The 57,671-nt window shown below is 68.0% G+C and carries 25 protein-coding genes and 4 tRNA genes (2 of these 29 cut by a window edge); 5 read left to right on the forward strand and 24 right to left on the reverse strand.

Features of this window, described 5'->3' with window-relative positions; all coding sequences use genetic code 11:
* The 13 genes from rpoC to RQP53_RS11610 form a co-directional block, all read right to left on the reverse strand.
* Positions 1–2,948, reverse strand: the 5' portion of a protein-coding gene (rpoC, locus tag RQP53_RS11550) for a DNA-directed RNA polymerase subunit beta' (protein ID WP_315650459.1). The gene continues 1,273 nt to the left of window position 1, outside the view; 2,948 of the gene's 4,221 nt are visible here — the first part of the coding sequence; its start codon is at positions 2,946–2,948; its stop codon lies beyond the left edge, outside the window.
* Between the two features lie 21 nt (positions 2,949–2,969).
* Complete coding sequence (rpoB, locus tag RQP53_RS11555) at positions 2,970–7,091, reverse strand: DNA-directed RNA polymerase subunit beta (protein WP_315650460.1); 4,122 nt, start codon at positions 7,089–7,091, stop codon at positions 2,970–2,972.
* Between the two features lie 431 nt (positions 7,092–7,522).
* Positions 7,523–7,903 carry a 50S ribosomal protein L7/L12 gene (rplL, locus tag RQP53_RS11560; RefSeq protein ID WP_315650461.1) on the reverse strand — a complete coding sequence of 127 codons (381 nt, stop codon included), beginning with the start codon at positions 7,901–7,903 and terminating at the stop codon, positions 7,523–7,525.
* Between the two features lie 43 nt (positions 7,904–7,946).
* A complete protein-coding gene (rplJ, locus tag RQP53_RS11565; RefSeq protein ID WP_315650462.1) occupies positions 7,947–8,465 on the reverse strand; it encodes a 50S ribosomal protein L10 in 519 nt (172 codons plus the stop codon).
* 337 nt (positions 8,466–8,802) lie between these two features.
* Positions 8,803–9,510, reverse strand: coding sequence for a 50S ribosomal protein L1 (gene rplA, locus RQP53_RS11570; protein WP_315650463.1), 708 nt, complete (start codon positions 9,508–9,510; stop codon positions 8,803–8,805).
* Between the two features lies 1 nt (position 9,511).
* Entirely contained in the window at positions 9,512–9,949 is a 438-nt protein-coding gene (rplK, locus tag RQP53_RS11575) for a 50S ribosomal protein L11 (RefSeq protein ID WP_315650464.1), read from the reverse strand.
* Between the two features lie 207 nt (positions 9,950–10,156).
* The gene (gene nusG / locus RQP53_RS11580; RefSeq protein WP_315650465.1) at positions 10,157–10,741 is read right to left on the reverse strand and encodes a transcription termination/antitermination protein NusG; all 585 of its coding nucleotides are present in this window, start codon (positions 10,739–10,741) and stop codon (positions 10,157–10,159) included.
* Positions 10,742–10,751: 10 nt separating this feature from the next.
* On the reverse strand, positions 10,752–11,135 hold the full coding sequence (secE, locus tag RQP53_RS11585; protein ID WP_315650466.1) for a preprotein translocase subunit SecE: 384 nt from the start codon (positions 11,133–11,135) through the stop codon (positions 10,752–10,754).
* 140 nt (positions 11,136–11,275) lie between these two features.
* Positions 11,276–11,351 (reverse strand) — tRNA-Trp (locus RQP53_RS11590).
* Between the two features lie 15 nt (positions 11,352–11,366).
* On the reverse strand, positions 11,367–12,557 hold the full coding sequence (gene tuf / locus RQP53_RS11595; protein ID WP_315650454.1) for an elongation factor Tu: 1,191 nt from the start codon (positions 12,555–12,557) through the stop codon (positions 11,367–11,369).
* Between the two features lie 51 nt (positions 12,558–12,608).
* Positions 12,609–12,683 (reverse strand) — tRNA-Thr (locus RQP53_RS11600).
* Between the two features lie 86 nt (positions 12,684–12,769).
* A tRNA-Gly gene (locus tag RQP53_RS11605) sits at positions 12,770–12,843 on the reverse strand.
* A 71-nt stretch (positions 12,844–12,914) separates the two neighbouring features.
* A tRNA-Tyr gene (locus RQP53_RS11610) sits at positions 12,915–13,000 on the reverse strand.
* Between the two features lie 529 nt (positions 13,001–13,529).
* Here RQP53_RS11610 and RQP53_RS11615 point away from each other — a divergent pair.
* The 5 genes from RQP53_RS11615 to RQP53_RS11635 all read left to right on the forward strand — a co-directional run bounded on the left by RQP53_RS11615 (position 13,530) and on the right by RQP53_RS11635 (position 20,400).
* The gene (locus RQP53_RS11615) at positions 13,530–16,136 is read left to right on the forward strand and encodes a TonB-dependent receptor (protein WP_315650467.1); all 2,607 of its coding nucleotides are present in this window, start codon (positions 13,530–13,532) and stop codon (positions 16,134–16,136) included.
* Positions 16,137–16,331: 195 nt separating this feature from the next.
* Positions 16,332–17,873, forward strand: coding sequence for a tryptophan halogenase family protein (locus tag RQP53_RS11620; RefSeq protein WP_315650468.1), 1,542 nt, complete (start codon positions 16,332–16,334; stop codon positions 17,871–17,873).
* Positions 17,870–18,616 carry a DUF6445 family protein gene (locus tag RQP53_RS11625; protein ID WP_315650469.1) on the forward strand — a complete coding sequence of 249 codons (747 nt, stop codon included), beginning with the start codon at positions 17,870–17,872 and terminating at the stop codon, positions 18,614–18,616. The genes RQP53_RS11620 and RQP53_RS11625 overlap by 4 nt, the downstream gene beginning before the upstream one ends.
* 343 nt (positions 18,617–18,959) lie before the next feature.
* The gene (locus RQP53_RS11630; RefSeq protein ID WP_315650470.1) at positions 18,960–19,445 is read left to right on the forward strand and encodes a GNAT family N-acetyltransferase; all 486 of its coding nucleotides are present in this window, start codon (positions 18,960–18,962) and stop codon (positions 19,443–19,445) included.
* A 7-nt stretch (positions 19,446–19,452) separates the two neighbouring features.
* Positions 19,453–20,400: a polysaccharide deacetylase family protein gene (locus RQP53_RS11635; protein WP_315650471.1), complete on the forward strand. Its 948-nt coding sequence runs from the start codon at positions 19,453–19,455 to the stop codon at positions 20,398–20,400.
* On the opposite strand, the gene RQP53_RS11640 is transcribed toward RQP53_RS11635, so the two are convergent.
* From RQP53_RS11640 to RQP53_RS11690, 11 genes are all read right to left on the reverse strand, one after another.
* Complete coding sequence (locus RQP53_RS11640) at positions 20,372–20,569, reverse strand: hypothetical protein (RefSeq protein ID WP_315650472.1); 198 nt, start codon at positions 20,567–20,569, stop codon at positions 20,372–20,374. The genes RQP53_RS11635 and RQP53_RS11640 overlap by 29 nt on opposite strands.
* 226 nt (positions 20,570–20,795) lie before the next feature.
* Positions 20,796–22,544 carry an FAD-dependent monooxygenase gene (locus tag RQP53_RS11645; protein ID WP_315650473.1) on the reverse strand — a complete coding sequence of 583 codons (1,749 nt, stop codon included), beginning with the start codon at positions 22,542–22,544 and terminating at the stop codon, positions 20,796–20,798.
* A complete protein-coding gene (locus RQP53_RS11650; protein ID WP_315650474.1) occupies positions 22,541–23,884 on the reverse strand; it encodes an MFS transporter in 1,344 nt (447 codons plus the stop codon). The genes RQP53_RS11645 and RQP53_RS11650 overlap by 4 nt, the downstream gene beginning before the upstream one ends.
* On the reverse strand, positions 23,881–37,563 hold the full coding sequence (locus RQP53_RS11655) for a non-ribosomal peptide synthetase (RefSeq protein WP_315650475.1): 13,683 nt from the start codon (positions 37,561–37,563) through the stop codon (positions 23,881–23,883). Before RQP53_RS11655 ends, RQP53_RS11650 begins: the two co-directional genes overlap by 4 nt.
* A 60-nt stretch (positions 37,564–37,623) precedes the next feature.
* On the reverse strand, positions 37,624–45,282 hold the full coding sequence (locus RQP53_RS11660) for a hybrid non-ribosomal peptide synthetase/type I polyketide synthase (protein WP_315650476.1): 7,659 nt from the start codon (positions 45,280–45,282) through the stop codon (positions 37,624–37,626).
* A 27-nt stretch (positions 45,283–45,309) separates the two neighbouring features.
* Positions 45,310–51,810 (reverse strand): non-ribosomal peptide synthetase, encoded by a 6,501-nt coding sequence (locus RQP53_RS11665; RefSeq protein WP_315650477.1) that lies wholly within the window; start codon positions 51,808–51,810, stop codon positions 45,310–45,312.
* The gene (locus RQP53_RS11670) at positions 51,807–53,627 is read right to left on the reverse strand and encodes a non-ribosomal peptide synthetase (protein ID WP_315650478.1); all 1,821 of its coding nucleotides are present in this window, start codon (positions 53,625–53,627) and stop codon (positions 51,807–51,809) included. The genes RQP53_RS11665 and RQP53_RS11670 overlap by 4 nt, the downstream gene beginning before the upstream one ends.
* Before the next feature lie 71 nt (positions 53,628–53,698).
* Positions 53,699–54,859, reverse strand: a complete 1,161-nt coding sequence (locus RQP53_RS11675) for an acyl-CoA dehydrogenase family protein (RefSeq protein ID WP_315650479.1) — start codon at positions 54,857–54,859, stop codon at positions 53,699–53,701.
* A gap of 88 nt (positions 54,860–54,947) precedes the next feature.
* The gene (locus tag RQP53_RS11680) at positions 54,948–56,057 is read right to left on the reverse strand and encodes an acyl-CoA dehydrogenase family protein (RefSeq protein WP_315650480.1); all 1,110 of its coding nucleotides are present in this window, start codon (positions 56,055–56,057) and stop codon (positions 54,948–54,950) included.
* Positions 56,058–56,200: 143 nt separating this feature from the next.
* Positions 56,201–56,413 carry an MbtH family protein gene (locus tag RQP53_RS11685; protein WP_315650481.1) on the reverse strand — a complete coding sequence of 71 codons (213 nt, stop codon included), beginning with the start codon at positions 56,411–56,413 and terminating at the stop codon, positions 56,201–56,203.
* 333 nt (positions 56,414–56,746) lie between these two features.
* Positions 56,747–57,671 carry the 3' portion of an acyltransferase family protein gene (locus RQP53_RS11690; protein WP_315650482.1) on the reverse strand. The gene runs 170 nt beyond the window's last position, so only the last 925 of its 1,095 coding nucleotides appear in the window; its start codon lies beyond the right edge, outside the window; its stop codon occupies positions 56,747–56,749.

The following is a 57,671-nucleotide window of genomic DNA, read 5'->3' on the forward strand; positions in this document are numbered from 1 at the left end:
ATGATTTCGCCGGAACGCGAAATCACCACCAGTTCGCCCTTGCCGTTGGTGACGTAACGCATCGTGGCATTGAAGCCGATGATGCCGTCCGACTTGGCGTCGACGCTGGAAGCCACGGCAGCACGCGATGCGGCACCACCGATGTGGAAGGTACGCATGGTCAGCTGGGTACCCGGCTCACCGATCGACTGCGCAGCGATCACGCCGACGGCCTCGCCCTTGTTCACCAGACCGCCACGTCCCAGATCGCGGCCGTAGCACTTGGCGCACAGGCCGAAGCGGGTGCCGCAGGTCAGCGGGGTGCGGACCTTGACTTCGTCAACGCCTGCCTGTTCCAGCACATCCAGCGTGTCTTCGTCAAGCATGTGGCCGGCGGTGAGCAGCACGCCCTGGGTCTCAGGGTGCAGCACATCGATCGCGGTGACACGGCCGAGGATACGGTCGCGCAGCGATTCGATCACTTCACCGCCTTCAACCAGCGCGCGCATGGCGATGCCGTTGTCGGTGCCGCAATCGTCTTCGGTGACGACCAGATCCTGGGTCACGTCGACCAGACGACGGGTCAGGTAGCCCGAGTTCGCCGTCTTCAACGCCGTATCCGCCAGACCCTTACGGGCGCCGTGGGTGGAGATGAAGTACTGCAGAACGTTCAGACCTTCGCGGAAGTTCGCCGTGATCGGCGTCTCGATGATCGAGCCATCCGGCTTGGCCATCAGGCCCCGCATACCGGCCAGCTGGCGGATCTGCGCGGCAGAACCCCGGGCGCCGGAGTCGGCCATCATGTAGATGGAGTTGAAGGACTCCTGATCCACTTCCTTGCCGTGGCGATCGATGGTCTTCTGCTTGGACAGCTGCGACATCATGACCTTGCCGACTTCGTCGCCGGTCTTGCCCCAGATGTCCACGACCTTGTTGTAGCGCTCACCAGCCGTCACCAGACCGGAGACGTACTGCTGCTCGATCTCCTTGACTTCCTTCTCGGCACGCTCAATCAGCTCGTACTTCTGCTTGGGCACCAGCATGTCGTCGATGGCGATCGAGATGCCGGCGCGCGTGGCCAGGCGGAAACCGGACTGCAGCAGCTTGTCTGCCAGCACCACGGTTTCCTTCAGGCCGCACTTGCGGAAGGAGGTGTTGATCAGGCGCGAGATTTCCTTCTTCTTCAGCGCCTTGTTGATGTTCGAGAACGGCAGGCCCTTGGGCAGGATCTCGGACAGCAGGGCGCGGCCGACGGTCGTGTCCACCAGCTTGGTCTCGGGGATCCACTCGCCCGTTTCCTTGTTTTTGGTGTACTCGGTCAGACGAACGGAAATCTTGGCCGTGACTTCGACCACACCGTTGTCCAGCGCGCGCTGGACTTCAGGAATGTCCGAGAAGATCAGACCTTCGCCCTTGCCGTTGATGCGATCGCGGGTGGCGTAGTACAGACCCAGCACCACGTCTTGCGAAGGCACGATCGAGGGTTCGCCGGAAGCCGGGAACAGCACGTTGTTGGAAGCCAGCATCAGCGTGCGGGCTTCCATCTGCGCTTCGATCGACAACGGCACGTGAACGGCCATCTGGTCACCGTCGAAGTCGGCGTTGAAGGCCGCGCAAACCAGCGGGTGCAGCTGGATCGCCTTGCCTTCGATCAGCACCGGCTCAAAGGCCTGGATGCCCAGACGGTGCAGCGTAGGCGCGCGGTTCAGCAGAACCGGGTGCTCCTTGATGACCTCTTCCAGGATGTCCCAGACCACCGGCGTGCCGGATTCGACTTCCTTCTTGGCCGCCTTGATCGTCGTCGCGATGCCCATGGCTTCGAGACGCGAGAAGATGAAGGGCTTGAACAGCTCCAGCGCCATCAGCTTGGGCAGACCGCATTGGTGCAGCTTCAGCGTCGGGCCCACGGTAATCACCGAACGACCGGAGTAGTCGACGCGCTTGCCCAGCAAGTTCTGACGGAAACGACCGCTCTTGCCCTTGATCATGTCGGCCAGCGACTTGAGGGCACGCTTGTTCGCACCGGTCATGGCCTTGCCACGGCGGCCGTTATCCAGCAACGAGTCGACGGCTTCCTGCAGCATGCGCTTTTCGTTGCGCACGATGATCTCGGGGGCCTTCAACTCCAGCAGACGAGCCAGACGGTTGTTGCGGTTGATGACGCGGCGATACAGATCGTTCAGATCCGAGGTCGCGAAGCGGCCACCGTCCAGCGGCACCAGCGGACGCAGGTCCGGCGGCAGCACCGGCAGCACGTCCAGCACCATCCAGTTCGGCTTGATGCCCGAGCGCTTGAAGGCTTCCATCACCTTGAGGCGCTTGGAGTTCTTCTTGACCTTCAGCTCGGAGCCGGTCATGTCGTTGCGGAGCTTGTCGATCTCGATGTCGAGATCCATGTCTTCCAGCAGCTTCTTGACACCTTCGGCGCCCATCAGCGCGATGAATTCGTCACCGAATTCTTCACGCTTGGCGTCGTAGTCGTCCTCGCTCATGATCGAGAACTTCTTCAACGGGGTCATGCCGGGATCGACAACGACGTACGCTTCAAAGTACAGCACGCGTTCGATGTCGCGCAGCGTCATGTCGAGCACCAGGCCCAGACGCGAGGGCAGCGACTTCAGGAACCAGATGTGGGCGCAAGGCGCGGCCAGGTCGATGTGACCCATGCGCTCGCGACGCACCTTGGTCTGGGTGACTTCAACGCCGCACTTCTCGCAGATGACGCCGCGGTGCTTCAGGCGCTTGTACTTGCCGCACAGGCACTCGTAGTCCTTGATCGGGCCAAAGATCTTGGCGCAGAACAGGCCATCGCGCTCGGGCTTGAACGTCCGGTAGTTGATCGTCTCGGGCTTCTTCACCTCACCGAAAGACCACGAGCGGATCTTCTCGGGCGATGCGAGCCCGATCTTGATCGCGTCGAAGTGTTCATCGGGCGTGAACTGCTTGAACAGGTCCAGCAAACCTTTCATGTGTTTCTCCTGTTCCTATGCTTAGTTGCGCTCGAGCTCGATGTCGATACCGAGCGAACGGATTTCCTTGACCAGCACGTTGAACGATTCCGGCATGCCGGCTTCGATCGAGTGCTCGCCCTTGACGATGTTCTCGTAAACCTTGGTACGGCCGTTCACATCGTCGGACTTGACGGTCAGCATTTCCTGCAGCACGTAGGACGCGCCATAGGCCTCCAGTGCCCACACTTCCATTTCACCGAAGCGCTGACCACCGAACTGCGCCTTACCACCCAGCGGCTGCTGCGTGACCAGCGAGTACGGGCCGGTCGAACGGGCGTGCATCTTGTCGTCCACCAAGTGGTGCAGCTTCAGCACGTGCATGTAGCCGATCGTCGTCGGACGCTCGAACTGCTCGCCGGTGCGGCCGTCGTACAGGAAAGCCTGCGTGCGGGTCGGGGTCAGGCCCTTCTTCGCCGCGATGTCATCCGGATAAGCCAGCTTCAGCATGCCGCGGATTTCTTCTTCCTTGGCACCATCGAACACCGGCGTCGCGAACGGCACGCCCTTGGACAGGTTTTGCGCCATTTCGACGATTTCGGTATCGCTCAGCTCGTCCAGGTTCTCGGTCTTGCCGCCGGACTGGTTGTACAGCTCGTCGAAGAACTTGCGCAGCTCGGCCACGGCCGAGTGTTGCTGCAGCAGGTCACCGATGCGCTGGCCAATGCCCTTACCGGCCCAGCCCAGATGGACTTCCAGCACCTGACCCACGTTCATCCGCGAGGGCACGCCCAGCGGGTTCAGCACGATGTCGGCAGGTGTACCGTCGGCCATATAGGGCATGTCTTCGATCGGAGTGATCTTGGACACGACACCCTTGTTGCCGTGACGGCCGGCCATCTTGTCGCCAGGCTGCAGGCGGCGCTTGACGGCCAGGTAAACCTTGACCATCTTCAGCACGCCGGCCGGCAGTTCGTCACCTTGCGTCAGCTTCTTGCGCTTCTCTTCGAAGGCCAGGTCGAAGCTGTGACGGGTCTGCTCCAGCGAGTTCTTGATCGATTCCAGCTGGTTGGCAACGTCGTCCTCGGCGGGACGGATGTCGAACCAGTGGAACTTCTCGACCTCAGCCAGATAGTCCTTGCTGATGACGGTGCCCTTGGCGATCTTCTTCGGACCGCCGTTGGCGACCTTGCCGGTCAGCAGCTTCTCGATACGGTCGAAGGCATCGGCCTCAACGATACGCAGCTGGTCGTTCAGGTCCAGGCGGAAGCGCTTCAGCTCGTCGTCGATGATCTGCTGGGCGCGCTTGTCGCGCTGGATGCCTTCACGGGTGAAGACCTGCACGTCGATGACGGTGCCTTGCGTGCCTTGGTCGACGCGCAGCGAGGTGTCCTTCACGTCGGAGGCCTTCTCGCCGAAGATCGCGCGCAGCAGCTTCTCTTCAGGCGTCAGCGTGGTTTCGCCCTTGGGCGTGACCTTGCCAACCAGCACGTCGCCGGGGCTGACTTCAGCACCGATGTAGACGATGCCCGATTCGTCCAGGCGAGCCAGTTGCTGCTCGGACAGGTTCGGGATGTCGCGGGTGATTTCTTCGCTGCCCAGCTTGGTGTCGCGAGCCATGACCACCAGTTCCTCGATGTGGATCGAGGTGTAGCGGTCTTCGGCAACGACGCGTTCGGAGATCAGGATCGAGTCTTCGAAGTTGTAGCCGTTCCAGGGCATGAAGGCGACCAGCATGTTCTGGCCCAGTGCCAACTCACCGATATCGGTCGAGGCGCCATCGGCAATGATGTCCTCGGCGGCGACACGGTCACCACGGCGCACGATCGGGCGCTGGTGGATGTTGGTGTTCTGGTTGGAACGCTGATACTTGATCAGGTTGTAGATGTCGACACCGACTTCACCGGCCACCGTCTCGTTGTCGTTGACGCGAATGACGATACGGTTCGTGTCCACGTAGTCGACCACGCCGCCGCGGCGCGCGGCCACAACAGTACCCGAGTCCTTGGCAGCAACGCGCTCGACACCGGTACCAACCAGCGCCTTTTCGGGGCGCAGCGTCGGCACAGCCTGACGCTGCATGTTGGCGCCCATCAGCGCACGGTTCGCATCGTCGTGCTCCAGGAAGGGCACCAGCGAGGCTGCCACCGACACGATCTGCGTCGGCGCCACGTCCATGTACTGGATGCGCTCCGGCGAGGTCAGCACCGATTCGCCGTTTTCACGGGCGGAGACCAGTTCGTCAACCAGTTCGCCGGCCGGGTTCAGCGTCGCGTTCGCCTGAGCGATCACGTACTTGCCTTCTTCGATGGCCGACAGATAGTCGATCTGCGTCGTCACCTTGCCGTCGACCACGCGACGATAAGGCGTCTCCAGGAAGCCGTACTCGTTCAGCTGGGCGTACAGCGCCAGCGAGTTGATCAGACCGATGTTCGGGCCTTCCGGCGTTTCGATCGGGCAGACGCGGCCGTAATGGGTGGGATGCACGTCACGGACTTCGAAGCCGGCGCGCTCGCGGGTCAGACCGCCCGGGCCTAGAGCGGAAACACGACGCTTGTGCGTGATTTCCGACAGCGGGTTGGTCTGGTCCATGAACTGCGACAGCTGCGAGGCACCGAAGAACTCCTTCAGCGCCGCAGAGATCGGCTTGGAGTTGATCAGGTCGTGCGGCATCAGGGCTTCGGTCTCGGCCTGGCCCAGACGTTCCTTGACGGCCTTCTCGATACGCGCCAGACCCGAGCGGTACTGGTTCTCGGCCAGTTCGCCGACGCAACGGACGCGACGATTGCCCAGGTGGTCGATGTCATCGACCTCGCCGCGGCCATTGCGTAGCTCGACCAGGATCTTGACGACGTCCAGGATGTCCTCGTTGGACAGCGTCATCGCGCCTTCCGGCGTGTCGCGGCCAACGCGGGCGTTGAACTTCATCCGGCCCACACGCGACAGATCGTAGGTGTCTTCGCTGTAGAACAGGCGGTTGAACAGGGCCTCGACAGCGTCTTCCGTCGGCGGTTCGCCAGGACGCATCATGCGGTAGATGGCGACGCGGGCAGCCAGCTGCTCGGTCGTTTCATCGGCCGCCAGGGTCTGGCTGATGTAGGCGCCTTCATCCAGCTCGTTGGTGTACAGGCACTGGATGTCCTTGACGCCGGCGCCGCGCAGCTTCTTCAGCAGTGCGTCGGTCAGTTCGTCATTGGCCTTGGCGATGATTTCACCGGTGTCGCCGTCGACCATATTCTTGGCCAGCACGCGGCCGACCAGGAAGTCTTCGGGCACGGTCACGTGCTGCGTGCCGGTCTGCTCCAGCTGGCGCACATGGCGGGCGGTGATGCGCTTGTCCTTCTCGACGATGACGGCACCGCTCTTGTCGGTGATGTCAAAGCGAGCGACTTCACCCTTCAGGCGGTCGGCCACGAATTCCATCTGGGCACCGGAGTCCATCAGACGGAAGTTGTCGAACACGAAGAAGTGCGCCAGGATCTGCTCGGGGTTCAGGCCGATGGCCTTGAGCAGGATGGTGACCGGCATCTTGCGACGGCGGTCAACGCGGAAGTACAGGATGTCCTTCGGGTCGAACTCGAAGTCCAGCCAGGAACCGCGGTAAGGGATGATGCGGGCCGAGAACAGCAGCTTGCCGGACGAGTGGGTCTTGCCCTTGTCGTGCTCGAAGAACACGCCGGGCGAACGGTGCAGCTGGCTGACGATGACACGCTCGGTGCCATTGACGATGAAGGAACCGTAGTCGGTCATCAGGGGCACTTCGCCCATGTAGACCTCTTGTTCCTTGATTTCCTTGACCGTCTTGGCCTGCGGGCTCTCACGGTCATAGATGATCATCTGCAGGCGCGCGCGCACGGCGGCTGCATAGGTCAAGCCGCGTTGCTGGCACTCGCGAGTGTCGAACGGGGGCTTGGCGATATTGAATTCGAGGAACTTCATTTCCACGAAACCGTTGTGCGAAACAATCGGGAACGCGGACAGGAAGGCTGCCTGCAAGCCTTCGGGCTTGCGCTTGGCGGGGGGGACGTCTTTTTGCAGGAAGGCGACGTAAGAGTCCTTCTGCATGGTCAGCAAATAGGGAACGTTGAGAACGCTCTCGCGCTTGCCGAAGCTCTTGCGAATACGCTTGCGCTCGGTATAGCTGTAGGGGGTTGCTTGCGCCATAAACACTCCGTGTCGAGCCCTCACCTGGCCGTGGTGCGGGCTGCGTCGGCGACTGGCTACTCGGGCATTGCGCCCGAGGCTTGGTGGTTGGCCACTACCAACCGCTGGCGGACAACCCCGGCCGCATGCTCATGCGGGACCAGAGTCCGACCAAACCTGCTCTCTGCAGTCGGATCAGAGAACACTTGAAAGAACCGTGCATCATACCGCGCACGAAGCTTTCAGCTGTTCTCAATCAAGATAAACCCTGAACGACGAAAAAGGGGATGCCCGAGAGCAACCCCTTTTCGAATCCAGGATGAACCCGAATTCGTGCGGCGAGCGGCGTGACGAGCCGGTCGAGGTCGGGTTTGAGACGCGGAGCCGTACTGACGTACGGCGAGCATCGAGAACCCGAGATCGGCCGGCGCAGTCGCCGAACGCCGTACGAATTACTTGAGTTCGACCTTGGCGCCGGCTTCTTCCAGCTTCTTCTTGGCAGCTTCGGCGTCGGCCTTGGCAATGCCTTCCTTGACAGCCTTGGGAGCGCCGTCGACCAGATCCTTGGCTTCCTTCAGGCCCAGACCGGTGATTTCGCGCACGGCCTTGATGACGGAGACCTTGTTGGCGCCAGCGTCGGTCAGCACGACGTTGAACTCGGTCTTTTCTTCAGCGGCAGCAGCGCCACCAGCAGCAGCGCCGCCAGCAGCCGGAGCAGCCATCGAAGCGGCGGACACGCCGAACTTCTCTTCAATTGCCTTGACCAGATCGTTCAGTTCCAGAACGGTCATGCTGTCCAGAGCGGCCAGGAATGCGTCTTTATCGAATGCCATGATAGTTTCCTAATAACAGATAGATTGCAGAGGTACGGTGCGCTTAGGCAGCAGCGGGGGCTTCGGCTTCTGCCGCGCCACCACGTTGCTGAGCCAGCGCTGCCAGCACGGCCGCGGTGCGTTGCACCGGCGACTTGAGCAGGCCAGCCACTTGCGACAGCAGGACTTCCTTGCTCGGGATGGCTGCCAGGGCCTTGACGCCGTTGGCGTCCAGGGCCTTGCCGCTATAAGCGCCACCCTTGACGACCAGCTTGTCGTTGGTCTTGGCGAAGTCAGCGATGACCTTCGCAGCAGCGACCGCGTCCTCGGAAAAACCGTAGATCAGCGGGCCGACCATGCTCTCCGAAGCAGCTTCGAACGGCGTGCCAGCGACAGCGCGGCGAGCCAGGGTGTTCTTCAGCACGTGAAGATACACACCTTGGGCACGCGCATTGACGCGCAGCTTGTTCAAGGCTTCAACGGTGAGGCCACGGTACTCGGCCAGCGCCAGCGTCTGCGACTTGGCGGCTTGCGCTGCCACTTCGGAGACGACGGTTGCCTTCTCGTTGCGATTGAGACTCAAGGTCTACTCCTCACAAAAACGTGTCTTCGGCATGAGCCTCCGACACACCAGGATTCAGCGACCTTCTGTCAGGAAACACGCTCCAGCACGCTGGAGCACTTGCTTTGTCGCGACTTGCGTCGCTTCAATTCCTTACAGCGGGACCGCCATCTGCGCTGGCCGGCCGCACTGGGCGGCTGATTAAGCAGGATCCCCGGTACTGCAGGATCCCGCGCCAGCGGTCTTGGATGGCGCGCCGCTCAATGAATGAGCAACGCCCCACCAATCTTGTCGCACGGCGCCAGACTCGCGCCGCACAGATTCTTTGCCTCACCCCGCTATCGGGGTGAGCCGCTCATCAGCTGGCCGAAGCCGCGTTGATGGTGGCGATTTCCACACGAGCGCCAACGCCCATGGTGGAGGACACGGCGACCTTGCGCAGGTAGACACCCTTGCTCGACGCCGGCTTGGCCTTGTTCAGGGCCTCGATCAGCGCGCGCAGATTGCCTTCCAGCTTGTCGGTGTCGAACGAGCGACGGCCGATGGTGCCGTGGATGATGCCGGCCTTGTCAACGCGGAACTGGACTTGGCCAGCCTTGGCGTTCTTGACAGCGGTAGCGACGTCCGGGGTCACGGTGCCCACCTTGGGGTTAGGCATCAGGCCACGGGGGCCCAGGATCTGACCCAGGGTACCGACCACACGCATGGTATCGGGCGAGGCGATGACCACGTCGAAAGGCATGTCGCCAGCCTTGACGCGCTCGGCCAGATCTTCCATGCCGACCACGTCAGCGCCAGCGGCGCGGGCTTCGTCAGCCTTGGCGCCTTGGGCGAACACGGCCACGCGCTTGGTCTTGCCTGTGCCGTTAGGCAGCACGACAGCGCCACGAACCACTTGGTCCGACTTCTTGGCATCAATGCCCAGCTGCACGGCCACGTCGATCGATTCGTCGAACTTGGCGGTAGCCAGTTCCTTGACCAGGTTCAGTGCGTCGCCCAGCGGATACAGCTTGGTGGACTCGACCTTGCCTTGCAGAGCTTTTTGCTTCTTCGTCAGCTTAGCCATTTCACACACCCTCCACGATGAGACCCATAGAACGGGCCGAACCAGCGATCGTACGGACGGCGGCGTCCAGATCGGCAGCGGTCAGGTCCTTCTGCTTGGTCTTGGCAATTTCTTCCAGCTGGGCGCGGGTCAGCTTGCCGACCTTGTCCAGATGGGGGCGTTGCGAGCCCTTTTCGATCTTGGCAGCCTTCTTCAGCAGCACGGTCGCCGGGGGCGACTTGATGATGAAGGTGAAGCTCTTGTCTGCAAAGGCGGTGATCACCACCGGCAGCTTCATGCCCGGCTCAAAGCCAGCGCCCGAAGTCTGGGCGTTGAACGCCTTGCAGAATTCCATGATGTTCAGACCACGCTGACCCAGCGCGGGACCGACCGGAGGCGAAGGATTTGCCTTGCCAGCCGGAATTTGCAGCTTGATGAAGCCGACAATCTTCTTGGCCATGATTTCTCCTGACAGCGCCGCAGCGGCCTCGCCGCAACGCCTGAGTGCTAACGCCAGGGACTCGAAGCTTGCGCCTCATACCCTGGCTCCTCGTGACCGCATCTCGTCGCGGACTGAAACGGGCAGCTTTGGGGCAACTGCCAGGCCCTGAAACCTGATGCCTTCGATCCTGCAGATCTCCGGCGAACGATCTAAAGATTGAAGTCTTTAGACCTTCTCAACCTGGGCAAAGTCCAGTTCGACCGGCGTGGCGCGGCCGAAGATGGTGACCGAGACGCGGACCTTGGACTTGTCGTAGTTGACTTCCTCGATCGCGCCATTGAAGTCCGTGAACGGACCTTCCTTGACACGAACGATCTCGCCCACCGTCCACTCGACCTTGGGCCGCGGCTTCTCGATGCCTTCTTGCATCTGGTTGACGATCTTCATCACCTCGGCTTCGGAGATCGGAGCCGGGCGGTTCTTGGCGCCACCGACGAAGCCGGTCACCTTGGAGGTGTGCTTCACCAGGTGCCAGGTGTCGTCTTCCATGACCATTTCGACCAGCACATAGCCGGGGAAGAAACGGCGCTCGGTCACGGCCTTCTTGCCGTTCTTCAGCTCAACAACTTCTTCGGTCGGCACCAGGATGCGGCCGAACTTGTCCTGCATGCCGGCGCGATCAATACGCTCGCGCAGATTGCGCTCGACGGCCTTTTCCATGCCCGAATAGGCATGAACCACATACCAGCGCTTGGGCAGACCCACAGGCGCTGCGGGCTCGGTCACGACGACGTTCAGTTCTTCGCTCATCTCGTTCCTCTTAGCGCTTCCAGCCCAGGATCAGGTCGTACAAGGCCCATTCCAGCAACTTGTCGGTTGCGAACAGGAACAGCGCCATCAGCACGACGAAGCCAAAGACATACAAAGTCATCTGGCCGGCTTCCTTGCGCGTCGGCCAGACCACCTTGCGCACTTCGCGCAGCGAGTCCTGGCCATAGGCGCTTAGCGACTTGCCCGACTCCGAGGTGAAGAAGGCGGCGACAGCCCCTGCCAACAGCACCAGCAGGGCCGCCCACTGGGCGATCGCGCCCTGCTTGGCCAAGGCATAGAAGGCCACCAGCGCACCGACCAGCAACAGCACCGCCGCGGCCAGCTTGACCTTGTCAGCGCCCGTCGTGACGGTTTCGACTTGAGGATTGGACATTGAACTTTCCACTTTCAGACCGCAAACCGCGATCTGACGCTTGCGCTAGAGATTGACCCAACAGCAGCAAAGCCCGCCGAGACCGAATCTCGCGGGCTTGCCTTGACCACTTGTGACCAGCGACGATTATCGGCTGTCGCTGGCAGGGGCAGAGGGTCTCGAACCCCCAACCTTCGGTTTTGGAGACCGACGCTCTGCCAATTGAGCTATGCCCCTGTGGTCTTTCAAATTTTACTCGAGGATGGTCGCAACCACGCCCGAACCGACGGTACGGCCACCTTCGCGGATAGCGAAGCGCAGACCGGTTTCCATGGCGATCGGAGCGATCAGCTTCACGGTGATGCCGACGTTGTCGCCAGGCATGACCATTTCCTTGTCCTTCGGCAGCTCAACGGCACCGGTCACGTCCGTGGTACGGAAGTAGAACTGGGGACGGTAGTTGTTGAAGAACGGGGTGTGACGGCCGCCTTCTTCCTTGCTCAGCACATAGATCTCAGCAGTGAAGTGGGTGTGCGGCTTGATCGTGCCGGGCTTGGCCAGCACTTGGCCGCGCTCGACGTCTTCACGCTTGGTGCCGCGCAGCAGGATACCGACGTTGTCGCCAGCTTGACCTTGGTCCAGCAGCTTGCGGAACATTTCCACGCCAGTGACGGTGGTCTTCTGCACGTCGCGGATACCGACGATTTCGATTTCTTCGCCGACCTTGATGATGCCGCGCTCAACGCGACCGGTCACCACAGTGCCACGGCCCGAGATCGAGAACACGTCTTCCACCGGCAGCAGGAATGCGCCGTCAACGGCACGGTCCGGCTGAGGGATGTAGGTGTCCAGGGCTTCGGCCAGGCGCATGATGGCTTGCTCGCCCAGATCGCCGGTGTCGCCTTCCAGAGCCAGCTTGGCCGAACCCTTGATGATCGGGGTGTCGTCGCCGGGGAAGTCGTACTTGGACAGCAGCTCGCGCACTTCCATTTCGACCAGTTCCAGCAGCTCGGCGTCATCCACCATGTCGCACTTGTTCAGGAACACGATGATGTACTTCACGCCCACTTGGCGAGCCAGCAGGATGTGCTCGCGGGTCTGGGGCATCGGGCCGTCAGCGGCCGAGCACACCAGAATAGCGCCGTCCATCTGAGCAGCGCCGGTGATCATGTTCTTCACATAGTCAGCGTGGCCCGGGCAGTCAACGTGAGCGTAGTGGCGGTTAGCCGTTTCGTACTCAACGTGTGCGGTGTTGATCGTGATACCACGAGCCTTTTCTTCAGGCGCCGCATCGATCTGGTCGTAGGCCTTGGCCTCGCCGCCGAACTTCTTCGACAGCACGGTAGCGATTGCAGCCGTCAGCGTGGTCTTGCCATGGTCAACGTGACCAATCGTGCCCACGTTCACGTGCGGCTTGGTACGTTCGAATTTACCTTTTGCCATCTTGCGCTCCTGGCGATCAGATCTGAAAGAGAAGGAAGGATAAGAAATAGGTGGTGCCCATGACGCGGATCGAACGCGTGACCTCTCCCTTACCAAGGGAGTGCTCTACCACTGAGCCACATGGGCATCGACACGGGTTTGCAGACCACAGAATCCACAAACCGATGCCGACACTATCTCTACGGAACCGCCACTCCAATCGGCCACCCTGATGGAGCGGGAAACGGGAATCGAACCCGTGTCATTAGCTTGGAAGGCTAAGGTTCTACCATTGAACTACTCCCGCCCGGGAGCGCCACTGAATCTGTCGCCAGACCCTTGCGGACCCAAGCTGCAGACCAGCTTCAAAGTTTGCCTTGGTGGAGGAGGCTGGATTCGAACCAGCGTACGCGTTAGCGGGCAGATTTACAGTCTGCTGCCTTTAACCACTCGGCCACCCCTCCGAGGCAAGCCCGCTACTATAACAACACTTTTTGATTCTGCAAACAACTTTGTCGAAAAAGTTCTGTAGACGGCGGCCATCCTCGCTCGCATCGGTCGAACGGCGCGGACAAGGGCACTGCGCCGACACCAACACCATGAACTTTGCACCTTCAAGGCGAACACGCACGACTCAAACCCAAGGTCCGTCGAAAGCAAACCAGCACGCCGCTGGCGCGCCTCCGAGTTAGATACCAATTTACTACCAAGCACAAACAAGCCCAGCGCCGCCAAGCACCGCGCAGCGCACCATGCCGAAGGACACCGTGGCGCGGTCGCATCGATGCCACAGCAGGGAAAACACGGTCGCAAAAGTGGTAGCAAAGTGGATCTACCGGCCGTTATAGTGGCATGGCATTGGTTGCATTTGAAGTGCATTCTGGAGGCGCCAGGCGCATGCCACTCCCCCGCTCGGCATGGGTCCAGGTTCCGCGTCTTAACAGGCCGAAACGATTCATTGGCCATATCGAGGAGCAGTTTATGAAGGTCAGAATGACCCCGATCGCCGCAGCCGTCTCAGTGACGCTGCTGACTTCGCTGGCAGCAAACGCTCAGCAAGCCCCGAAGACCGACAACCAGCTGGACCAAGTCGTGGTGACCGGCATCCGCGCTTCGCTGGAATCCGCTGTCAATATCAAGAAGAACGCAAACGCCGTGGTGGACGCTGTGTCCGCCGAAGATGTCGGCAAGCTGCCCGATACCGACGTCGGCCAGTCGTTGGGTCGCATTCCTGGCGTGTCGGTCGGCCGTGCTTTCGGTCAAGGCGCCTCGGTGTCCGTGCGTGGTTCTGACCCGCAAATGACCTACACGACGCTGAACGGCCAGACCGTCGCATCGACAGGCTGGTACGACCAGGTCTCTATCGACCGCTCGTTCAACTACTCGCTGCTGCCCCCAGAACTCATTGGCGGCATGGAGGTGTACAAGTCGTCACAAGCTGACCTGACCGAAGGCGGCATCGGCGGCACCGTGATCGTCAAGACCCGCAAGCCGCTTGACCTGGCAGCTGGCACGGCCTATGTCGGCGCCCGTGCTGGCAAGGGCTCGATCAGCACTGAACTCAACAAGGATGTCTCGGGACTGTACAGCTGGCGCAACGCGTCCAAGTCCTTCGGCGTGCTGGTTGCCGGCGGTGTCGAGAAGGGCGAGTACGTGCGCCGTGGCATCGAAGCCGACACCATGTGGTCGGCCGACGTCACACCGTCGACCTTCCTGCAAGACCGCAAGCGCACGGCGCTGAACGTCAATCTGCAGGCGCGTCCGGTCGAGAACCTGGATCTGGGCCTGAACTACCTGAATCTTGAGCTGACTGGCGACAACGCCAACACCAGCCACTACATCTTCCAGGCCAGCGGCGTCGACACCTGCACCTCGCGCAATGCAGCAGGTGCATGCCTGACCAGCGTGGCCACCGCGGCGAAGACCAATCCTGGCTTCGCTCAAACCTGGGGTCGCGTTGGCAAGATGACGTCGGAAAGCCTGGTGCTGAACGCCAGCTACAAGACCGATGGCTATCGCCTCGACGTGACCGGCGGCACAACCAAGGCCAAGGGCGGTACCGACCTGACGACGAACTACGACTTGTCCAGCGGCGGCCCCGGCCTGCCGAAGTGGATCGGTTCCATCGACGCCACCGGTCACAAGATCGTTGTCTCGCCCGGCGCTTCGCAAGACGTGACGACGGCAAACTTCCCGACCACGCTGGCCCCGGGCCAATGGGCGGTCAAGCGCGCACCGAACTCGGACAAGGAAGACTTCTTCCAGGCCGATCTGTCGACCAATGTTGACTGGGGCTTTGTCACCGGCGTCAAGACCGGTGTGCGCAGCACCAAGCACAGCTTCAACAAGCAGCAGGACACCGCTCGCTTCTTTGATGCTGACCATCCGAAGTCGGCCGCGCCTGGCGACCTGTACAGCGGCACCATCGCCATGGGCACGCCGGGCTGGAGCTTCCCCAAGGCCAATCTGGGCGCCTTGGTCGACCTGACCTACAAGAACGTCAAGGACTGGGTGGAGTTGCGCAGCGCCTATGGTGCTCTGGAAGAGAAGAACACCGCTGCCTATGTGATGTTCGACTTCGAGAAGGACAAGTTCCACGGCAATTTCGGCTTGCGCTATATCCACACCGACGCCACCGGCCGTTCCTACAAGTTCGATGGCACGTCGATGCATGACCCGGTGGCCGACGTGGCAGCCAATGACGGTTGGACCAAGAACATCGTCAACGACAGCTCGTCGTACAACGACTTCCTGCCCAGCCTGAACCTGGCCTACGACCTCGACAAGAACACCATTGTTCGCTTCGCAGCCTCGTCCGCCGTCACCCGTGCGAACTTCGACAATATGTTCGGTTCGGCCCAGAACGGCTACAACGACAAGGTCGTCGGCAACGAGACGATGAACCTCGGCAGCGCGGCCCTGAAGCCGATGAAGTCGAACCAGTTCGACCTGGGCATCGAGTACTACTACGGTCGCGGCAATCTGGTGGCTGCCACGGTCTTCTACAAGAAGATCAGCAACTTCATCACCACCGACACGCTGGTGCATCAGCAAATCGGTGTGGTCGATCCGGACAGCAAGAAGGATGACTGGACTGTCAACCGCTACGTCAACGCTGGCGGCGGCAAGATCCAGGGTCTGGAATTCCAGGTCAATCACTCGTTTGACAACGGCTTCGGTGTTGCTGGTAACTACACCTTCTCCGACGCCACCGCGCCGGCGGTCAGCTACCAGGACGGCTTGAATGTCTTCACCCAGTCGTCGCGCCACAACGTGAACCTGGTCGGCTTCTACGAAACATCCCAGTACTCCGCACGTCTGGCCTACAACTGGCGTTCGAAGTACATGATTCGTGAAACCGGCTACTACGGCAACCGCATGCATGACCCGTTCGGCACGCTGGACCTGAGCCTGGGCTGGAATATCTCCGACAAGCTGAAGCTGACCTTCGAAGCTCAGAACCTGACCAAGCAGGACGACGTCCAGTACGGCGCCGCTGATGTCAGCACAACCGTCAAGCGTCCGCTGAAGGTCGGATATCCCGCCTGGTCCTTCCTGGGCGAGACGACCTACCGCGTTGGTGTGAGCGCCAAGTTCTGATCCTCCGCTGTCACTTCGACATCAAAAGCCCGGCCTAGGCCGGGCTTTTTTGTGCTCAGTCAACGAGCAAGGCTTCGGCGACCCGCCAGCAGCACCCGCCTTGCGGGAAAATTCGAACAGACGACCAATGAAATACCAGTCAGCATCCGGCTGCGCCACCGCGACGAAACCTTGCGCCCGCTTCTAGAGAGCCCCATGAAGATTCTTAAGATTGCCATCATCGGCGGTGGTACTGCCGGCTGGCTGGCCGCCAACCATCTCGGCCGCGAAATGCACGCCGACCCCGCCGTGCAGATCACGGTCATCGAATCCGACGAGGTGCCCATCATCGGCGTCGGCGAAGGCACGGTGCCCGCCATCAAGGGGAGCCTGCGCAAATTCGGCATCTCCGAAGCTGAGCTGCTGCTGCACTGTGAAACCACGTTCAAGGCTGGCATCAAGTTCCAGAACTGGCTGGACGAAGCCGTGCACGGCCCAGATCACTTTTACTACCACCCCTTTGCCTCCGCTTACCCCGGCGGCTTGGATGCAAGCCCGTTCTGCCTGCAGAACAGCGCACACTTTCCGTTCTCTGACGTCTCGGTGGCCGCCCGTGTGGCTGAGGCGATGCGCTCGCCCAAGCAGATCGCATCGGGCCCCTATGAAGGCGAAGTTGACTACGCCTACCACGTCAATGCGCACCAGTTCGCCGGCCTGCTGGCACGCAATGCGCAACAACGCTTTGGCGTGACACACCGGGTCGCCACTATCACCGGCGCAGAACGCGATGCCGAGGGCAACATCGCCTGCCTGGTGCTGAAATCAGGCGAGCGCGAGGCCTATGACTTCTACATCGACTGCAGCGGCTTTGCGTCGCTGCTGACGCACCGAACCTTGAAGGTGCCCTTTGTCGACAAGTCGAACCAGATACTGACCGACACCGCCTTGGTGCAGCAAGTGCCAACCGCACATGAAGCCGAGATCCCTCCCTACACGCTGGCGACAGCGCATCGCGCCGGCTGGATCTGGGACATCCCAGTCACCGAGCGGCGCGGAACCGGTTTTGTCTATGCCAGCCAGTACATGCAGGAAGACGAGGCGGTCGCCGCCTTTGCACGCTATCTGGGACGGCCGCTGGAAGGCTTTGCACCGCGCAAGATCGCGATGAAGATCGGCTATCGGCAGCAGGCCTGGACGCACAACTGCGTTGCTCTGGGGCTGGCACAAGGTTTTGTCGAGCCGCTTGAGGCCACCTCCATTCTGCTGACCGATTTCGCTGCCGGCCTGCTGGCACGCAATTTCCCACGCTGGCGCGGTGATGCTGAGCGACTGCGGCCCCATGTCAACCAGGTGCTTGGCTACGCCTGGGAGCGCATCATCGATTTCGTGCAGATGCACTATCACGTCTCCGATCGCAACGATTCGGCGTTCTGGCGTGACAACCGGTTCGGCACCCATGTCTCGGAGCTGCTGCGTGAGCGGCTCGACAAATGGCGGATCTATCACCCGCAGCAGACCGACTTCTCCAGCCGCTTCGACCTGTTCGGGGTCGAGAACTACCTGTACGTGCTTTATGGCATGCGCTTTGCCACCCGCGGTTTTCCGATCTCGGAATTCGAACGCAGCGACAGCCATCAGCAACTCGAACGCATACGCGCACAGACCGCACGCCTGGTCGCCCAGTTACCCAGCCATCGCGACTGGCTGAATGGGCTGCGCGAGGCGGCGCGGGCCCAACAGATCGGAGCAGCAGCATGACGGTGACGTCGAGCACAACGGATCGCTTTGCGCTGCGCATGCCGCCCGACGTGCGCTCGGTTCGCATCGGCGATCATCAGGTCGTGCTGATTGATGACTTTCTCGAAGACCCTCAGGCCTTGCTGGCTGAGGCCCGCGCCAGCCGCTTCGAACCCTACCCGAAGCAGTCCGCGCACAAGGGCTATCCGGGCGTAAGAGCCGAAGCTCCAGCGGACTACACCGCCAATCTGGTTCAGTTGGTCGAGCCACTGATCAAGTTGAACTTCAAGGTGCCCGAGGACTTGCCTCTGCACAAGAGCATCTGCGCCTTTTCACTGACGACAATGCCGCCAGACACGCTGGGGCCCTTGCAACGGACCCCGCACTTCGATGCCAGCACGCCCTATCACATGGCCGTCCTGCTCTATCTGTGCGACGGCCAGCACGGTGGCACCGGCTTCTACCGGCATAAGGCGACTGGCATCCAACAGGTCACGCACGCGAATCGTGACGACTACATCGACTGCTACCGTGAGGAGCTTGAACGACGCCCTCCACCGGCGCGTTATTTCGATCGTGGTGATGAACACTTCGACTTCCTCGGCATGCTGCCGGCCAAATTCAACCGCCTGGTCGTTTACCCAGGCAGCCTGCTGCACAGCGCCTGCATCAATCCGTCCATCAGCCTGAGCAGCGATCCGATGCGCGGGCGACTGACCCTGAACTCCTTCTTCGACTTCGGCATCGCCCCTCCCGCACCCTGAGGCTGGCCGTGAAAGCAAGCATCCAGGATGCGTTTTTAAATACCAACAAAATACCAATAACCGCAGCGCTCTGCAGCCTCGAACACCAACCTCTCTCAGAATTCGCACAAAGCCAGTAAATCCAGTCGAACACACGCCCCATCCCCGTGGTTTCACTCAGAAAACTGGACTTTCATTGGTATATATTGAATAGCCTAACTGGTTAGCTGTAGAGCCAGTTGCAGAAGCCTCCGGGCCAGGTCATTGCCACGGCACCGGACAAAGCAGAAGTATTGCTGTTGGCACCGCGTGCCCTGTCGGCGCAGACCGACGGCCCAGCCATCGGCAGTGCCGGAGGGATGCCATGGACATGTTGATTCGGCTCTACGACCTGCCGCCGCGTGGGCGCTATCAGTCTTGCCTGGACGAGCTGGCGCTGGACCTGCGCCGCGCCCGTTCCTATGAGAAGAGCCAGGTGCTCGACTGGGTCAGGCAGCATTTCAGCCGCGGCTGGGCCGACGAGATCAGCGCAGCCTTTGCGCGTGATCCGATCAGCCTGTTCCTGGCCATTCGCGAAGGCCAGATCGTCGGCTTCGCGGCTTACGAGGTGACCTGCCGCGGCTTTGCCGGTCCCATCGGACTGCATCCGGATCTGCGCGGCACCCAGCTCTGCCATGCGCTGAGCAACTGCGTGTTCCATGCGATGGCTGACGATGGCCATGCCTACGCGGTACTCGGTGGCATACGCCCGGACTTCGCACCGCTGCAGCGCCGTTACTTCAAGGCGGTCGAAATCCCCGGGTCGACGCCGGGCATCTACACCAGCCGCTTGCTCGGCGCCGACAGCTGAGCGCGCCATGAACCGTCTGCAATGGCTGGAGAAGCTGGGCCTGCGCCCGGGCGAGCGCGCGGTCGTGCTGCATGCCGACGATGTCGGCCTGTGCCAGGCCACACTGGAGGCTTACCGCCGCATTCACGCCGATGGCTGCCTCAGCTCCGCCTCGGTGATGGCCCCCTCCCCCTGGCTGCCGGCATTGGCCGAGCTGTGCCAGCGTGGCGACCACGACCTCGGTGTCCATCTGGTGCTCAACAGCGAATGGTCGAGCTTTCGCTTCGCGCCGGTCAGCGGCCTGGCGGCAGCGTCCAGCCTGGTCGACGCGCAGGGCTATTTCTGGGCCTCGGCGCGCGACACCCATGCCCATGCCCGGCCCGGCGAAGTGCGGCAGGAGCTGGAGGCGCAGATCCAGCGGCTGCGCAGCCTCGGTCTCAGCCCCAGCCATCTGGACAGCCATATGCTGACCCTGGTCGCCCCCGGCCTGCTGAGCATCTATGCCGATTTGGGCCTCACACACGGCTTGCCGATCAGCCTGATACGGCTCAGCGCCGAGGGCCTGGCCCGGCTCTGCAATATCGGCGCCGAGGCCGCACAGCGCGCCCATGGCGAACTGCTGCAGGCCACGGCCGCGGGCCAGGTCCTGTTCGATGCCTGGGCCGAGCTGCCGCTGAACGATGCCGGCGACCGTTTCAGCCATTGCCAACGGCTATTAGGCGGCTTGCCCGAGGGCGTGTCGCTGCTGATCAGCCACCCGGCCGTCGATGCGCCGGAACTGCGCGCACTGGCGCCGGACTGGGCAGCACGGGTGGCCGACACCTGCTTGCATCTGGACCCGCGCCTGCCCAAGGCGCTGGAGGCCGAGGGGCTGAAGCTGCTGCGCATGCGCGAGCTGATGCAGGCCTGGCGCGAGCTGCAGCCGGGCGCAGCGACCGGCGAGCGCTTCAGAGCCTGGCCGCGGCCAGCGCACTGAGGGTCTGCCGCGCATCGGTCGGCTGCACGCGTTCGGTGACGGTTCGGCCGAGCACGCACAGGCTCAGCGCATGGCCGGCAGGTGCGGACAGGCTGCGGAGCCGGTGCGCCATGGCGCCGGGCGGCCGTTCATCACAAACGGTATCGGCCCCGCGTCTGCCTTGACGCATAGCGGCAGCGGATTGATCTGAAAACCCAGGCCCAGCGCCTTGCCAGCGCCTTGCAACAGGCCTCCTTCTGTGTCCACGGGCGGCAGAACCAGCGCCGGCGCTGCGCCAGGCCGGGCGGCGCCGGCCCGCTACTCCCCGGCGCTCAACCAGCCGCTGCCCTGGTCCCAGGCCTCGTCATCGAGGCTGAACCGCCAGACCTGACAGGCCGCCAGCCCCGGCCAGGGGCTCATTGCTGCGACCCGAGCAGCTGGCTCAGCACATGATCCAGCTGCTCGAAAGCCTGTCCGGCACTGTCGCTGCGCCAGGCAATATGGCGGTCGGGGCGGACCAGCCAGGCTGTCGACGGCCTGGCCTGCGCCAGCGCGGCCCAGCCGCCTTCGACGTCTTGCACATCGGCTTCGGGCCCAATCGCGATCAGCGTCAGGCCCAGCCCGCGGGCTTCGAACAGCTGCCGCGCGGCCTCGCGCCAGGGCCCCGCCTCGGCGCCACACAACAGCACCAAACGGCCATGGCCGACCAGGTCCAGCGTCGAGCAGCGCTGGCCGCCCCGCTGCAGCCAGGCATGCGGCAGCGGCGCGCCGGCCACTGCATGCGGCTGGTAGTGCAGGATGGGATCGGCATCGCCAGCGGGACGCGGCCCGGCGCCGATGACGGCGCCCTGCTCGTACCACTGACCCATCTCGATGCCCAGCGCATTGAGCTGGAAGTTCTGCAGCGCCAGCGCCTGCTGCAGCCGCGCGCGCCGGGCCTCGCCCTCGGGGCTGGCCGCTTTCAGCTCGGCCAGCGTCGCCGCCGCCGCGTCGCCGGGCAAGCCAGGGTAGAGGCCGATGGCCTCGAACATCGCATGCATCTCGAAGGAGGATTCCATCGCCCGATGGACGACGGCGCGCGCCACCGGCAGCCGCTCGGCCTCGTAGCTGTCGAGCAGGCTGTCGGCCGCCTGCCCGCGCAGCACCAGGGCCAGCTTCCAGGCCAGGTTGAAGCTGTCCTGGATGCTGGTGTTGGTGCCCAGGCCATTGGTCGGCGGATGGCGGTGAGCGGCGTCGCCAGCCAGGAAGACGCGGCCGACGCGCATCCGGCTGGCCACCGCGCGGCGCACCGTCCAGCGGCTGACATCGCGGATCGCAATGGGCACGCTGGCATCGCCAATCACCGCCCGCGCCCGCGCCAGCAATGCGGCCGGCTGCAGCTCGGCCTCGATCTGATCGGGCGGCACGCCAAAGGCCATCATCCATTGATGCCAGGGCTCGACATTGACCAAGGTCGCACACTGCACGCCTCGCTCGGCATGCGGCGCCGACAGCCAGTACAGCGCGCCGGGGCGGTCTGCCACCCAGCGGCTCAGGTCGGCCTCGATCCAGCAGCTGATCGCCGTGCCCAGCACCAGCTCGTCGTCCATGCTGACGCCCAGCTGCGTCGCCACCCGGCTGTTGGCGCCATCGGCGGCCACCAGATAGCGGGCACGGAGTTCGTAGACCTCGCCGCTGCGCAGATCGCGCAGTTCGGCGCGCACGCCCTCCTCGTCCTGGCTCAGTGACAGGAACTCCTGCTCGAAGTCGACCCTGGCCCCGGCCCCCTGTGCAGCATCGAGCAACAGCGGCTCCAGCCGGTGCTGGTGCAGATTGCAGGGCGCGCAGGGGCTGGCGCGCTGGTAGTCGGGCAGGCGCTCGGGGCCGGCGCCCCAGCTGTCCAGCGAAGCCAGCACCTCACCATCGGCCAGCTGTGTGGCCCACTGGCTATGGCGCATCAGCGCCTGCGGCATGGCCAGCTCGCGGGCACGCGACTCCAGGCCCATATCGCGCAGCACCTCCATCGTCCGCGCATTGGTGATGTGGCCACGCGGCGTGTGTGCCGTGCCGCGGTGGCGGCTGATCGCCCGCACCCGGATGCCCTGGCGGGCCAGCAGCTGGGCCAGCGACAGCCCCGTGGGCCCGGCGCCGACGATCAGCACCTCAAGATCATCACGGCGCTTCATGCCGCCTCCCCGGCCAGCGCGCTGCGGTCACGCAGCTGCGGCATCAGGCCATGCCAGTAGGCGCCGGCCACGACCAGCAACACGCCAGCCCCGCTGACGGCAAACACCTGGCTGGGCGAGCACCAGCGCAGCAGGGCGCCAAAGCCCAGCATGGACAGCGGCGCAATCGACAGCATCATCAGCATGAACAGGCTCATCGCGCGGCCCAGCATGGCCGGCGGCACACGCTGCTGGGTCCAGTGGTAGACCATGTTCTGCAGAAAGCCGAACAGCAGGCCTGAGACGGCCAGCAGCAGCGCCATCAGCCACAGCTGCTGCAGCTGTGACAGCAGCAGGAACATCAAGGCGATGATGGCGTCGAACAGCAACATGGTGTTGCCGACGGTGCCCGCGCGCCAATCCGGCCGCCAGCCAGCCAGCAGCGTGCCGCCGACACAGCCACCGCCAAAGGCGCCGAGCAGCAGGCCATAGGCGCCAGCGCCCCAGCTGCGGCCCAGCTGCTCGGCCAGCACCGGCAAGGCCACCTGCATGGGCCCGGCGGCGCACAGCGCCACCAAGGCGCCGTAGGCAAAGCTGGTCAGCAGCTGGCGATCGGCGCGCACCGCGCGAAAGCCCTCCAGCAGCGATTGGCGCACGCTGGGTCGTGCCGGCCGTTCGGCAACATCGGCGGCATCGGCGCTCTCCGCTGTGGCGGCCGGACGCAAGGCCGGCAGGCCGAGCACACTCAGCGTCGAGGCCAGAAAGCCCAAGGCATCCAGGCCAAAGGCCCAGGCCAGCCCGAGCTGCGACTGTCCGGCCTGCGGCCCGGCGCCGAGCGCGACGATCAGGCCGCCGGCCAGCGGCGGGCCGGCAAACAGCGCCAGCTGCGACATGCCGACCATGGCGCGGTTGGCGACCCGCTGCCGCTCCGGCCGTATCACCTGCGGCACCAGGGCCGCCGCCGCCGGGCTGCTGAACGCGGTGGCCGTGCCGAGCGCCAGCGCCAGCAGCAGCACACCGCCCATCTGCAGCCGTTCGCTGTACACCGCCGCCGCCAACCCGCCCAGCAGCAGCGCATTGGCCAGCTGCGCGGCCAGCAACACGGCGCGTGCGCCCCAGCGGTCGACCGCCACGCCGCCGAGCAGGATCAGCAGCGAGCGCGGCACCAGCATGGCCGCCAGCACCGTGCCCACCGCCAGCGGATCGGCGCTCAGCGCCAGCACCAGCCAGGGCAGCGCGACCTGCGAGCACTGCGCGCCCAGATGGGACAGCAGCTGGCCGCCGAGCAGGCGGCGCAGCAACGGATCACGGCGCAGCGCCGGCAGCAAGGCGTCTTCGAAATAGTGTGGGTTCTGATTCATGTCTGTGGGTTCATCACATGGACGGGGCTGGGTGACTCGGCGGCGCTGGCATCCAGCCACTCGTCGAGGATCTGGATGACGCTGTGCGTGAAGCGCTCGAAGCTGCGTGGGTCGAACTGCGTGCGGCAGTAGGCCCAGACAAAGGTCAGCACGCCCTCGTCAATCGAGCAGGCCGAGAAGGGCCGGAAGCGCACGCGGATCGGCCCGTCGGTGCTGCCGGGCGCCTCCGCCGCCTTGCTCCAGGCCTGCGCATCGCTGGCCGCGCCAAGCTGCTGCATCGAGGGCGGGTGATACTGGAACTCGAGCTGCGGATCGGGCAAGGCCGCCATCGCGGCGCGTACCGCTGGGTCGACATGGGCATCACGCAGCAGGCTGTAATCGGCCTCATGGCCTTGCAGCGCCGCCTGCGCCTCGCGGGCCCGCTGCAGACGCTCCTCAACCGTGTTAGCACCATTGAGATCCAGCGGCAGCACCGCGTAATGGCCGCACCAGCCGACCGTGCGGGTCAGGTCCAGATCCTCGGGCAGGTGACTGCGGCCGTTGTGCACCTGGATGATCTGCACCGCCGGCGAGCCGGTCCAACGGCCATAGGCCTCGGTGATGGCGGCATGCAGCCAATCGGTCAGGGCCGGTGCGCCGGCACGCTGGCTGCGCTCCAGCAGGCGCCGGGTCTGCGCCGCCGTCCAGCCGACCACCGAGAAGCCCGGCAGGCCGGCACCCGGCAGCGGCGACGGCGGGCGCTCACCGGCCTCTTCAGGCCAGGGCCGGAAGCGCGCGGCGCCGATGCGGCGCCAGCGCTCGAGCTCCGGCTCGCCCAGCTGGGCCGCACGGCGCTGCCACAGCTGAGCCAGGCTGGCCATGGACGCCGTCTTGGCCGGCAGCTGCGGCGCCCGGCCGGCGTGCAGCGCCTCGCACAGCGCGCGCATATCGTCGAGCACCACATTGCAGGCGTACTTGTCGACCAGCAGATGGTGGTAGAGCAGCAAGAGCCGGGCCGAGTGGTCGGCCAGGCGCAGATGTACCACCTTGAACAGCGCGTGCTCGATGTCCAGACTGCCCTGCAGCTCGGCGCACAGGGCCTCGACCGCGGCGCGCTGTTCGACTGCCGGCAGCGCCGACAAATCGACCGAGAAGAAGCTGGGCGGCATCTCGTCGGGCAGTCTGATCCACTGCTGCCAGCGACCATCGCGCTGCGCCCAGACGCTGCGCAGCTCATCGTGATGAGTCAGCAGCAGCTCGGTTGCCCGCGCCAGCAGCGCAGGCGCCAACTCGGCATCGAGGTTCAGCAGATCGACCGCGTTCCAGTGATGCAGATCGAGGCGGCGGAAGAACCAGCCGCGGTTGGGCATATCGGCCACCGGCCCGTGCAGCAGCTCGCGCTGCGCACCCTGAGGATCGGGCCAGCGTGGCGGCGTCATGGCCAGGCAGGCCTGGGCGATCTGTTCCAGCCCCAGCTGCAGTGCGTCCATGAAGGCCTGCATCTGCCCGGCATCCTGGGCCTCGCCATTGAAGTCCAGCGTGAACTGCAGACGGCCCTGGTAGACCCCGCCGTTGAGCACCATCGCATGAGTGCGACGAATCGCTGCGCCCATCAAGGCACCGGGCGACTCCGCGGCCGGCTGCCAGATCGGCTGAGCCCCATCGTCCGCGCCCGCCTCGCCACCCGAGGCCTCGCCAAACTGACCCAGGTAGTTGAACAGCAGCGGCGCCGGCTCGCCGGCGGCCAGCGGCGCGGTGGCCAGCTCACGCAGCAGGCCGTGGCCCAGACCGCGGCGCGGCACAGCGCGCAGCCGCTGCTTGACGCCGCGGATCAGCCCGACCCAATCACCGTCGTCGGCCGGCGTGCTGAGCAGCAGCGGGAACACGCTGGTGAACCAGCCGACCGTCTCGCTCAGGTCCATCTCCTCGTTCCAGGGCTCGCGGCCATGGCCTTCGAGCTCGATGCGGCCATGGCGGATGCCGGCCCAACGCCGCAGCGCCCAGGCCAGCGCCGCCAGCAGCAGATCGTTGATCTGTGTCTCCAGCGCCCGGTGGCAGGGCCCCAGCAGGGCCTGTGTGCTGGCCTCGTCGAGGCGCAGCCGCAGGCTGCGGGTCTGGGCCACGGTGTCGAGCGCGGGCGCCATCACGATGGGCCAGGGGTCGACGGGCGCCTGGCTGATCCACTGCCAGCCGGCGCGTTCGGTGGCCAGTTCCAGGCTGTCGGCGCGCTGGCGCAGCGCCGCGCCCCAGTGCTGCAGCGCATCGGTCTTGCGCGGCAGGCGCAACGCCGCAGCGCCGCCGTCCTGCCATTGCGACCAGAGCAGCTGCAGGTCCTTCATCAGAATGCGCCAGGACACGCCGTCGACCAGCAGGTGGTGCACCACCCACAGCAGCCGCCAGGCGCCGCGCGCGTCACGGCAGAGCAGCCAACGCCACAGCGGCCCCTCGGTCAGATCGAGGCTGGCCTGCGCCTGATCGAGCTGCGCCTGCAGCGCCGCGGCGGCGCCAGGCGCCTCGCGGTCGGGCAGCTGCCATTCGCCGACCAGCTGGTCGAGCTGCGCCGCGTCCCAGGGCCGATGCTCGGCCTGCCACTGGCCGTCATGCTGTTTGAAGACCAGGCGCAGCGCATCATGGCGCTGCACCAGCGCCGCCGCCATTGCACGCAGCGCGTCCAGGCCAAGCGCGGCCGGCGGCACGAGCAGTACCGCCTGGTTGAAGTGATGCAGATCAGCGCCACCCTCGCGCAGGAACTGGCGCTGGATGGGCAGCAGCTCCAACGGCCCGCTCACCGCCCCCTGCTCGGCGCTGTCGCGCCGCAGCTCACGCCATTGCGACAGCAAGGCACGCACCGTCTGGTGCTCGAAGACCTGCCGGGCCGAGAAGACCAGGCCGATATCCTTGGCCCGTGCCAGCATGCGGATGGACTGGATGGAATCGCCGCCGAGCGAAAAGAAATTGTCTTCCGGGCCCACCGGCCGCACGCCCAGCACCTCTTCCCAGACCCGGCACAGCGCCGCCTCCTTGGGATGGGCCGGCGCCACATCGCTGCGTTCACCCAGCGCTTGCGCGCTGAGCACCGGCAGGGCCTGGCGGTCGAGCTTGCCGCCGGGCGTCAGCGGCAGCCGGGCCGCCCAGGCCCAGCAAGCCGGCACCATATAAGCCGGCAGCTGCCGGCTCAGATGCTCTCGCAAGGCAGCCAGCGGCTGCGGCCAGCCGGCCTGCGGCTCGGCATCGGCCAGTGCCTGCAGCGTCTGAAGATCGCCATCCGGCCAGGCCTCGTGCTCGACCACCCAGAGCTGCTGCACCGCCTGCGCAACCGGGCTCGGCCAAGCCTGCCAGGGATAGTCGCGCCTTGCGCCCCTGTCCAGCGGCTCATGGCGAACCCAGATGCAGGGGTCCTCATAAACGCCCACTTGCCGCTGCGGGTCGAGCTGCACCGGCGCCAGCGTGTCGCCCGGTGTCCAGCTGCCGGCCTCGGCCGGCGGCATGCCGCACCAGCGCGCCCAGTCGGTCAAGGGCGCCTCGGCCCGCTGCGAGCGCGCCTCGCTGCCCAACAGCTGGCCGCCGGCGTTCAGATGCAGACGCAACCAGCGATCAAAGACGCGACCCTGTTCATCGCGCAGCTGGGCATAGTCGGCAATCGCCATCTGCGGATGGGCGACCTTGTCCAGCGGCCGCAATGCCACCAGCACATGCGCCAGGCCCAGCTGGCCGGCCAGGCGCTTGAAGCCATCGACGATCAAGCCGGCCAGCTTGCGCGATTTGTGCTGCGGATCGATCACCCCCGCCAGCACCACCAAGGTGTTAGGGTCTTGCCCCCGTTCAGCGCCGGCCAGGCCCTCGCGCAGCGCACCCTCCCAGCCGGCCGGCAGCGCGCCCGCATCACCGTCCCAGTGCAGCAGCACCGCATTGCCGATGCCCAGCAGCGTGTCGCGGCCCTCGCGCAACAGCATCTGGGCCTGCGGGAAGACCTGGTACATCGCGTCCCAGGCCTCGCCCAGCACGGCGGAGCCGGCGAAGTAGGCCGGCCAGGCCTCGGCATGCAGGGCATCAAAGCAGCGCCGCCACTGCGGATGCAGGGCCAGACTGGTGACACGGGCCTCGCCCCCATCGGCCAGCGGCAGACGCAGCGGCGAGCGGTGGCGCAGCAGGCCCAGCGGCCAGGCTTGCGCCGCCGTGTTCGCCTGCAGCGGCCAGGCGCCGGTCCAGCCCTCGTCCAGCCGGTCCACGCCCGCCAGCGGGCCACCCAGCGCCAGCGCGCCGCGCGGCGGCACGCCGATCCAGCGCTGCGGCTGCAGATGGGCGGCCAGCTGCGGCCCCTGCTCGCTCGACTGCAGGCGCACCGCCGCCGCCTGCACGCCGGGCAGCTGCGCCAGCTGCGCCTCGATCTCCTCCAGCTCGATGCGGAAGCCGCGCAGCTTGACCTGCTGATCAACCCGGCCCAGATACTCCAGCCCCTGCGGCTCGCGCCAGCGCACCAGATCGCCGGTGGCATAGCGGCGGCTGCCCGGCGGGCCGTCGGGGTCGGGCACAAAGCGCTCGGCGGTGGCCGCCGCGGCGCCCAGATAGCCGCGCGCCAGCGCCATGCCGGCCAGGTAGAGCTCGCCCGGCAGGCCCTCGGCGACCGGCTCACCCGCCGCATCGACGATGGCAAAGCGCACGCCCGGCTGCGGCCGACCGATGACCGGCCGCTCGCCCTCGACCGGCGCCCACACCACATCGACGCAGGCCTCGGTCGGCCCATAGGCGTTGAACACCCGGGTGCCAGCCAGGCCACCCAGCCGCGCCCACAGATCGCGCGAGATGGCCTCGCCGCCGCAGACGATGCGCGCCGGCCAGGGCGCCTCCAGCCCGGCGTCGAGCAGATAGCGCAGCTGCGCCGGCGAGCTGTCGAACACGGCGATCTGGTGGCGAACCAGGAAGGCACGCAACAGCTCGGGGCTGAGCCGTACCTCGTCGGGGAAGACATGCAGGGTCTGGCCGTCCAGCAGCAGGCTCAGCTCGGACAGCGAAGCGTCAAACACCAGCGCGGCATTGAAGCTGCACGCATGCGGGCCCGGGCCCAGCGGTCGCAGCAGCGTCTGGGCATGCACCTGGGCCAGGCGCATCAGCGCGCCATGCGTGCCGACCACGCCCTTGGGTCGGCCGGTCGAGCCGGAGGTATAGATCACATAGGCGGCCTGCAAAGGATGGCGAGCCGGCTGCACTAACGGCGCAAGGTCTGCCGGCAGGTTCTCGTCCACGCAATGCAGCGGCAGGCCATGCGCCTGCATCGCCTCGCGATGGCGAATATCGCTGAGCAGCAGCACCGCCTGCGCGTCGTCGAGCATGGCCTGGCGGCGCGCGGCCGGGTAGGCGGGGTCCAGCGGCACATAGGCAGCGCCGGCCTTCCAGACCGCCAGCAGCGCGCCGATCATGCGCCAGCTGCGGTCCATGCAGATCGCCACCCGCTGCTCAGGCGTGACGCCAGCCGCCTGCAGCTGCTGGGCCCAGCGCGTCGACCAGGCGTCGATCGCGCTGAAGCTGAGCGTCTCGCCGCCGTCGACGACGGCCACGCGCGCCGGATGCGCGCGGCATTGCGCCTCGAAGGCCTGCAGCGCATGCCAGCAGCCGCCATCGCTCCAGGCCGGCCCCTGGCGGGCGGCCCAGAGCGCGGCGCGCTGCGGCTCGGGCGCCAGCGACAGCGCCAGCAGCGGCCGGCTGGCGTCAGCGCTGATCGCGGCCAGCAGCTGCTGCCACAGCGCGATCCAGGCCTGCACCGTTGGCGCTTCCAGCACATCGCTGCTGAACTCGAACACGCCCTGCAGCGCACCGCCCTGCTCCTGCACCGCCACCGTCAGGTCGAACTGCGATTCCAGACGTTCGAAGGCCAGCGGGCTGACACGCAGCCCTGGCAGCTGGGGGGCCTCGGTGGCCGCGTTCTGCAGCACCAGCATCACCTGGAACAGCGGATTGACCGCCGCCTCGCGCGACAGGCCCAACGCATCAACCAGACTCTCAAACGGCAGATCCTGGTGTTCGTAAGCCTGCAGCAGGCGCTCGCGCACCTGGGCCAGCAGCTCGGTGAAGGGCTGCGCCGGTGTCGATTCCGTGCGCAGCACCAGGGTGTTAGCAAAATAGCCAATCAGGCCTTCCAGCTCGGCATGGCGGCGGTTGGCAATCGGCAGGCCCAGGCAGATGTCATGCTGACGCGACAGCCGTGCCAGCAGCACGTGCAGCGCGGCAGCCAGCACCATGAACAGGCTGGCGCCCTGGCGCTGCGCCAAGGCCTGCAGGCCGGCCAGCGTGGCGGCGTCGACGCTGAAGGGCAGCCGCGCACCCTGGAAGCTGGGCCGCGCCGGGCGCGGATGATCCAGCGGCAGATCCAGCAGCGCCGGCGCACCGCGCAGCCGCCCGGTCCAGTAATCCAGCTGCGCCCGCAGAGCGCCGCTGGCCATCGCGTCCAGTTGGGCATGGGCATGGTCGGCGTACTGCAGCGGCAGCGGCGCCCAGTCCGGCGCCTGGCCAGCGTCCAGCGCCGCATAGGCCTCGCCCATCTCGCGCATCAGCACGCCCAGCGACCAACCGTCCGAGACGATGTGATGCATGCGCAGCAGCAGCACATGCTGCGCGGGCGACAGCTTGATCAGCAACGCTTGGAACAGCGGATCGCGAGCAATGTCCATGCCCTGCTGCGCGGTCGCCTGCACCCGCCAGAGCGCCTGCGCCCGCGCCTCGGCCAGCGGCAGCGCCACGAGCTCCAGCGTTTGCCACTGCCAGCCCGGTGCCTCATGCAGGCGCAGCACGACGGCGCCGTCCACGGTGTCGAAGGCCGCGCGCAGGCCCTCATGGCGCTGCACCACCGCGTCCAGCGCGGCCTGCAGCGCGGCGGCGTCTAGCGCGCCCTCGATCTGCAGCGCGGTGGCGATCTGGTAGGGCGATCGATCGCCATCCAGATGCTGCAGGAACCACAACCGCTGCTGCGCCGGTGAGGCACGGCGCGGCGCGTCCGCCGGACGCCGCTGCGGCGCTGGCAGCGAGGGCTGAGCCAATGCCCCAGCCCTCATCGCCTGCAGGGCGATGGCCAGATCGGCGAAGGTCGATCCCTCGAAGATGCGCCGCAGTGGCAGCTCCAGACCGGTCTCGGCGCGCAGCGCCGCGACCAGGCGCGTGGCCAGCAGCGAGTGGCCGCCGGCGGCAAAGAAGTCCTGCCGCTTGTGGGCCGGCGCGCGCCCCAGCACCCGCTGCCAGGCCGCGGCCAGCGCCGCCTCGATCTCGCTCAGCGGGCCCTCAGCATCGAGCGCCGCGGCAGATGCGGCCTCAGACGCCGTGGCCGGCGCCGGCAGCGCGCTGCGATCCAGCTTGCCATTGGGTGTCAGCACAAAGGCCTGTAGCGCGATCAGATGGCTGGGCAGCATATAGGCGGGCAGCTTGCGTGCCGCCGCCGCCAGCAGCACGGCGGCGCCGGGGTCGGCCTGACCGGGCTTGCAGCTGTAGTAAGCGCACAGTGCCTGATCGCCAGCAGCATCGGCGCGCACCACGGCCAGCACCTGCTCGACGGCCTGATGCTCGGCCAGCACGGCCTCGACCTCACCGAGCTCAATGCGGAAGCCACGCAGCTTGATCTGGTGATCGACGCGGCCCAGGCATTCGAGCACACCGTCGCGGCGGTAGCGGGCACGGTCGCCGGTGCGGTACATGCGCCCACCCTCGGTCGACCAGGGATTGGGCACAAAGCGCTCGGCCGTCAGCCCCGGCTGGCCCAGATAGCCGCGAGCCAAGCCGTCGCCGGCCAGATAGAGCTCGCCAACGACGCCGGGCGGCACGAGCTGGCCCTGCTCGTCCAGCACATAGGCCTGGCTGCCCAGCATCGGACGGCCGATATCGCAGAGCCCGCCCTGCCCGCGCGGCATCAGCGCCCAGGTCGAATAGGTGGTGTCCTCGGTCGGCCCGTAGAGGTTGTAGACCTGCAGCTGCGGCGCGCTGTCGTGCAACGCCTGCACCAGCGCGCGCGGCAGCATCTCGCCGGCCAGATTGACGACCTCGACCGTGGCCGGCAGCGCGCCCAGGCGCAGCAGCTCGGTCATCGCCGACGGCACGGTATTGACCAGGCTGACCGGGTAGGCCGCGGGATCTTCGGCCAGCGCCAGCACCGAGGGCGCCAGCCAGCAGGCACCGCCCTGCACCCAGGGCGCGAAGATCTCGAAGATCGAGAGGTCAAAGCAGACCGAGGTGGCGGCCAGCACGGCGCGCATCGCCGCCGGCTCGAACACGGTGGCCGTCCAGGCCAGAAAGCTGGCCGCATTGCCGTGGCTGATGCCCACACCCTTGGGCCGGCCGGTCGAACCCGAGGTGTAGATCAGATAGGCCAGCTGCTCGGCGGCGATGGTCACGTCCAAGGGCGTGTCCGGCTCGGCATCGGCCAGCGCGCACAGCGCCGCCAGCGACAGCTGCTCGGTCTCCCCTGCGCCCAGCAGCGCCGCCGTCTCGGCCGTGCTGATGCACAGCAGCGCGGCACTGTCCGCCAGCATGTGCTGCAAGCGCCCGACCGGATAGGCCGGATCCAGCGGCACATAGGCGGCGCCGGCTTTCAGCACCGCCAGCAGCACCGGGATCAGCTCAGCCGTGCGCGGCAGACAGACGGCGATACGCCGCTCGGTCGCCGCACCGCGTGCCCGCAACACCCGCGCCAGCTGGTTGCTGCGCGCCTCCAGCTTCTCATAACTCCACAATTGCCCGTCCACCACCAAGGCCGGCGCATCGGCATGGGCCGCCAGCTGCCGCTGCGGCCACTGGTGCATCCAGACCAGCGGCCGCTCAGCATGGCCGGTGGCGTTCCATTCGTGGGCGGCGCGCTGCAACTCCAGCGCCGTGCACAGCGGCCACTGGCCCAGTGGCAGCGTGCTGGCCTTTGCCGCCAGCTCCAGCCAGCGGCAGAAGGTCTGGGCCAGCCGGGCCATGGTGTCGCGATCAAACAAATCGCTGCGGTACTCGAAGGCGCCGACCAGTCCCTGCTCGCCGTCCTGCAAGCCGACGCTGATGTCGAACTTGGCGCCGCGGCCGCCGACCGGCCAGCTCTGACGTGTCAGCCCGGCGGCCGAGCTCAGCGGCCGGCCGCCCTCGGCAACCAGCAGCAGCACCTGGAACAGCGGCTCGTGGCCGGTATTGCGCGGCAGCTGCAGCGCCTCGACGATCTGCTCAAAGGGCAGGTCCTGATGGGCAAAGGCCTGCAGCGCCCGCTCGCGCACCTGCGGCAGATAGTCGGCCAGACCCAGCTCGGGCTGCCATTGCAGACGCAGCGGCAGCGTGTTGACGAAGAAGCCCTGCATCTGCTCGGTGCCCGGCAACTGGCGGTTGGCCACCGGCGTGCCCAGGCAGACATCGCGCTGCGCGCTGCTGCGCCCCAGCAGCACGCTGAGCAGCGCCGCGCTGAGCATGAACAGCGTGCAGCCCTGCGCCTGGCACAGCGCGGCCAGCGGTGCGCGCAGCTCGGGCCGCAGCGCAAAGGCGACGCGATCGGCCGACGCACTCAGCTGGCTGCCGCGCGGCCGGTCGCTTGGCAGCTCCAGCAGCGCCGGCAGGCCGGCCAGCGTCTGCTGCCAGAAGCTGCGCTGCGCCTGGGCCTGCTGCTGTGCCGCGGCGCTGCGCTGCCAATGCGCGTAGTCGACGTATTGCAGCGCCAGCTCGGGCAGTACCACGCCCTCCCCACAGGCGGCACGGTAGGCGCTGAACAGCTCCTCGAACAGCAGCGCCAGCGCGACGCCATCGGTGATGGCGTGATGCAGCACCAGCACCAGCACCGTCTGCGCCACATTTTCGTTAGGTGCTCCCTCGTGAACTCGGGCCGGCCCGCGTATCGCCCGCAGCCGCGCCAGCGGCGCACGGTCCAGCGCGAAAGCTTCGGCCACGCAGGCATCGACCAGCGCCTGCAGCGCCGCCTCGCTGTCCGCCTCGGCCCACTGCAGCACAGCCAGCGGCTCGGGGTGGACGCGCAGCAGCAGCTCGCCATCGGCCTGCTGCTCGATGTCGGCGCGCAGCAGCTCATGCCGCCGCTGCAGCTGCGTCCAGGCCTGCGCCAGCGCCCTCGCGTCCAGCGGGCCGCTCCAGCACTGTGCCTGCGGCGTGTTGTAGAGCCCGGCGCTGGCCGCCGCCTCGCCTTCGAGCTGGTGCAGGAACCACAGCCGCTCCTGGCCCGGGCTGAGCGCAAAACGCTGCAGCTGCTCGGGCTGCCGGGGCAGCGCCTGCAGCGCCGGGGCGGCCTCGGCAGCCTGCTCACGCAGCGCATCGATGGCGGCGGCCAGCGCGCGCAGCTGCGGTGCCTCGAACACCGCACGCAGCGGCAGTGCCACGCCGAACTGCTCGCGCACCCCGGCCACCAGCCGGGTGGCCAGCAGCGAATGGCCGCCCTGGCGGAAGAAATGCGCTTGCGCCCCCGGCGGCTCGCCGCCCAGCAGCGCCTGCCAGAGCCCTGCCAGGCCCTGCTCGGTGGCCGTCTGCAGCGGCTGCTCGGCCTCGGCCTGTGGCAGCGGCGCCGGCAGCGCACGGCGATCGAGCTTGCCGCTGCGGGTCAGCGGCCACTGTTCCAACACCATCAGCTCGGCCGGGCAGGCGGCCTCGGGCAGACGCTCGCGCAAGGCCTCCATCCAGGCCTGCTGGCGGGCCTCATCGACGCTGGCACTGCCATCGGCCAGACGCAGATAGCCGATCAGCCGGCGCTGTGCACCCTCGCCCTGCAGCGCCGCAGCCGCGGCCTGAACGCCGTGGAGCTGCATCAGCGCCTGCTCAACCTCGGCCAGCTCGACGCGCACACCGCGCAGCTTGATCTGGCCATCGCGCCGTCCCTGCAACGTCAGGCCCTCGGCCGCCGTCCAGCGGCCCAGATCGCCGCTGCGGTAGAGCAGATCGGCAGCGTCGCGGCGCAGCGGGTTGGGCACCCAGACCTCGCCATGGCCTTCATCGGCGCCCAGATAGCCGAGACTGCGATAAGGCGTGCGCAGATAGACCTCGCCCAGCTGCCCCTCGGCGCAGGGCTGCAAGGCCTCGTCCAGCACCAGCAGCTGCGCGCCAGGCAGCGGCCGGCCGACCGGCAGCTGCGTCGGCCATCCTTTTTCGGTGTTAGCTTCGATCGGCAGCCGGTAGACGCATTTGGCCAGCGTCGTCTCGGTCGGGCCGTAGAGATTGAACAGCTCAGCCTCGGCGCCCATCAGCGTGCGCCAGCGCTGCACATCGACGCCCAGCAGCGGCTCGCCGGCCAGCACCAGCTGGCGCAAGGCCGGCAGGCGCTCGGGACTCAGCGCGGCCGCCATCAGATGGCGCCACAGCGTCGGCACCGCATGCATCAGCGTCACGCCGGCGGCCTTCAGCCAGTCGCACAAGGCCTCGGGCGACAGCGTGCGCACCGGCGGCGGCAGATGAACGCTGCCGCCGGCCGCCAGCGGCGCCCAGACCTCGCGCAAATAGACGTCGAAGCTGGCCGGTGTCAGCTGGCTGGCCCGCGTGCCGGCATCCAGCGCCAGGCTGCGGCATTCCCAGTCGATGAATTGGGCCAGGCCCTGCGAACGGCCGAGCACCCCCTTGGGCTCGCCGCTGCTGCCCGAGGTGAAGTAGAGATAAACCGGCGCGTCCGGCGCGAGCGCCTGCCAGGGGCCGGCGAAGTCGGCATCGGTTGGCGATAGCGCTGCGTTGTCGAACGCGAAGCCGGTGGCATCGATGCAGCGCGGGCCGCTGTCTCCCCATGAGGCGTTGAACTCGGCGGTCAGCGCTGCGCTGTCGGCGTCATGCAGTAGCACCGCCGGCCTGGCCGTGCTCAGCATTGATTGCAGACGCCGCGGCGCCTGCTTGGGATCGAGCGGCATGAACAGCGCCGCCGCCCACATCAGGGCGAGCATGCTGCGCAGCTGCAGCAGGGGATCGTCGCTGAGCACGGCCACCGTCTGGCCCGGCCGCAGACCGCAGGCCTGCAACTGCCGCCCGAGGGCAAGCGCCTGTGCGGCCAGCTCGGCATGGCTGTAGCAGCGCTCATGCTGTTGAACGGCCAAGGCCTGTGGCGCCTGCTGCAGCGGGCGCTGCCAGAGCGCCAGCACATGGGCCGGCAGCCCCGGCAGACGCAGCGCGTCCTGCGGCTCGCTGGCAATGCCGGGCATCTGTTCGGCCCAGAAGCGGCGCCGCCGCGCGCCCTCGGCGGCCGAGCAGCTGGGCAGGCGCTGGCAGGGCAGATCGGGGTTGAGCGACAGCGCGTCCAGCATCGTCTGCCAGGCCGCGGCCCAGCCGGCAATCGTGGCTGCATCGAACAAGGCGCTGCGGTACTCGATGCCGCAGTACAGGCCTTCGGGCATCTCGGTGACCGAGAGGCGCAGGTCCAGCTTGGCCGCGCCCGATTCACCGGCCAGCGGCTGCAGCTGCGCACCGCTCAGTGCCCAGCGCACCGGCGGCGTGTTCTGCAGCACCAGCATCACCTGGTAGAGCGGGCTGTAGGCGCTGCTGCGCTCGGGATTCAGCGCATCGACCAGACGCTCGAAGGGCAGCGCCTGATGGTCGAAGTCCGCCAGCGTCTGGGCGCGCACCTGGCGCAACAGTTCGCGGAAGCTGCCCGGCTCGGACAGATCGGTGCGCAGCACCAGGCTGTTCAGGAAGCAGCCGATCAAGCCCTCCAGCGCCGCCTCGGTGCGGCCGGCCACCGGCGTGCCCACGCAGACATCGGTCTGCCCAGACAGCCGACCCAACAGCAGCGCCAGCGCCGCCTGCAGCACCATGAACAGCGTCGCCCCTTCCTGATGGGCCAGCGTGCGCAAGCGCTCGGCCAGCCCCGGCGGAATGATGAAGCCGTGGTGCGCGCCGGCTTGGCCCTGCACCGCCGGTCGCGGCCGGTCTGTCGGCAAGGCCAGCAGGGCTGGCGCGCCGGCCAGGCGCTGCTGCCAGTAGCCCAGCGCCGCCTGCAGCTGGCGCTGCTGCGCCGGTTGCTGTTGCCACAGGGCGTGGTCGGCCACCTGCAAGGCCAGCGGCGTCCAGTCCGGGCTGCCGCCCTGCAGCGCGGCGGCATAGGCCTCGGCCAGTTCGCGGGTCAGCACCGCCATCGACCAGCCGTCGGCAATGATGTGGTGAACGGTGATGCACAGCAGCTGCGGCCCGGTCTCGCCTGCGGGGCGCTGTGCATAGCGCACGCGCAGCAGCGGTCCCTGGGAAAGGTCGAAGGGCTCGCGCGCCTCCTGATCGGCGCGGCGCTGACAGGCCTCGCGGCCGCTGCCTGCGAGCGTCTCGACACGCAGAATGCCCGGCATCGCATCGAGCACCCGCTGCGTGGCCTGCGGTTGCGCCTCGCTGGGCGCGATGAAGACGGTGCGCAGGCTCTCGTGACGCTGAACCAGCGCGTCTATCGCCGCGCTCAGCGCCGCCACATCGAGTTCACCTTCGACGAGAAAGGCGGCCGGGATGTTGTAGCTGGGGCTGCCGGGATCGAGCTGGTCCATGAACCAGAGCCGCAGCTGCGCGGCCGACAGCGGCAACTGCGCCGGCCGTGGCAGTGCCTGCAGCCGTGTCGCCGCCTGGTCCTGCGTCAGCAGAGCGATCAAGGCATCGCGATGCTGGCGCACCCAGGCGAGCTCGGCGGCGTCGAGCACCGCCTGCGCGCCCTGGCTGCGCAGCTTGCCCTCGACGACGCTGAAGCGTGCGCCGCGAGCCGCGAAATCAGCCAGTCTGGCCGTCAGTGTGTGTTCGATGTCCATTGCCCCGTCCTCCAGCGTCCAAGGCCCCTGCGGGCCCGACGCCTATGCCGCTTGCGCGGCTCAATACTCGATGTCGTCCAGCTCGGCGGCCGCTTGCTGCAAGGCCTCGCAGCGCGCCGCCAGATCGGCCAGCAGCGGCGTCTCGAACAGATCACGCAGCGACAGCGTCAGGCCCAGCTGCTCGCGCAGCTGCACCGTCAAGCGCGTGGCCAGCAGCGAATGCCCGCCGAGCAGGAAGAAGTGGTCGTTCAGCCCCACCCGCTCGCAGCCCAAGAGCTGCTGCCACAGCTGCGCCAGCTGCTGCTGCAGCTCGGTTTGCGGCGCCTCGTAGGCCGCAGCGTCCTCGCGCGGCCGCTCGGCCAGCAGCCGCTCGAGCGCGGCCTTGTCGACCTTGCCATTGGCCGTCTGCGGCAGCGCCTCCAGCAGCAGCAGCCGGCCCGGCAGCAGATGCTCCGGCAGCCGCTGGGCCAGCGCCTGGCGCAGCTGCACGGCCGTCTGCCCCGGTGCCACCAGCACGCCGACCAGCTCCGGCTGCTGCAGCTGCAGCTGCAGCTGCAGCTGCAGCTGCTGCTGTGCACTGCGCTGCACCAGCACCGCCGCCGCCTGCACGCCCGGCAGCGCCGCCAGCGCGCCCTGCACCTCGCCGAGCTCGACGCGGATGCCGCGCAGCTTGAGCTGATCGTCCTTGCGGCCGAGGAATTCCAGCGTGCCATCGCGCCGCCAGCGCGCCAGATCGCCGGAGCGGTACAGCCGCGCCCCGGCCTGGCCGCTCAGCGCGTCGGGCACAAAGCGCTCGGCCGTCATGCCGGCTTGGCCGAGATAGCCCCAGGCCAGGCCTTCGCCGCCGAGCCAGAGTTCGCCGGTGACGCCTGCTGGCACCGGCTCGCCCTGCTCGTCCAGCACATAGGCGCGCGCATTGGCGATCGGTTGGCCGATCGGCACCACGCCTTGTTCCAGCTGTTCGGCTTGCAGCGTTTGGGCCGTGGCGCAGACGGTCAGCTCGGTGGGCCCGTAGGCATTGAGCAAGCGCCGGCCCGGCAGCCAGCGCGCGGCCAGCGCCGCCGGGCAGGCTTCACCGGCGGTGATCAACAGGCGCAGCTCGGGCAGCGTCTCGGCGTCAAGCAGGTTCAGTGCCACCGGCGGCAGCGTGGCCACCTCGATGGCCCAGTCCTGCAGCGTGGCTTGCAGCGCCGGGCCGGGCATCAGCGCCTCGCGCGGCGGGATGCACAGGAGCGCGCCTGCAGCCAGCGTGGTGGCCAGCTCGGACACCGAGGCGTCGAAGTTCAGCGAGGCGAATTGCAGCACCCGCTGGCCCGGCTGGATGTCGAACAGCCGGCCCTGCGCGTGGGTCAGGTGGCTGAGGCCGCGATGGCCCAGCAGCACGCCCTTGGGCTGGCCGGTCGAGCCGGAGGTGTAGATCACATAGGCCAGGTCGGCGCCTTGCACCGCGGGCAGCGGCTGTGGTTCGGTCGCGGCGGCTTCCGTCTGCAGCGCGGCCAGCGAGCGCCAGCCCGGCACCGGGGTCAGGTCTTGCGGGGGCGCCTCGTGTTCGCTGAGCACCAGCAGCGGCTGTGCGTCGCCGAGCATGTAGGCCAGCCGCGCGGCCGGGTAGGCCGGGTCCAGCGGCAGGAAGGCGCCACCGGCGGCCAGCACGGCCAGCTGCGCGACCGCCGTGGCCACGCCGCGATTGAGGTGCAGGCCGACGACAACACCGCGCCCCACGCCCCAGCGGCGCAGCACCGTGGCCTGGCGGCGCAGCGCTTCGGCCAGTTCGGCGTAACTCAGCTCTTGGCGTTCGTCGCGCAGTGCCGGCCGGCTAGCGTGGCGCGTGGCCACGTCCAGCACTTGCTCGTGCAGCGGGCGTTGATCAAAAGCCCGTGCGACAGCCTCGAGAGCCGGCTGGCGCAGCAGCGCCTCGCGCTCGCCCGGCAGCAGCCACCAGCCACCGCCCACCTGCGCCTGCGGCTCGCGCACCAGCTGTTCCAGCACGTGGATGAAGCGGGCGGCCTGGCGCTGCACCGTCTCGGCATCGAAGAGATCGCGGCGGTACTCGATGCTCACGCCGAGTCCCTGCTGCAGCGGCGTCAGGCTCAGCGAGACATCGAACTGCGAGCCGCCCGGATGCAGCGCTTCGGCACGGCTGCTCAGCCCGGCCAGGTCCAGCGCCTGGGTGTTGCCGGCCTGCAGCGTCAGCAGGGTCTGGAACAGCGGCGTGCGGCTGCTGTCGCGCGGCAGCTGCAGCTGCTCCACCACCTGCTCAAACGGCACGTCCTGGTGCGCAAACGCATCCAGCGCGACCCGACGCACCGCCGACAAGGCCTGGCTCAGCGTCTGCTCGGCGGGGAAACGAGCCCGCAGCACCAGCGTGTTGACAAAGAAGCCCACCAGCGGCTCCCAGCCCTCCTGCTGCCGACCAGCCACCGGCGTGCCGACGCACACCTCATCCTGGCCGCTGAGCCGCGCCAGCATCAGCATATGGGCGCACATCAGCGTCATGAACAGCGTGGCCTGATGCGCCTGCGCCAGCCCTTGCAGGCCCTGGCACAGCGAGGCGCTCAGCTCGAACTGCAGCACGCCGCCGGTGCTGGACGGCAGCGGCGGCCGGGCCCGGTCGGCCGGCCAGCTGCTCAGCAGCGGCGCGTCGGCCAGGCGCTCGCGCCAATGGGCCAGTTGGCGCTCCAGCCGCGGGCCGCGCAGCAGCTCGCGCTGCGCCCTCGCGTAGTCGCGGTACTGCATGGGCAGCGCCGGCCACGCGGGGCTTTGTCCAGCAAGGGCGGCACGATAGGCCTGCTGCAGCTCGCGCAACAGGATGCCGGTGGACCAGCCGTCGGACGCGATATGGTGCTGGCAGAGCACGAACAGCGCGCGGCCATCGGCCCAGCGCCACAGCCGCGCCTTGATCATCTGCCCCTGCTGCAGCGCAAAAGGCTCAGCAATCCACTGGCGGGCCAGCGCCAGCGCTGCCTCGGCCTCGCCCTCGAAGGCCTCGGCGTGCAGCAGACGTGCTGGCGGCGGCAGCACGCGCTGCACCAAGCCAGACTCGCTCCAATGCAGGCCGCTGCGCAGCACCTCGTGGCGAGCCAACAGCTGCTGCAAGGCCTGCTCCAGCGCCTGCTCATCCACACCACCATCCAGCCACCAGGCCGAGGGCATGTGGTACAGCGGCGCGCCCTGCGCCATCTGCTCCAGCATCCACATGCGCTGCTGGGCAAAAGAGGCCGGATGCTCATCGCTCGGCTCGCCCGGCTGCACTTCGGTCGCCGCTTCTGCTGGCGCCTCGGCGCCGGCGGCCTGCAGCGCCTCCAGCGCCGCGCACATTGACGCAAAGCCGGGATGCTCGAAGACAAAGTTCTGCGGCAGCTCCAGCTGCAGCTGGCGGCGCAGCTGGGCCAGTAACTGCGTGGCCAGCAGCGAATGGCCGCCGAGGGCAAAGAAGTCGGCGTCCGATGCGGGTGCCGCCACACCGAGCAGCTGCTGCCACAGCGCCGACACGCGGCGTTGCAGCGTCGAAGCGCCCTCATCGGCAGCAAGATCCTGCAGCTCGGCGTCGGGCAGCTTGCCTTGCAGCAGCTCGCGATTGAAGACGGCCGTTTGCTGCTGCACCAGGGCCAGCGGCTGCGGCGACACCATCCACAGCGGTTCGCTTGAGCCCAGCAGCAACGGCAGCAGTCGGGCGGCCTGGGCCGGCTGGATCTCGTTGTGGCCGCCGGCCTGGGCTAGCGAGCCGCTGATCCTGGCAGCCATGCCGACCTCGCTCCAGGCGCACCAGTCCACCGCCACCAGCCGCGCCACACCACGCCAGGCTTGCGCCAGCGCGGCCTGGAAGGCATTGGCCGCGGCGTAATGCGCCTGGCCCAGCCCCGGCGCCCAGGGGCTCAGCGAGCTGCACATCAGCATGACCTGCAGTGCCGGACCGTCGAAGGCCTGCAGCAGATTCAGGCTGCCCTGAACCTTGGGGGCGAACACGGCATCGAGTGCCGCTTCGTCGAGCTGGTCGAGCAGCGCACCGCCGGCCACACCGGCGGTATGCAGGATCGCGTTCACCGGCCCGCCGAAGGCGTCGGGGCGGGCGCAGTCCTGCGCCAGCGCCTGCAGTGCCGCCGCATCGGCCACATCCAGCGCCAGATAGCGCGGCTGCGCGCCCAGCCCTTGCAGCTCGCGCAAGGCCTCGCGGCGCTGCGCGACGAGCGCGGCCGGCCCCTGCTCCAGCGGACTGCGGCCGAGCAGCGTCAGGCGCAGATCGGCCACGCTGCCGGCCAGGGCGCGCGCAAACGTCAGGCCCATGCCGCCCAGGCCACCGCTGATCAGCACATGGCTGCCGCTCGGCAGCGAGAACCCGGTGGGCAGCTGCTCGACGCTGCCACTGAACTCAGCGGCCACCCAGCGGCTCTGGCCCCGCCAGGCCTGCCACCAGGGTTCCAGCGCGGCAGCCGCCGTGGACGCCAGGCCCAGCCGCTCGGCCTGCGCCTCGCTCGGCGCATCGGCGCCCAGATCGATCAGCTGCAGCGCCAGCTGCGGCCATTCGGCCGCCGCCGTGCCGACCAGACCGCGCCAGACGGCACGTGCCGGCATCAGCACCTCGCCATCGAGCACCGCTGCACTGCCACGGCAGAGCAGCTGCACCGGCAGCGTTTCTGCCAGATCGAGCGCCTGCACATCGGCGGCCAGGCCGCGCAGCAACTGCTGCAGCGAGAGGAATTCCTGCCGCGGCATCAGCGGTTCGGCGAGGCCCCAGGCGCAAACGACCGCGCCCGGCGCAGCACGCCATTGCTCGCGCCATTCCTCCAGCCAATGCACCCAGGCCGAGGACTGCGGCCCCGGTGCCTGCACCGAACGCCAACCGGCGGCACGCGGCAGCCAGGGCTGGCCCTGGGCCTGCTCGCGGGCCAGGTACCAGCGCCGCGGCTGTGCCTGGGCCTGCTGAACACGCGAACCGGCCGGCAGGCGCTGCCAGCTGGGCAGGCCGCACCAGTCGCGCAGCTCAGCGCGGCGGCCACCGGCCGGCGCCGAGCGCGTGGCCGGCACCCAATGCGGCTGATGTTCGAAGGGATAGCTGGGCAGCAGCGCCTTGCGCCGTGGGCGTGGCTGCAGCGCGGCGGGCAGCGCCAGCCCAAAAGTCCAGGCCTGCGCCCAGGCATCGAGCCACTGGCGCCAGCCCTCCGCCGTGCCCTGGCTGCCCGAGGCATCGGCCTTGGGCTGCAGCGGCAGCGCCAGGCGGCTGGCATCGTCGGGCCAGCAGGCACCGGCCATGCGGCTGAGCGCTCGGCCCGGGCCCAGCTCCAGCAGCAGGGCCGCGCCCGGCGCCACCGTCTGCAGCCCGGCATGGAAGCGCACCGGCGCCAGCAGCTGCTGCTGCCAGTAGGCGACCGACTGTGCGTCCTCGGCGCGTATCCAGTCGCCGCTGACATTGGAAATAAAGGGCCGCTGCGGCGCCTGCAGCTGCCAGCGCGACAGCAGCTCGCCAAACGGTGCCAGCGCGCCCTGCATCAGGCCGCTGTGATAGGCGTGCGAGGTGGCCAGCCACTGGCAGGGCAGGCCCTCGGCCTGCAGCCGCGCGGCCAGTGCCTCGAGCGCCGCCGCCTCGCCAGACAGGCTGCATTGCGCCGGTCCGTTGACGGCGGCCAGCCACAGCCCCGGGCCCAACAGCGCCTCGGCCGCCGCTTCGCCGACACCGACGGCCAGCATGCGCCCGGTGGGCTGCGCCGCCATCAGACGCCCGCGCCACATGACCGCCTCCAGCGCCTGATCGCGGGTGAACACGCCGGCCTGCGCGGCGGCCACCCATTCGCCGAGGCTATGGCCGATCATCGCGTCCGGCTCCAGGCCGAGCTGGCGCAGCACCGTGGCGAGCGACCATTCGATCGCAAACAGCGCCGGCTGGGTCAGCTCGGTCTGCGCGAGCAGCTGTTCGGCGCGCGCCTTGTCGGCGCCCTCGGCCCAGATCAGCGCCAGCAGATCATGGCCCCAGCCGAGCCGCTGCAGCACCGCATTGCAGGCCTGCAGCTCGGCGGCAAAAGCCGGCAGCTGCGCGGCCAGCGCACGGCCCATGCCCAGCTGCTGGGCGCCCTGGCCGGGGAACATGAAGACCAGCGCCGGCCGCTGTGCTGGCGCCTCGCGCACCGGCAGCGGCTGGGCCAGACGCTGGCGGGCATCGGCAGCATCGCTGCAGGCCAGCGCCGCGCGCCAGCGCAGCTGCTGGCGGCCATGCCAGAGCGTCGCCGCAACCGCGCCGGCATCGAGCTCGGGATGAGCGTTCCAATGCGCGAGCAGCGCGGCTTGCTGGGCCTGCAGCGCGCTGCGGCTGCGAGCGCTGAGGACCAGCAGCTGAGCCCCGGCCGTTGCTTCAGCGTCGTGCGCCGCAGCCGGCGCCTGCTCCAGCACCACATGCGCATTGGTGCCGCCCACGCCAAAGCTGCTGACCGCCGCTCGCCGCGGCCGGCCACGCGCCGGCCAGGGCTCGGCGCTAGCGCTGACGCGAAAGGCACTGGCAGCAAAGTCGATATTGGGATTGGGCTGCTGGTAGTGCAGCGTCGGCGGCAGCGCTTCGTGCTGCAAGGCCAGCACCGTCTTGATCAGGCCGGCGACGCCGGAGCAGGCATCCATATGGCCGAAGTTCGATTTCAGCGAGCCGAGCACGACCGAGCCCGCCGGCACGCCGGCCGCGCCATAGACCTGCTGCAGCGCCGTGACCTCGATCGGATCACCCAGCGCCGTCGCTGTGCCATGCGCCTCGATGAAGTCGATGTCCTGCGGCTCCAGACCGGCCACCGCCAGGGCCTCGGCAATCACCGCCGCCTGCCCGGCCACCGAGGGCGCGGTGAAGCTGCTCTTGTCGCGGCCATCGTTGTTGATGGCCGAGCCGCGGATGACGGCGTGGACGACATCGCCATCGGCCAGCGCCCGGTCCAGCCGCTTGAGCACCACGGCGGCCACGCCACAGCCCGGCACCGTGCCCTGGGCCGCGGCATCGAAGGGCCGGCAATGGCCGTCGGGCGCGGCGATGCCGCCCTCGGTATAGACATAGCCCTGCGTGCCCAGGCGGGTCAGCGAGGCGGCGCCGGCCAGCGCCAGCTCGCACTCGCCGTTGAGCACGCTTTGCGCTGCCAGGTGCACGGCGACCAGCGAGGTCGAGCACGCCGATTGCACATTAACGGCCGGTCCGGTCAGGCCCAGCTTGTAGGCGCTGCGGCCGGCGATGTAGTCCTTGTCATTGCCCATCACCAGCTGCAGCGCGCCGGGCAGCTGGGCCTCGGGCTGGCTCAGCAGATGATCGACAAGGTATTGGTTGCGCGAGCTGCCGGCAAAGATGCCGATGCGGCCCGGTTCGCGCTGCGGGTCGACCCCGGCATGCTCCAGCGCCGCCCAGGCCACTTCGAGGAAGAGCCGCTGCTGCGGATCGGTGCAGGCCGCCTCGCGCGGGTTCATCGCAAAGAAGGCGGCATCAAAGCCGGCCACGTCCTCGATCACCGCGCCGGCCGGCACATAGTCGGGCTGCGAGAACTCCTCCTCGGGCACACCGGCCTGGCGCAGCTCCTCGACGCTGAAGCGGCGTATGCCCTCGCGGCCCTCGATCAGCAGCTGCCAGAAGGCGTCCAGCGTCTCGGCCTGCGGGAAGCGACCGGCCATGCCGATGATGGCCAGGCTGAGCGCGGGATCGCTGTCGTCGTTGCAATCGTCGTTGCTATCGTCGTTGCTCTCGGCGTGCGGGAGGGAATGCATGAGATGGAGTCCTGTCTGAATGTCGTGTCAGGCGGCGGGTCGCTCGCCGGCGCGCGGGCGTTGCAGGCGCTGGCGGCGGGCCTCGCCGCGCAGCCGGGCCGCATCAGCCGCGCCCTCTTTCGGCGTATCGCCAGCGCTGCGGCCCTGCAGCTGCTGGGCCAGGCCTTGCACCGTGGGCCAGCGGAACAGGTCGACGACCTGCAGGCGCTGCGGCCACAGCGCATCAATGCGGCGGTGCAGCTTGACGGCCAGCAGCGAGCTGCCGCCGAGTTCGAAGAAGTTGTCCTCGCGGCCGACCTGGGCCAGGCCCAGCAGCTCGGCAAACAACGGCGCCAGCGCCTGCTCAATGGCGCCCTGGGCGGCCAGGCCGGTGACGCGCTGGCGCTGCGGATCGGGCAGCGCAGCGCGGTCAATCTTGCCGTTAGGCGTCAGCGGCCAGCGCTCGACCCAGACCCAGTGCGCCGGCACCATATAGCTGGGCAGCCGGGCCAGCAGCGCGTCGCGCAGGGTCTGGCTGACAGGCGGGTGCTCCGACTCGGTGCCGTCGGCGCCGAGGTAGGCAATCAGCTGCGGCTCGGCCTCGCTGCCCAGGGCCCGCGCCAACACCACCGCCTCGCGCACGCCGGGCTGAGCCGTCAAGGCCGCCTCGATCTCGCCGAGTTCGACGCGCAGGCCGCGCAGCTTCAGCTGATGGTCGAAGCGGCCGAGGAACTCGAGCTGCCCATCGTGGCGCCAGCGCACTCGGTCGCCGCTGCGATAGAGCCGCGTGCCAGGCTCGCCCCAGGGGTCAACGCCAAAGCGCTCGGCGCTCAAACCCGGCCGGCCGGCATAGCCCTGGCTGACGCCACGGCCGCCTATGCACAGCTCGCCCTGGGCGCCGGGCGGCAGCAGTTCGCCACGCTCGTCGAGCACATAGAGCCGGGCGCCGGCGATCGGGCGGCCAATCGGAGTCTGCGTACGCGGTGCAGCTCGCTCCGCCTCGGCCGGCTCCTCCTCAGCCGGCATGTGCCAGACGCTGGACCAGACGCTGGCCTCGGTCGGCCCGTATTCATTGAACAGCTGCAAGGCCGGCCAGCGCGCGCGGGTCTGCGCCAGCAGCGCCGGCGGGCAGGCCTCGCCGGCCAGGATCACGCGTTGCAACTCACCGCATCCCCCAGCGGGCCAGCCCAGCAGCATCTCCTGCCACAGCGAGGGCACGCACAGCAGTGTGTTGATGCGCTGCGCCAGCACCAGTCGGGCCAGCGCGGCCGGGTCCTGCAGGGCCTCGTCCGAAGGCATCACCAGGCAGCCGCCGGCGCCCAGCACGCCGAACAGCGCCGCCACCGAGCTGTCGAAGGCAAAGGACGAGAGCAGCAGATAGCGGCCCAGCGGCCCGTAATAACGCCAGCGTGCCTCGGTCGAGGCCCAGAGGCTGCGGTGGGCCACGGCCACGCCCTTGGGCTGGCCGGTCGAGCCCGAGGTGTAGATCAGGTAGGCCAGCTGGTCGAGATGGCTCGGGCCCCAGTCATCCGAACCCGAGGCCAGCCCCTCGTCCTGGCTTGCCAAGGCGGCCCAGTCCTGCGCCAGGTCCAGCCAGGGCAGCGTCTCGCTGGCCCAGGCCGCCGGGCTCAGCAACAGCCGCGGCTGCGCGTCCTCCAGCATGAACTGACGGCGCGCCGCCGGGTAATGCGGGTCGATCGGCACATAAGCGGCCCCGGCCAGCAGGATGCCCATCAGGCCGATGCCCATCTCAAGCGAGCGGCTGGCACACAGGGCCACCCGGTCGCCAGGCCTGACGCCAAGACTGCGCAGCCGCCGCGCCAGCGCCAGCGCCTGGCGGTGCAGCGCGCCATGGCTGAGCCTGCTCTCGCCCAGCAGCAGGGCGTCGGCCTCGGGCTGGCGGAGCGCCTGCTGGCGGTACAGCCCCAGCACGCCCTGTGCCGGCACGGCCGGCAGCGGTTCGCCACCGCCGAGCAGCAGCAAGGCCTGCTGCTGCGCCGCAGAGACCAAGGGCAGCGCAGCCAGCCGCGCGCTGCCGGCGCTCATCATCGCCCGCTGCAGCGCCAGCAGGCTGTCGGCCCAGGCCGCCACGCTGGCGGCATCGAAGAGCGCCGTGCGGTATTCAAAGGCCAGTGCGATGCGGCCGTCGGATTGCGGCTGCACGAGCAGGCTGAGGTCGAACTTGCTGACCGCAGCCGGCAGCTCGGCTGCACGAGTGCGCAGACCCGGCCCCCAGTCGCCGGCTTCGCCCTGGCCCGGGTTCATCACCAGCATGACCTCGAACAGCGGCGTGCGACCCGGCTCGCGCCGCGGCTGCAGCGCCTCGACGACGGCATCAAAGGGCAGGTCCTGATGGGCCAGGGCGGCCAGCACCTGCTCGCGCACCTGCCGCAGCCAATCACCCAGCGGGCCGTCGAGCTGCGGTCGACCACGCAGCACCACGGTGTTGACGAAAAAGCCGATCAGCCCCTCCAGGCGCTGATCCGGCCGGTGCGAGACCGGCGCGCCGACGCAAACCTCGGCCTGACCGGTGAGCCGCACCAGCCACAGCTGCAGCAGCGCCAGCCAGGCCATGAAGGGGGTCAGGCCTTGCGCACGGCCCCAGTCGGCCCAGGCCTGCGCCTGCGGCGCGCCCAGCTCGAAGCGCTGCCAGGCTCCGGCCGGCGCCAGGGTGGCGCTGCGTGGCCGGTCCAGCGGCAGCTCGGCAGCGGCCGGCGCACCGGCCAGGGCCTGTTGCCAGTAGAGTCGCTGTGCCTCGGCCGCCGGGCTGTCCAGCCAGCGCTGCTCGGCGCGTGCCCAGTGATGGAATTGCAGCGGCAGCGGCGCCAGGCAGCCATCCAGCACGGCAAGGCCCGCCGCCGCAGCCTTCCATAACACGCCCAGTTCGTTCCACAGCAGCGGCACCGACCAGCCATCGGCGACCGCATGGTGCAGCTCGATCAGCAGCAGCGCCTCCTGCGCGCCGGTTTGCCAGACCTGGGCGCGCAGCAAGGGGCCTCGGGCCAGATCAAAGGGCTGCAGCAAGGCATGCTGCAGGGCCTGATCGAGTGCCGCCGCCGGCACCCTCTGCCAGCGCACATCAACGGCCGCCTCCAGCGGCAAGGCCTGCGGCCGGCCCTGCGCATCGGCGGCCAGCGCGGTGCGCAGCACCTGGTGGCGCTGCAGCAGCTGACCGAGCGCCGCCGCCAGGCTGCTGGCGCTGGGCCAGACCTCGCCATCGAACTGCAGCCAGCGCGCCGTGGGCAGCACATAGTCGGCCGCGCCGGGCTGCAGCTGGTCCAGCACCCAGAGGCGCTGCTGGGCCCGCGAGAGCTGCGGCGCGGCGGCAGGATCGGCATCGAGAAACTGCGCCGGCCCCGCCGGCATTTCAAGTGCTGCGCTGCCCGGCTCGCCGGCCAGCGCCTGCTCGAAGCGCGCGGCCAGCTGCGCCAGCACCGGCGCCTCGAACAGCGTCTTCAGCGGCAGCGCCACGCCCAGCTGGGTCTGCGCCCGCGCCATCACCTGGGCGGCCAGCAGAGAATGCCCGCCGAGCAGGAAGAAGTGGTCGTTCAGGCCGACCCGCTCGCAACCCAAGAGCTGCTGCCACAGCTGCGCCAGCTGCTGCTGCAAGGCGGTTTGCGGCGCCTCGTAGGCGGCAGCGTCCTCGCGCGGCCGCTCGGCCAGCAGCCGCTCGAGCGCGGCCTTGTCGACCTTGCCATTGGCCGTCTGCGGCAGCGCCTCCAGCAGCAGCAGCCGGCCCGGCAGCAGATGCTCCGGCAGCCGCTGGGCCAGCGCCTGGCGCAGCTGCACGGCCGTCTGCCCCGGTGCGACCAGTGCGCCAACCAGCTCCGGCTGCTGCATTGCATCGCGTTGCACCAGCACCGCCGCCGCCTGCACACCCGGCAGCGCCGCCAGCGCGCCATGCACCTCGCCGAGCTCGACGCGGATGCCGCGCAGCTTGAGCTGATCGTCGTTGCGGCCGAGGAATTCCAGCGTGCCATCGCGCCGCCAGCGCGCCAGATCACCGGAGCGGTACAGCCGCGCCCCGGCCTGGCCGCTCAGCGCGTCGGGCACAAAGCGTTCGGCCGTCATGCCGGCTCGGCCGAGGTAACCCCAGGCCAGGCCTTCGCCACCGAGCCAGAGCTCGCCGGTGACGCCTACCGGCACCGGTTCGCCCTGCTCGTCCAGCACATAGGCACGGGCATTGGCGATCGGTTGGCCAATCGGCACCACGCCCTGGGCCAGCTGTTCGGCTTGCAGCGTTTGGGCCGTGGCGCAGACGGTCAGCTCGGTCGGGCCGTAGGCATTGAGCAAGCGCCGGCCCGGCAGCCAGCGCGCGGCCAGCGCCGCGGGGCAGGCTTCGCCGGCGGTGATCAGCAGGCGCAGCTTGGGCAGGGCCTCGGCGTCCAGCAGGTTCAGCGCCACCGGCGGCAGCGTGGCCACCTCGATCGCCCAGTCCTGCAGCGTGGCTTGCAGGGCCGCCCCCGGCATCAGCGCCTCGCGCGAGGGGATGCACAAGAGCGCGCCGGCGGCCAGCGTGGTGGCCAGCTCGGACACCGAGGCGTCGAAGTTCAGCGAGGCGAATTGCAGCACCCGCTGGCCCGGCTGGATGTCGAACAGCCGGCCCTGCGCGTGAGTCAGGTGGCTGAGGCCGCGATGGCCCAGCAGCACGCCCTTGGGCTGGCCGGTCGAGCCGGAGGTGTAGATCACATAGGCCTGGTCGGCGCCTTGCACCGCGGGCAGCGGCTCAGGATCGATGGCTTCTGCTTCGGCTTGCAGCGCGGCCAGCGAGCGCCAGCCCGGCAGCGGGGTCAGGTCTTGCGGGGGCGCCTCGTGCTCGCTGAGCACCAGCAGGGGGCGGGCGTCGCCGAGCATGTAGGCCAGCCGCGCGGCCGGGTAGGCCGGGTCCAGCGGCAGGAAGGCACCACCGGCGGCCAGCACGGCCAGCTGCGCCACCGCCGTGGCCACGCCGCGGTTCAGATGCAGGCCGACGACGACACCGCGCCCCACGCCCCAGCGGCGCAGCACCGTGGCCTGGCGGCGCAGCGCTTCGGCCAGTTCGGCGTAGCTGAGCTGCTGGGTCTCATCCAGCAGTGCCGGCCGGCTGGCGTGGCGCGTGGCCAGGTCCAGCAGCTGCTCGTGCAGCGGGCGCTGATCGAAGGCTTGTGCAAAAGGCTCGACAGGCGGCTGGCGCAGCAGCGCCTCGCGCTCACCCGGCAGCAGCCACCAACCACCGCCCACCTGCGCCTGAGGGTCGCGCACCAGCTGGTCCAGCACGTGGATGAAGCGGCGCGCAAAGCCCTGCACGCTGGCCTCGTCATACAAGTCGGTGGCGTACTCGATCTCGGCTGCCAGGCCCTGCTCGCGCGAGGCACGGGTCTCGAACAAATTGATGCTGAGATCGAACTTGGCGCCGCGATGAGCGATGGCGCGCTGGCGCGCCTGCAGGCCGTCGAGGTGAAAGCCCGGCGTCTCGTTGTTCTGCAGCACCAGCATGACCTGGAACAGCGGGTGCTGCGCCAGGCTGCGCTCGGGCCGCAGCGCCTCGACCAGGCGGTCAAATGGCAGGGACTGATGGCGGTAGGCCTCCAGGCAACGCTGGCGCACCTGGCGCAGCAGGGCCAGCAGGCTGTCTTCGCCGCGGCAGTGGCTGCGCAGCACCCAGGTGTTGGCGAAGAAGCCAACCAGGCCGTAGAGCGATTCGTCCTCGCGGCCGGCAATCGGACTGCCGACAACGATGTCTTCGCCGGCGCCCTGGCGGTTCAGCAGCAGGGCCATGGCCGTTTGCAGGACCATGAACAGCGTCGCGCGCTCGGCCCGCGCCAGCGCCATCAGGCCAGCCAGCAGCGGCGCCGGGACCTGAAAGCGCAGCGTCGCGCCGCGATGGCTGGTCTGGGCCGGCCGCGACCGGTCGGTGGGCAGGCTGCACAGGGGCACCGCGCCCTGCAGGCGCTCGACCCAGTAGGCGCGCTGCCGCGCCTGCAGGCTGTCAGGATCGGCCGCGTCGCCCAATTGACGGGCCTGCTGCTGGCTGAACTCGATGTATTGCAGCGGCAACGTCGTCCAGGCCGGCGCCTGGCCTGTGCAGCGCGCCGCATAGGCCAGGCCGAGATCCTCGGCCAGCGGCACGATGGACCAGCCGTCGCCGGCGATGTGATGCAGCACCAGCTGCAGCACGTGGTGGCTGGCGCTGAGGCGCACGCACAGCGCGCGCAGCGGGCCTTGATGCACAAGATCGAAGGCCTGATCGGCCTCGTCGGCCAGCTGCTGTTCCAGCTGTGTTTCGCTGACACCCGCAGCCAGGCAGGCATGGCGCAGCGGCGGCAGGCCAGGACCAGCCGGCAGCACGCGCTGCCAGGGCTCACCCTGCTCGTCCGGAAAGACGGTGCGCAGCGCCTCGTGGCGCTCGACCACATCCTCCAAGGCCTGCTGCAGCGCCGTGACGTTCAGCTGCCCGTGCAGATCCAGGGCCAACACGATGTGATAGGCCGGCTGTGGGCCCATCAGCCGATCGATGAACCACAGCCGCCGCTGGGCGGCGGACAGGGCCGGGCGCTGCTGCAGAGTCATCGCGAAGCCCCGGCCAACAGAAGCGCCAGTTCGCGGACGCTGGGCGCATCGAAGAGCTGTTCAAGGTCCAGATCGGCGCTGGATGGCCAGCGCACGCGCAGCCGGCTCAGCAGCCGCGTGGCGCTGAGCGAATGGCCGCCCAGGTCGAAGAAGCTGGCATTGCAAGGCACCTCGGCCAGACCCAGTACCTCGGCAAAGACGGCCGCCAGCGCGTTCTCGCGTTCATCCCGCGGCAGGCTGTCGTCCGCCGCCTCCTGGCCGGCCCAGCTGTCGGCTGCACACGGCAGCGGCAGCGCCTGGGTGTCGAGCTTGCCATGGCTGTTGGCCGGCCACGGATCGAGCAGCACCAGATGCGAGGGCACCATATGCGCCGGCAGCCGCGCCTGCAGCGCCCGGCGCAATGCCTGGCGATCGAGCGAGGCCCCGTCGTGCGCATGGACATAGGCGACCAGCGCCTGCTGCGTCTCGTTCAACTGGCGCAGGCAGACCTTGACAGCGGCCACGCCCGCCTCAGCGCCCAGCAGTGCCTCGATTTCGCCGGGCTCGATGCGGAAACCGCGCAGCTTGATCTGCTCGTCAACGCGGCCGAGGAACTCGAACTGCCCGTCGTCGCGGCGACGCACCCGGTCGCCGGTGCGATAAAGACGCTCGCCACCGCGGCCGCACGGATGCGGCACAAAGCGCTCGGCCGTCAAGGCCGGCAAGCCGGCATAGCCCCAGGCCAGAGCCGGGCCACCCAGGCAAAGCTCGCCGCTGGCGCCGCTGACGCCGCTGACGCCGCTAATGCTGCTCTCAGCGCCAGGCACGACCTGACCCTCCGCGTCGAGCAGCAACGCCTCGAAGCCGGGCAGCAGATAGCCGATCGGCGGCGTCAGCGCACCGCTCAAGGGGGCGCTGACGCTGGCGCAGACGGTGGCCTCGGTCGGCCCATAGGCATTGACCATGCGCCGCCCGACCGACCAGCGCGCCACCAGCTGCGCCGGGCAGGCCTCGCCGGCAACGACCAGGCTGCGCACGGTCGCCAGACTGTCGGCGGGCATCACCGCCAAGGCCGATGGCGGCAAGGTCATCGCGGTGATGGCCAGGTGCTGAGCGGCGCGCGCCAGGGCCTCGCCGGGCATCAGCTCGGCCTGCGGCGCCAGCACCAGTGTCGCCCCGGCGCCCAGGCTGACCAGGGTCTCGGCGACGGCGGCATCAAAGCCGGGGCTGGCGAACTGCAGCACGCGGTCCCCGGGGCCGAGATCAAAGGCCTCGGCCTGCGCGCGCACCAGCGTCGCCAGGCCGCGCTGGCCGACCAGCACACCCTTGGGCCGTCCGGTCGAGCCCGAGGTGTAGAGCCGGTAGGCCAACTGCTCGGGGTGGGTGAGCACTGCTGCCGCACTTTCACCCGCGGGCAGGCCCTCACCCCAGGCGCTGACGTCGATGCAGGCCACGCCAGGCGGCAGCAGCTCGGCCTGCTCGGCATCGCTGAGCAGGGCCACGACCGCGGCGTCATTGAGGATCAGCTGCTGGCGTGCGGCCGGGTAGGCGGGATCGAGCGGTACAAAGGCCGCTCCCAGGCGCTGCAGGCTCAGCCAGGCCGAGACCAGCGCCGGGCCGCGAGGCAGCAGCACCGCCACGCTGTCGCCAGCACCGATGCCGCACTCGCGCAAGCGCCTGGCCCAGGCCTCGATGCGCTGCTCCAGCTCGCGCCGGTTCCACAAGCCCATCTGGCCGGGCACGGCGCTGAGCAGCGCCGGCGCAGCAGGGTCACGCTCGCACTGGGCCAGCCACAGTTCGGTCCAGGTGTTTGCCGTTTCCGGCAAGGCATCAGTCATCGGCATCTAGCGCTCCGCGCAGGCTGCCGCTCGGCCACCGCAGGGGCGGTGGGCCGGCAGCCGGTCAGGGTTCAGAGAAAGGCGAACTGGGCGGCGTCTTCGCGGCCGAGCAGCAGCTGCGCCGCCGGCAGCTGGCCCTGGCGCTGGGCCATGATGTGCTGGCAGGCGGTGTTCAGATCACGCAAATGGCGCTCCAGCGAGCTGCGCTCGCAGTAGATTGCGCCGCCGCCGAGGGCATCGAACAGCACCTCGACCGCATGGCGAGCACGGTGAAAGGCCTCGCTGCGGGCCAGGAAGACGTCGACCCGCTCCTCGGTGCTGGGCGTCTCGCCGGCCTGCAGCCGGTCCCAGATCGCCTGCAGCGACTGGCGCACATGGGCGCGCGCGCCGTGATAGGCGGTGTGCGCCTCTGCCAGAGCCAGCGCCCAGATCGGTGGCAGGTCCTGGCGCTGGCTCATCATCGCGCGGGCTTCCTGCAGCGCGGCGCGGGCAATGCCCAGCGGCACGCCGGGCATCTTGCCGCACAGCACCGCCGGCCAGCGGTAGATGGCGCCCTCGTGCCCCGGCGCATCAAGCGAGAAGGCATGGGCCTCGGGCACAAAGAGCTGCACGGCTTCAAGGTCATGGCTGCCGGTGCCGCGCAGGCCCAGCGTCTGCCAGGTGTCCAGCCGGTTCAGCGAGCGCGGCGCCATTAGCAGCATGCAGTGGCGCGGCCGGCCCTGCGCGTCAAGCAGGGGCTTGTCGCGATCCCCCTCATGCAGCATCACGCCGCCGGCAAACCAGTCGCTATGGCCGCAACCGCTGGCATAGGCCCAGCGCCCGTCGACGATGAAGCCGCCCTCGACCACCTGCGCATAGCCGCTGATGCGCAGCACATTGGAGGTGGCCAGGTCCAGCGAGGGAAACAGCTCGCGACGCACCTGCGCATCCAGCATGCCGCTATAGAGGCCGCCATCCATCTGGATCATCGCGCACCAGGCGGCCGAGGCATTGCCGCTGGCCAGCACTTCCAGCACATCGTTGATCGCCATCGGCGTCATTTCCGGCCCGCCCCAGGCGCGTGGCATCAGCATGCGGAAGGCGCCGCTGTCGCGCAGCGCGTCCACCACATCGGCCGGCAGCGCGCGAGCCTCGTCGATCTCAACGCTGCGCTCGCGCAGCATGGGCACAAGTGCCTCGGCGCGGCGCATGATGTCGCCCGCCTGCAGCGCCGCCCCAACGGCTTCGTTCATGCTCAACTCCTCAAAAGATGCTGGGCACCGCTCGACTGGCCGGCTTCCTCACCTGACTGCTCAATGCGCACTCACCGCTGTCCCCAACTCAGGGCAGGGCGTAGGCGACCACTTCCTTCATCAATTCATTCGCACCACCGTAGATGCGCTGCACACGCGCATCGGCATAGAGCCTGGCCATCGGATGCTCGCGCGCATAACCAGCGCCGCCAAACAGCTGCAGACAGCGATCCATCACCTCGCCCTGCATCTCGCTGAGCCGCCACTTGGCCAGCGCTGCGGTCGCTTCGTCGAGCCGGCCTTCCAGCTGCGCGGCAATGCAGTGGTCGACCAGCAGGCGGCCCATCACGACATGGGCCTGCACCTCGGCCAGCGTGAAGCGGGTGTGCTGCAACTCGAACAGCGGCTGGCCATAGATCCGCCGGGTGCGGCTGTGTTCCAGCGTCAGCGCCAACGCCCGCTCCATGCTGGCCAGCGCCATCACACCGAGCATGGCGCGCTCATAGCCCAGCTGACGGCGCAGCTGGCCCAGACCCCTGCCCGGTTCGCCGCCAAGCAGCGCCTCGGCCGGCAGCCAGGCCTCGTCAAAGAACAGTTCGCAGCAGTCGTGCCCCGGGCGGCCCAAAAGCGGCTCGATAGGCCCACGCTCAAAGCCGCGCAGCCCGGCCGTTTCGACCAGCATCAGAGACAGCGACTTCGGCCCTGGCCGATCGTCGGTCCGCACCGCCAGCAGCAACAGATCGGCCAGATGGCCGTTGGAGACAAAGCACTTGCTGCCCGTGATCCGATAGCCGCCCTCATGCGGCACCGCGCGACACTTCAGGCCCTGCAGATCGCTGCCTGCCGCCGGCTCGGTAATGGCGATGGCCGCGATGCTGCGGCCCGCCGCCAGCGCCGGCAGATGGCGCTGCTGCTGCGCCTCAGTGCCGTGGTTGAGCAGATAGCGGGCCACGACGGCCTGCAAGGGCGCACCAAAAGCCGTGTCGCCGACCTCGGCCAGCGCGGCCCAGAACACCGCCATATGGCGGAAGTCGCCGCCGGCACCGCCATAGGCCTCGGGCACATCGGCCAGCAGGCAGCCCAGCTTCCCAGCAGCCAGCCAGGCCTCGCGATCGGCATGGCCCTGCGCATGCCAGCGCGGCTGCTGTGGCTCAAGCTGCTCACGGACGAAGCGGCGCACGCTGTCCCGATAGCTCAACAGCTCCGCATCCAGCCATGGTGATTCCAATGGAAACATCTCTAAGGCCCGCCACGGACAGCCCCTGCGCCGCACAGGCGCCGGCACTGCCCCACCCCACCTCGGCCACCGCCATGCTCACGGCGACGGCCCCCAAGGCCACCTCACTGGGCGGTTTGCTGCTCCATGAACTGACGCAACGAGCGCGGCCGCATATCGACCCAGACCGTCTCGATATGGGCCAGGCAGGCGGCCTTGGGGCCGCGCACGCCCACCGCCTGCCATCCGGCGGGCAAGGGCCTGTCGGCGGGCCAGATCGAATACTGGTCCTCGCCGTTGACTACCACTTCGTACTGCACCTCAGCTGCGTCAGACATCGTCTCCTCCGCGGGTCATCGAACCGGTGGCACCCTCTTTGGTACTGCGTCCGAGGGTTTCCTTACTGCATGCCCCAATGCTGATTGGTATTTCACTGGTAGTCAAGTGGATCTCTACTTACGGTGCGAATTGCAATACCAGTTAGAGTCCAGAACCGTCTTTGAAGGGGCCGATGGGCAGGCCGCTACCGGGTGGCGCACCAACAAACCGCAGCCGCACGAGCCGGCAGTCATAGACGCTGACCCTGGTGGTCAGGCCTTGCTTCAATCTTGAATGGCAGGCCAGAGCCGCACACCCTTGCGAGCGCGCAGCTAACCGCCTATTGAGGCGTCTTAGACCTTGAAGTAGATGCCGCGCTTGTCGAGCAGGCGCACGATCAAGGCCCAGACGGTGACGAAGGCCAGCGCAAAAGCATGCGACTGGCCCAGCGGGCCGATCAGCGGGCCAAGCCAGCCGAAGGCGCTGGCGTAGAGCGGCCGCATCCAGCCAAAGCCTTCGAGGAAGACGGTGCACATCCAGGCGCCAGCATAGGCGGCAATGGCGTTGACTCCGAAGCTGCGGCCAATGGCCGGCCAGTGCCAGCGGTCTATCAGTTGGTGGGCCAGCGCCAGCGCCAGCGCAGCCCAGCCTGAGGTCCAGAGCGCAAACGATGGCGTCCACAGCTGCTTGTTGAAGGGCAGCCAGTGGCTCCAGCCCCAGGCCAGGGCCAGGGCCAGCAGGCCGCCCAGCAGCAGGCTGCGGCTTGCGCCGGCACGCAGCGCCTCGCCAGCCCGCAGGCCCAGCAAGGCACTGAGCAGCGCACCCAGTGTGCTCAGCAGCCCTTCCGGATCGTGGCCGATGCCGGTGGCCGGCGCGAACTCATAGGCCCAGCGGCCGAGCAGGGCGGCGTCGACACGCGAGGCCACATTGCCGAGCTTGCTCAGCGGCTCGGGCGGCAGACCTGCGCCGATCAGCAAAGCCCAGTAGCCCGCTGCCAGCCCCGCGATCAGCAGCCACTGGCTTCGCGCGCGCAGGCCCAGGGTCACCGCGCTGGTGACAGCGAAGCACAGGCCGATGCGCTGCAGCACGCCGAGCAGGCGGAACTCAGGCTTGTGCATCAGCCACCAGGCCAGCAGATGCAGGACCAGGCCCAGTACGACGATGCGCAGCGCCCGCTTCAGCAGACCCGGCAGCAGCGGCGCGGCCGGCGTGCCGCGGTCCAGCCGCGGGCCGAGTGCCAGACTCAGGCTGACGCCGACGATGAAGAGGAAGAAGGGA

This window comes from Roseateles aquae, from assembly GCF_032337115.1.
GTDB lineage: Bacteria > Pseudomonadota > Gammaproteobacteria > Burkholderiales > Burkholderiaceae_C > Roseateles_C > Roseateles_C aquae.

Bases quoted from the DNA above. Each gene is read 5' to 3' on its own strand.
- rpoB (WP_315650460.1), bottom strand. From the start codon at position 7,091: ATGGCGCAAGCAACCCCCTACAGCTATACCGAGCGCAAGCGTATTCGC.
- rplL (WP_315650461.1), bottom strand. From the start codon at position 7,903: ATGGCATTCGATAAAGACGCATTCCTGGCCGCTCTGGACAGCATGACC.
- rplA (WP_315650463.1), bottom strand. From the start codon at position 9,510: ATGGCTAAGCTGACGAAGAAGCAAAAAGCTCTGCAAGGCAAGGTCGAG.
- rplK (WP_315650464.1), bottom strand. From the start codon at position 9,949: ATGGCCAAGAAGATTGTCGGCTTCATCAAGCTGCAAATTCCGGCTGGC.
- nusG (WP_315650465.1), bottom strand. From the start codon at position 10,741: ATGAGCGAAGAACTGAACGTCGTCGTGACCGAGCCCGCAGCGCCTGTG.
- secE (WP_315650466.1), bottom strand. From the start codon at position 11,135: ATGTCCAATCCTCAAGTCGAAACCGTCACGACGGGCGCTGACAAGGTC.
- tuf (WP_315650454.1), bottom strand. From the start codon at position 12,557: ATGGCAAAAGGTAAATTCGAACGTACCAAGCCGCACGTGAACGTGGGC.
- RQP53_RS11615 (WP_315650467.1), top strand. From the start codon at position 13,530: ATGACCCCGATCGCCGCAGCCGTCTCAGTGACGCTGCTGACTTCGCTG.
- RQP53_RS11620 (WP_315650468.1), top strand. From the start codon at position 16,332: ATGAAGATTCTTAAGATTGCCATCATCGGCGGTGGTACTGCCGGCTGG.
- RQP53_RS11625 (WP_315650469.1), top strand. From the start codon at position 17,870: ATGACGGTGACGTCGAGCACAACGGATCGCTTTGCGCTGCGCATGCCG.
- RQP53_RS11630 (WP_315650470.1), top strand. From the start codon at position 18,960: ATGGACATGTTGATTCGGCTCTACGACCTGCCGCCGCGTGGGCGCTAT.
- RQP53_RS11635 (WP_315650471.1), top strand. From the start codon at position 19,453: ATGAACCGTCTGCAATGGCTGGAGAAGCTGGGCCTGCGCCCGGGCGAG.
- RQP53_RS11640 (WP_315650472.1), bottom strand. From the start codon at position 20,569: ATGCGTCAAGGCAGACGCGGGGCCGATACCGTTTGTGATGAACGGCCG.
- RQP53_RS11645 (WP_315650473.1), bottom strand. From the start codon at position 22,544: ATGAAGCGCCGTGATGATCTTGAGGTGCTGATCGTCGGCGCCGGGCCC.
- RQP53_RS11650 (WP_315650474.1), bottom strand. From the start codon at position 23,884: ATGAATCAGAACCCACACTATTTCGAAGACGCCTTGCTGCCGGCGCTG.
- RQP53_RS11655 (WP_315650475.1), bottom strand. From the start codon at position 37,563: ATGGACATCGAACACACACTGACGGCCAGACTGGCTGATTTCGCGGCT.
- RQP53_RS11660 (WP_315650476.1), bottom strand. From the start codon at position 45,282: ATGCATTCCCTCCCGCACGCCGAGAGCAACGACGATAGCAACGACGAT.
- RQP53_RS11665 (WP_315650477.1), bottom strand. From the start codon at position 51,810: ATGACTCTGCAGCAGCGCCCGGCCCTGTCCGCCGCCCAGCGGCGGCTG.
- RQP53_RS11670 (WP_315650478.1), bottom strand. From the start codon at position 53,627: ATGACTGATGCCTTGCCGGAAACGGCAAACACCTGGACCGAACTGTGG.
- RQP53_RS11675 (WP_315650479.1), bottom strand. From the start codon at position 54,859: ATGAACGAAGCCGTTGGGGCGGCGCTGCAGGCGGGCGACATCATGCGC.
- RQP53_RS11685 (WP_315650481.1), bottom strand. From the start codon at position 56,413: ATGTCTGACGCAGCTGAGGTGCAGTACGAAGTGGTAGTCAACGGCGAG.